Annotated in this window: 52 protein-coding genes (2 of these 52 only partly in view); 26 read left to right on the top strand and 26 right to left on the bottom strand. The window is 65.2% G+C overall.

Features of this window, described 5'->3' with window-relative positions; genetic code table 11:
• From VGM71_RS03920 to VGM71_RS03905, 4 genes are all read left to right on the top strand, one after another.
• On the top strand, positions 1-763 hold the end of the coding sequence (locus VGM71_RS03920) for a TonB-dependent receptor (RefSeq protein WP_331542507.1). The gene continues 2075 nt to the left of window position 1, outside the view; the window shows 763 of its 2838 coding nt (coding positions 2076-2838); its start codon lies off the left edge, out of view; its stop codon occupies positions 761-763.
• 4 nt (positions 764-767) lie between these two features.
• The gene (locus VGM71_RS03915; protein WP_331542506.1) at positions 768-1649 is read left to right on the top strand and encodes an aldose 1-epimerase; all 882 of its coding nucleotides are present in this window, start codon (positions 768-770) and stop codon (positions 1647-1649) included.
• Positions 1649-3892: an alpha-galactosidase gene (locus VGM71_RS03910; protein WP_331542505.1), complete on the top strand. Its 2244-nt coding sequence runs from the start codon at positions 1649-1651 to the stop codon at positions 3890-3892. Before VGM71_RS03915 ends, VGM71_RS03910 begins: the two co-directional genes overlap by 1 nt.
• Positions 3893-3987: 95 nt before the next feature.
• Positions 3988-4197, top strand: a complete 210-nt coding sequence (locus VGM71_RS03905; protein WP_331542504.1) for a hypothetical protein — start codon at positions 3988-3990, stop codon at positions 4195-4197.
• Between the two features lie 3 nt (positions 4198-4200).
• Here VGM71_RS03905 and VGM71_RS03900 read toward each other — a convergent pair whose 3' ends face one another.
• A complete protein-coding gene (locus tag VGM71_RS03900) occupies positions 4201-4347 on the bottom strand; it encodes a hypothetical protein (RefSeq protein WP_331542503.1) in 147 nt (48 codons plus the stop codon).
• A gap of 350 nt (positions 4348-4697) precedes the next feature.
• On the opposite strand from VGM71_RS03900, the gene VGM71_RS03895 reads away from it, so the two are divergent.
• Positions 4698-5351: a response regulator gene (locus tag VGM71_RS03895; protein ID WP_331542502.1), complete on the top strand. Its 654-nt coding sequence runs from the start codon at positions 4698-4700 to the stop codon at positions 5349-5351.
• A 59-nt stretch (positions 5352-5410) separates the two neighbouring features.
• On the opposite strand, the gene VGM71_RS03890 is transcribed toward VGM71_RS03895, so the two are convergent.
• Positions 5411-8713, bottom strand: coding sequence for an Rne/Rng family ribonuclease (locus VGM71_RS03890; protein ID WP_331542501.1), 3303 nt, complete (start codon positions 8711-8713; stop codon positions 5411-5413).
• A 350-nt stretch (positions 8714-9063) separates the two neighbouring features.
• Between VGM71_RS03890 and VGM71_RS03885 the strand changes: the two genes are divergently transcribed.
• Positions 9064-10011, top strand: coding sequence for an RluA family pseudouridine synthase (locus VGM71_RS03885; protein ID WP_331542500.1), 948 nt, complete (start codon positions 9064-9066; stop codon positions 10009-10011).
• A 139-nt stretch (positions 10012-10150) separates the two neighbouring features.
• Here VGM71_RS03885 and VGM71_RS03880 read toward each other — a convergent pair whose 3' ends face one another.
• Both VGM71_RS03880 and VGM71_RS03875 read right to left on the bottom strand, forming a co-directional pair.
• Positions 10151-11593 (bottom strand): type II CAAX prenyl endopeptidase Rce1 family protein, encoded by a 1443-nt coding sequence (locus VGM71_RS03880; protein ID WP_331542499.1) that lies wholly within the window; start codon positions 11591-11593, stop codon positions 10151-10153.
• Position 11594: 1 nt separating this feature from the next.
• A complete protein-coding gene (locus VGM71_RS03875) occupies positions 11595-11936 on the bottom strand; it encodes a 4a-hydroxytetrahydrobiopterin dehydratase (RefSeq protein WP_331542498.1) in 342 nt (113 codons plus the stop codon).
• A gap of 139 nt (positions 11937-12075) precedes the next feature.
• Between VGM71_RS03875 and VGM71_RS03870 the strand changes: the two genes are divergently transcribed.
• A complete protein-coding gene (locus VGM71_RS03870; RefSeq protein WP_331542497.1) occupies positions 12076-12669 on the top strand; it encodes an NfuA family Fe-S biogenesis protein in 594 nt (197 codons plus the stop codon).
• A gap of 127 nt (positions 12670-12796) precedes the next feature.
• On the opposite strand, the gene VGM71_RS03865 is transcribed toward VGM71_RS03870, so the two are convergent.
• From VGM71_RS03865 to VGM71_RS03840, 6 genes are all read right to left on the bottom strand, one after another.
• Positions 12797-13147 carry a cytochrome c gene (locus VGM71_RS03865; protein WP_331542496.1) on the bottom strand — a complete coding sequence of 117 codons (351 nt, stop codon included), beginning with the start codon at positions 13145-13147 and terminating at the stop codon, positions 12797-12799.
• 17 nt (positions 13148-13164) lie between these two features.
• Positions 13165-13485, bottom strand: a complete 321-nt coding sequence (locus VGM71_RS03860) for a cytochrome c (RefSeq protein WP_331542495.1) — start codon at positions 13483-13485, stop codon at positions 13165-13167.
• 97 nt (positions 13486-13582) lie between these two features.
• Positions 13583-14815, bottom strand: a complete 1233-nt coding sequence (locus VGM71_RS03855) for a TraB/GumN family protein (RefSeq protein ID WP_331542494.1) — start codon at positions 14813-14815, stop codon at positions 13583-13585.
• Positions 14816-14837: 22 nt separating this feature from the next.
• Positions 14838-15728: a carbon-nitrogen hydrolase gene (locus VGM71_RS03850; RefSeq protein ID WP_331542493.1), complete on the bottom strand. Its 891-nt coding sequence runs from the start codon at positions 15726-15728 to the stop codon at positions 14838-14840.
• Between the two features lie 15 nt (positions 15729-15743).
• On the bottom strand, positions 15744-16781 hold the full coding sequence (locus VGM71_RS03845) for an agmatine deiminase family protein (RefSeq protein ID WP_331542492.1): 1038 nt from the start codon (positions 16779-16781) through the stop codon (positions 15744-15746).
• A 196-nt stretch (positions 16782-16977) separates the two neighbouring features.
• The gene (locus VGM71_RS03840) at positions 16978-17307 is read right to left on the bottom strand and encodes a hypothetical protein (RefSeq protein WP_331542491.1); all 330 of its coding nucleotides are present in this window, start codon (positions 17305-17307) and stop codon (positions 16978-16980) included.
• Positions 17308-17482: 175 nt separating this feature from the next.
• On the opposite strand from VGM71_RS03840, the gene VGM71_RS03835 reads away from it, so the two are divergent.
• The 5 genes from VGM71_RS03835 to VGM71_RS03815 all read left to right on the top strand — a co-directional run bounded on the left by VGM71_RS03835 (position 17483) and on the right by VGM71_RS03815 (position 24103).
• Positions 17483-19372 (top strand): ATP-binding cassette domain-containing protein, encoded by a 1890-nt coding sequence (locus tag VGM71_RS03835; protein WP_331542490.1) that lies wholly within the window; start codon positions 17483-17485, stop codon positions 19370-19372.
• A gap of 2 nt (positions 19373-19374) precedes the next feature.
• The gene (locus tag VGM71_RS03830) at positions 19375-20289 is read left to right on the top strand and encodes a phosphoglycerate mutase (protein WP_331542489.1); all 915 of its coding nucleotides are present in this window, start codon (positions 19375-19377) and stop codon (positions 20287-20289) included.
• Entirely contained in the window at positions 20286-21998 is a 1713-nt protein-coding gene (recJ, locus tag VGM71_RS03825; RefSeq protein WP_331542488.1) for a single-stranded-DNA-specific exonuclease RecJ, read from the top strand. Before VGM71_RS03830 ends, recJ begins: the two co-directional genes overlap by 4 nt.
• Before the next feature lie 71 nt (positions 21999-22069).
• The gene (locus VGM71_RS03820; protein ID WP_331542487.1) at positions 22070-22525 is read left to right on the top strand and encodes a hypothetical protein; all 456 of its coding nucleotides are present in this window, start codon (positions 22070-22072) and stop codon (positions 22523-22525) included.
• 81 nt (positions 22526-22606) lie between these two features.
• Entirely contained in the window at positions 22607-24103 is a 1497-nt protein-coding gene (locus VGM71_RS03815; protein WP_331542486.1) for an MFS transporter, read from the top strand.
• Between the two features lie 223 nt (positions 24104-24326).
• On the opposite strand, the gene VGM71_RS03810 is transcribed toward VGM71_RS03815, so the two are convergent.
• Genes VGM71_RS03810 through VGM71_RS03800 form a run of 3 tightly spaced genes read right to left on the bottom strand, consistent with a single transcriptional unit; the run spans position 24327 to position 26688 of the window.
• Positions 24327-25214: a LysR family transcriptional regulator gene (locus tag VGM71_RS03810; protein ID WP_331542485.1), complete on the bottom strand. Its 888-nt coding sequence runs from the start codon at positions 25212-25214 to the stop codon at positions 24327-24329.
• A 4-nt stretch (positions 25215-25218) separates the two neighbouring features.
• Entirely contained in the window at positions 25219-26085 is an 867-nt protein-coding gene (tesB, locus tag VGM71_RS03805; protein ID WP_331542484.1) for an acyl-CoA thioesterase II, read from the bottom strand.
• Positions 26086-26133: 48 nt separating this feature from the next.
• Complete coding sequence (locus VGM71_RS03800; RefSeq protein ID WP_331542483.1) at positions 26134-26688, bottom strand: N-acetylmuramoyl-L-alanine amidase; 555 nt, start codon at positions 26686-26688, stop codon at positions 26134-26136.
• A gap of 45 nt (positions 26689-26733) precedes the next feature.
• Here VGM71_RS03800 and VGM71_RS03795 point away from each other — a divergent pair, with 45 nt between their 5' ends.
• The 4 genes from VGM71_RS03795 to VGM71_RS03780 all read left to right on the top strand — a co-directional run bounded on the left by VGM71_RS03795 (position 26734) and on the right by VGM71_RS03780 (position 30685).
• Positions 26734-27252 (top strand): alpha/beta hydrolase, encoded by a 519-nt coding sequence (locus tag VGM71_RS03795; protein ID WP_331542482.1) that lies wholly within the window; start codon positions 26734-26736, stop codon positions 27250-27252.
• The gene (gene rlmKL, locus VGM71_RS03790; protein ID WP_331542481.1) at positions 27249-29393 is read left to right on the top strand and encodes a bifunctional 23S rRNA (guanine(2069)-N(7))-methyltransferase RlmK/23S rRNA (guanine(2445)-N(2))-methyltransferase RlmL; all 2145 of its coding nucleotides are present in this window, start codon (positions 27249-27251) and stop codon (positions 29391-29393) included. The genes VGM71_RS03795 and rlmKL overlap by 4 nt, the downstream gene beginning before the upstream one ends.
• A gap of 77 nt (positions 29394-29470) precedes the next feature.
• On the top strand, positions 29471-29875 hold the full coding sequence (locus VGM71_RS03785) for a hypothetical protein (protein ID WP_331542480.1): 405 nt from the start codon (positions 29471-29473) through the stop codon (positions 29873-29875).
• 234 nt (positions 29876-30109) lie between these two features.
• On the top strand, positions 30110-30685 hold the full coding sequence (locus tag VGM71_RS03780; RefSeq protein ID WP_331542479.1) for a hypothetical protein: 576 nt from the start codon (positions 30110-30112) through the stop codon (positions 30683-30685).
• Positions 30686-30738: 53 nt separating this feature from the next.
• Here the strand turns inward: VGM71_RS03780 and VGM71_RS03775 are convergent, their stop codons facing one another.
• Positions 30739-31176 (bottom strand): DUF6491 family protein, encoded by a 438-nt coding sequence (locus VGM71_RS03775; protein ID WP_331542478.1) that lies wholly within the window; start codon positions 31174-31176, stop codon positions 30739-30741.
• Between the two features lie 183 nt (positions 31177-31359).
• Here VGM71_RS03775 and egtB point away from each other — a divergent pair, with 183 nt between their 5' ends.
• Both egtB and egtD read left to right on the top strand, forming a co-directional pair.
• Positions 31360-32628, top strand: coding sequence for an ergothioneine biosynthesis protein EgtB (gene egtB / locus VGM71_RS03770; protein WP_331542477.1), 1269 nt, complete (start codon positions 31360-31362; stop codon positions 32626-32628).
• On the top strand, positions 32625-33608 hold the full coding sequence (gene egtD / locus VGM71_RS03765; protein WP_331542476.1) for an L-histidine N(alpha)-methyltransferase: 984 nt from the start codon (positions 32625-32627) through the stop codon (positions 33606-33608). Before egtB ends, egtD begins: the two co-directional genes overlap by 4 nt.
• Here egtD and mfd read toward each other — a convergent pair.
• Genes mfd through VGM71_RS03740 form a run of 5 tightly spaced genes read right to left on the bottom strand, consistent with a single transcriptional unit; the run spans position 33605 to position 40037 of the window.
• Positions 33605-37054 (bottom strand): transcription-repair coupling factor, encoded by a 3450-nt coding sequence (mfd, locus tag VGM71_RS03760; protein ID WP_331542475.1) that lies wholly within the window; start codon positions 37052-37054, stop codon positions 33605-33607. The genes egtD and mfd overlap by 4 nt on opposite strands.
• Positions 37055-37106: 52 nt before the next feature.
• Complete coding sequence (locus tag VGM71_RS03755; protein ID WP_331542474.1) at positions 37107-38015, bottom strand: cation diffusion facilitator family transporter; 909 nt, start codon at positions 38013-38015, stop codon at positions 37107-37109.
• A gap of 33 nt (positions 38016-38048) precedes the next feature.
• Positions 38049-38555 carry a Slp family lipoprotein gene (locus VGM71_RS03750; RefSeq protein ID WP_331542473.1) on the bottom strand — a complete coding sequence of 169 codons (507 nt, stop codon included), beginning with the start codon at positions 38553-38555 and terminating at the stop codon, positions 38049-38051.
• A gap of 28 nt (positions 38556-38583) precedes the next feature.
• On the bottom strand, positions 38584-39486 hold the full coding sequence (locus tag VGM71_RS03745) for a 23S rRNA (adenine(2030)-N(6))-methyltransferase RlmJ (protein ID WP_331542472.1): 903 nt from the start codon (positions 39484-39486) through the stop codon (positions 38584-38586).
• Between the two features lie 20 nt (positions 39487-39506).
• Positions 39507-40037, bottom strand: a complete 531-nt coding sequence (locus tag VGM71_RS03740; RefSeq protein ID WP_331542471.1) for a DUF6630 family protein — start codon at positions 40035-40037, stop codon at positions 39507-39509.
• A gap of 191 nt (positions 40038-40228) precedes the next feature.
• On the opposite strand from VGM71_RS03740, the gene VGM71_RS03735 reads away from it, so the two are divergent.
• From VGM71_RS03735 to VGM71_RS03715, 5 genes are all read left to right on the top strand, one after another.
• The gene (locus tag VGM71_RS03735; RefSeq protein WP_331542470.1) at positions 40229-40645 is read left to right on the top strand and encodes a hypothetical protein; all 417 of its coding nucleotides are present in this window, start codon (positions 40229-40231) and stop codon (positions 40643-40645) included.
• Positions 40646-40852: 207 nt separating this feature from the next.
• The gene (tviB, locus tag VGM71_RS03730; protein WP_331542532.1) at positions 40853-42130 is read left to right on the top strand and encodes a Vi polysaccharide biosynthesis UDP-N-acetylglucosamine C-6 dehydrogenase TviB; all 1278 of its coding nucleotides are present in this window, start codon (positions 40853-40855) and stop codon (positions 42128-42130) included.
• Positions 42131-42140: 10 nt separating this feature from the next.
• Entirely contained in the window at positions 42141-43151 is a 1011-nt protein-coding gene (locus VGM71_RS03725) for an NAD-dependent epimerase (RefSeq protein WP_331542469.1), read from the top strand.
• 77 nt (positions 43152-43228) lie between these two features.
• Positions 43229-43594: a metalloregulator ArsR/SmtB family transcription factor gene (locus tag VGM71_RS03720; protein WP_331542468.1), complete on the top strand. Its 366-nt coding sequence runs from the start codon at positions 43229-43231 to the stop codon at positions 43592-43594.
• Positions 43591-44124 (top strand): SRPBCC family protein, encoded by a 534-nt coding sequence (locus tag VGM71_RS03715; RefSeq protein ID WP_331542467.1) that lies wholly within the window; start codon positions 43591-43593, stop codon positions 44122-44124. The genes VGM71_RS03720 and VGM71_RS03715 overlap by 4 nt, the downstream gene beginning before the upstream one ends.
• 1153 nt (positions 44125-45277) lie before the next feature.
• Here VGM71_RS03715 and VGM71_RS03710 read toward each other — a convergent pair.
• The 6 genes from VGM71_RS03710 to VGM71_RS03685 form a co-directional block, all read right to left on the bottom strand.
• A complete protein-coding gene (locus tag VGM71_RS03710) occupies positions 45278-45718 on the bottom strand; it encodes a hypothetical protein (protein WP_331542466.1) in 441 nt (146 codons plus the stop codon).
• Positions 45703-46074 carry a hypothetical protein gene (locus tag VGM71_RS03705; protein ID WP_331542465.1) on the bottom strand — a complete coding sequence of 124 codons (372 nt, stop codon included), beginning with the start codon at positions 46072-46074 and terminating at the stop codon, positions 45703-45705. The genes VGM71_RS03710 and VGM71_RS03705 overlap by 16 nt, the downstream gene beginning before the upstream one ends.
• Positions 46071-46568, bottom strand: coding sequence for a hypothetical protein (locus tag VGM71_RS03700; RefSeq protein ID WP_331542464.1), 498 nt, complete (start codon positions 46566-46568; stop codon positions 46071-46073). The genes VGM71_RS03705 and VGM71_RS03700 overlap by 4 nt, the downstream gene beginning before the upstream one ends.
• 272 nt (positions 46569-46840) lie before the next feature.
• Positions 46841-47137, bottom strand: coding sequence for a hypothetical protein (locus VGM71_RS03695; RefSeq protein ID WP_331542463.1), 297 nt, complete (start codon positions 47135-47137; stop codon positions 46841-46843).
• A 507-nt stretch (positions 47138-47644) separates the two neighbouring features.
• Positions 47645-48793, bottom strand: coding sequence for a Fic family protein (locus VGM71_RS03690; protein ID WP_331542462.1), 1149 nt, complete (start codon positions 48791-48793; stop codon positions 47645-47647).
• A gap of 120 nt (positions 48794-48913) precedes the next feature.
• Positions 48914-51892, bottom strand: coding sequence for an autotransporter outer membrane beta-barrel domain-containing protein (locus VGM71_RS03685; RefSeq protein WP_331542461.1), 2979 nt, complete (start codon positions 51890-51892; stop codon positions 48914-48916).
• A 304-nt stretch (positions 51893-52196) separates the two neighbouring features.
• On the opposite strand from VGM71_RS03685, the gene VGM71_RS03680 reads away from it, so the two are divergent.
• The 3 genes from VGM71_RS03680 to VGM71_RS03670 all read left to right on the top strand — a co-directional run bounded on the left by VGM71_RS03680 (position 52197) and on the right by VGM71_RS03670 (position 55204).
• Positions 52197-53042, top strand: coding sequence for an SAM-dependent methyltransferase (locus VGM71_RS03680; RefSeq protein WP_331542460.1), 846 nt, complete (start codon positions 52197-52199; stop codon positions 53040-53042).
• Positions 53043-53114: 72 nt separating this feature from the next.
• Entirely contained in the window at positions 53115-53405 is a 291-nt protein-coding gene (locus tag VGM71_RS03675) for a hypothetical protein (RefSeq protein WP_331542459.1), read from the top strand.
• A 32-nt stretch (positions 53406-53437) separates the two neighbouring features.
• Complete coding sequence (locus VGM71_RS03670; protein WP_331542458.1) at positions 53438-55204, top strand: GGDEF domain-containing protein; 1767 nt, start codon at positions 53438-53440, stop codon at positions 55202-55204.
• Here the strand turns inward: VGM71_RS03670 and VGM71_RS03665 are convergent.
• A protein-coding gene (locus VGM71_RS03665) for a glycoside hydrolase family 2 protein (protein WP_331542457.1) crosses the window boundary here: on the bottom strand, positions 55170-56074 show its end. Its footprint extends 934 nt past the window's final position; the window shows 905 of its 1839 coding nt (coding positions 935-1839); the start codon falls outside the window, past its right edge — the gene reads right to left on this strand; it ends in the stop codon at positions 55170-55172. The two genes, VGM71_RS03670 and VGM71_RS03665, sit on opposite strands and share 35 nt — an antisense overlap.

Here is a 56074-nt window from a genome sequence, read left to right as displayed (position 1 = left end):
CCGCGCGGCGGCCTCGAAGACGCTGACCCGTCCCGACCTGGGCGACCTGGCGTTGAACGTGCGGTACAACTTCCGTCCGCAGGACCAGACCATCGACCAGGGCAATGCCAACCTGCTTCCGTATGTGTCGAAGAATTACGACGCAGGCCTGGAATGGTATTTCAATGAGACGAGCTACACCGCGATCGACCTCTTCTACAAGAAGGTCAGCAACTTCACGACGAAGATCACCACCAACGCGACGCTGCTCGGCTTCCCGTTCCAGCTGACCGAGCCGGTGAACCTCAACGACGCCACCATCAAGGGCGCGGAGGTGACCTTCAACTACCAGTTCACCAGGCTGCCGGCGCCGTTCGACGGCCTGGGTGTGGCGACGAACTACACCTACGTCACCAGCGATACGTCGATCAGCTCGGATCACCTCGCCAGCACCGGCCGGTTCGCTGTGCCGGGTATCGGCAATTCGTCCAACTTCAGCGTTTACTACCAGAAGGGGCCGATCGAACTGCGCGCCGCCTACAACTGGCGGCAGAGCTACCTCACCCTGCTTGCCGGCAACCAGGGACAGCCCACCTCCGTGAAGTCGTACGGCCAGGTGGACCTGAGCGCGAGTTACAACCTCAACAAGCACGCGTCCATCTTCCTCTATGCGACGAACCTGACCAACGAGAACGTCTACCAGTACCAGGTCTTGAGCGACCGGCTGAACTATGCGGAAGCCAACGGCCGCACGTTCTTCGTCGGCGTGCGCGGCTCGTTCTGACCGCATGACCCAACCCGTCCCGCTCCAGCTCCGGAACGATTCACTGCGCCTGCACGTATTGCCACAGGTGGGCGGCGGCATCGCCGGGCTGGAGTGGATGGAGCGGGGTGCCGGGGTAGCCCTGATGAGGGGCTGGACCGGTACCCGCGACCCCAATCGTCTTGCCTGTTACCCCCTGCTGCCGTGGAGCAATCGCATTGCCCACGGCGGCTTTTTTTACCGGGGACGCGAGGCGAGGCTTGCGCGCAATCGTGAGGACGATGCGTGGCCCATCCATGGCAGCGGCTGGCAGCGCGAATGGGCAGTGGCCCGGCACGACGATCTCACCCTCGTGCTGACGCTGGAAGAATCCGTGTCGGGGGCCTACAGCTACCGTGCCCTCCTCGGTTATCGTCTTGATGGCGACACATTGCGTGTACGCCTTCGCGTGACGAATACCGGAGATTTCTCGTTGCCGTTCGGACTGGGCTTGCATCCATTTTTCCCTTTGCATGGCGGAGCGCGACTGCTCGCGCCCGCGCATTCAGTGTGGCAGAACGATGGCAGCGCTCCCTTGCCGGTGCGACGCGACGCCGTGCCGGAAGCCTGGGATTTCGGTAAGGACCGCTCACTGCCGGAAGGCGGCCTCAATCACGCCTTCGAGGGTTGGTCCGGCAGGGCGACTGTCGAATGGCCGGCGTTGGCACTTCGCCTGCATATCGAGTCCGACGTCGACAGGTATGTGCTCTACGTGCCGGACGGCGAGACGTTCTTCTGTTTCGAGCCGGTGGACCACCCGATCAATGCCGTACATCTTCCTGGCGGCCCGCTCGCCAATGGAATGACCGACCTGGCGCCCGGCGTCAGCCTGGAACGATGCTTCGCCTTCCGTGGGAACAACGCATAGTGAAACGTCCGCCCCGAACGATCCGTCTCCTGATCGCCTTCGCCACTGGCGTCCTTGTTGCCGCGAGCATCGGCGCCGCGCCAGTCGCGTCGCCCAAAGACGCCGTGCCTCGCTACGATGCCGCCCATCGCGTCTTCCGTCTCGACGCCGGCGACGTTACCTATGCCATGGGCGTGAATGCCGACGGCGCGTTGCAAACCCTCTATTGGGGTGCACGATTGTCGCAAGACGATCCGCTCGGTCCTGCCGCCCCCGCGCCGGAGCGCTCGTCGTTCGACCCGGCCGGCAGCCTCACCCCGCAGGAATACTCGGGCTGGGGTGGGCAGATGACCGCCACGCCTGCGCTGAAGCTTCGCCTGGACGATGGCAATCGCGACCTCGTGCTGCGCTACGACAGTCATCGCATCGACAAGAACGCCCTGTCGATCCGTTTGCGCGATGCGCAGGCCGGCGTGACGGTCGACCTGCGTTACACGGCAGACGCGGCCACGGGCATCGTCGGCCGTTCGGCGCATATCGAGAATGCAGGCAAGCAGGCGCTGACGATCGACAATGCCGCTGCTGCGACGTGGAACCTTCCGCGCGGCGACTACTCGCTGCGTTATCTCACCGGTACCTGGGCCGGTGAATGGCACCTGCAGACGCGTGCCGTGACACCGGGAGCCACCGTGCTCGAAAGCCGCCGCGGCAGCACCGGCGACGAGAACAACCCCTGGTTCGCCATCGGCCGCGGCGACGCCTGGAACGAAGAACATGGCGACGTCTGGTTCGGTGCGCTGGCATGGAGCGGCTCGTGGCGCATCCAGGTCGACGAGGACATTCTGGGCCAGGTTCGCGTCACCGGCGGTTACAACCCGTTCGATTTCGCGTATCGCCTGCAGCCGGGGCAGGGCCTTGACACGCCAGTGTTCTACGCCGGTTATACCGGGCAGGGCATGGGCGCGGCGTCGCGCCTGATGCATCGCTTCGAGCGCGAACGTGTCCTTCCCGGCGGCGCCGGCGCCAAGCTACGGCCCGTGCTCTACAACTCGTGGGAAGCCACCGAGTTCAAGGTGGACGAAGCAGGCCAGGAGCGTCTTGCCGAGAAGGCCGCCGCGCTTGGTGTCGAACGTTTCGTCGTGGACGATGGCTGGTTCGGCGCGCGCGACAGCGACCATGCCGGTCTCGGCGACTGGGTGGTGAACCGGCGCAAGTTCCCGAACGGCCTGAAGCCGCTGATCGACAAGGTGCACGGCCTGGGCATGAGCTTCGGCCTGTGGGTGGAACCGGAGATGGTGAATGCGGATAGCGACCTCTATCGCGCGCATCCGGACTGGGTACTTAATTTTCCGGGGCGTGAGCGGAGCGAAGGGCGTCACCAGCTTGTGCTCAACCTTGCCCGCGAGGACGTGAAAGCGCACGTGTTGGAAGTCCTCGACGGCCTGCTGCGGGACAACGACATCCAGTTCCTGAAGTGGGACTACAACCGCAACTGGGCCGAGCCGGGTTGGCCGCAGATGCCGGCGGACGAACAGCAGAAGGTTTATGTCGCGTACGTGCGCAATCTCTACGACATCCTGCGCGAGTTGCGGGCACGCCATCCGGGCGTGGAGATCGAATCGTGTTCCGGTGGCGGTGCCCGCGTGGATCTAGGCATCATGGCGCTGACGGACGAAGTCTGGCCTTCCGATAATACCGATCCTTCCGACCGCCTCTCGATCCAGGATGGTTTCAGTCAGGCTTACGCGCCAGCGACAATGATGGCGTGGGTCACCGGTTCGCCGAACTGGGTGAATGCCCGCAGCAGTTCGCTCGATTTTCGTTTCCTTTCCGCCATGCAGGGCGGGTTGGGTATCGGCGCGAACCTGCTCGAATGGACGCCGGCCGAGGAAGCCATGGCACGGGATTACATCGCCGAATACAAGAAGATCCGTGCCACGGTGCAGCGCGGTGCGTTGTACCGGCTGCTCTCGCCACAGGGGCGGGCACCCTGGTCGGGCACCGAATCAGTCGGTGCCGACGGGCGGCAGGTCGTGCTGTTCGCGTTCCAGCGCCAAGGCGAAGAAGCGCGGCCCTTCCCGACGTTAGCCCTGCGCGGGCTGGATCCGGCCGCGCGTTATCGCGTGCGTTCGATCCACGGGAAGGTGGCGCCCGGCACGCCGGAGTCGGCAAGCGGTGCCTACTGGATGCAGCGCGGCATCGATATCGTCATGAAGGGCGACTTGCAGGCGGCGGGACTGGTGCTGGACCGGGAGGCAAGGTGAGCGTGGAGGTGGCCTAGCTGCCAGCTTCACGTCGCCCCCATGCGACGGCGACGACGCTGTCCGCACGACGGGGCGATCAGGCTGGGAGTACGGTCATGGCTACGGTGGCATCGGGTTCACATACGAGCACGATCGGTGCACTGGCGGCAGGCAAACTGCTCGCCAAGGCCACGGGAGGACGCTGGGGTCCAACCATTCTCATCCTCGCCGGCATCATCCTTCTGCGAAAGCGCGCCGCCGCACGGGCGGCGCGCCGGGTGCGCGCCGATGTCGTCGACACGGACGAGTCGGACGCGCCAGGCTGACGATTATTTCTTCCGCTGGTTATCTTCGCCGGTATCGTCCACAGGGTCCCCGGAGGCGTCGGTCGGCGGTTGTTCCGTAGGACCACGCTTGTTTTTCGGCGGCAAATCCTGTCCCGGTTGCTGCGGTGGGCGATTTTTCTCATTGGCCATGGGCGTTCTCCGTCTCAGGAGGGCCCACCTTGGCGTGCCGTGGTTGATGGCAGTGTGCCCAGTGTGTGAGCGGCGCGTCGCAACCCGTTCCGCGAGGGAGGCGCAGCTGAGAGCGCAGTCGCGCAGCGGATATCGGAGAACGCCTACGCATAGCTGCGGCAAAGGATGACGCCGCCATCAGGCCGTGCGTCAGCGCACGGCGTGGGGATGCCGCTACATAAAGCGGGTGCAGGTCACGATGATACCCCTACGCTGGTTGTCTCGCCTGCACATCTGGCATTGTATGCATTCGCAGGCGGCGCCCGGTCCAATCCGTGCGCCTAGAACAGTCGGCCCAGGGAGGGCACTTAATGATTAACGTTGTTTTGGTCGACGACCATGAACTGGTCAGGACCGGATTCCGGATGATCCTGCAACAGCAGGCTGATCTCCGGATCCGGGGGGAGGCGAGTTCGGCGGAGGAGGGTCTGCGCCTCATCCGTTCACATTCACCGGATATCGCGCTGGTCGATGTCCACATGCCGGGCATGAGCGGCGTCGAACTGACGGAGCGCATCATCCGCGCCAAGCTACGCACTAACGTCGTGATCCTGACGGTCGTGGACGATGCGAGGTTTCCCAAGCGCCTGCTGGACGCCGGTGCGCTCGGCTACCTCACCAAGGGTTGCTCGTCGGACGAATTGCTGAGCGCCGTGCGTCAAGTGGCTTCAGGGCGCCGGTACCTCGCGCCCACGGTGGCGCAACAGCTGGCGCTGGCAACCCTCGACGGTTCCGATTCGCCGTTCGACACGCTTTCCACCCGCGAGATGGAAGTCTCGATGATGCTCGTTCGCGGCATGCCGCTTACGTCGATCGGCGAGCGCCTGAACTTGAGCCCGAAGACGGTCTCGACGTACAAGCAGCGTCTCATGGAAAAGCTGCACGTCGAGCATGTCGTGGGCCTCGCCCACCTGATGACGGTGCACGGCCTGCTCGATACGCATAACCATCAGGTCGGCAGTTGAAACCGTTCTGACATCGAAAAAAAACGCCGGGGCAAGCCCCGGCGTTTTTGTTTGGATCATCAGTCGCCGTGCGGCTCCTGCCTCGGGCGGGTGAGCAGGTCACCCTGGGCAGGCGGTGTCCAGCCGGGCTTCGGTTCCTGCGCCGGATGCGAAACCGGCGACACGTTCGATGCGTCCGGCGACTTTGGCACGGCCTGGACGGCCGGTGCCGACGTCTCCTCGTCCTCATCCTTGGCATCCTGCGCAGGCGTGTGGCTCTGGTTCACCGTTTCCGGCACGACAGGGGCGGACACAGGAGCCGGTGCCGGGGCAGGCACTGGAGCCGGGGCGGAAACCACCTGAGCCGGAATCTCCCCCGCAGCCGATTCATCGGCGATGGGCGCCGGCGGAGACACCTTCCGGGCGTCCGTAGCTTCCTCGGCCACCGTCTCCGCGACAGGTGCCCTGGCCTCTTCCTCCGGCAGGAACCCACGTGCCGGTGCATCGAGACCCACGCCCGAGGCCGGCGGCGCGGTCGCCACAACGTCTTCTATGGCCGGCGGCTCCACCCTCACCGGAGCCGCGGCGGGCACCGGCGCGGAGCCTGTCACTGGCGCGCTCTTCAGCGGCGCATCCGATTCGGTCTGGCGACGTTCGGTGGTGCGCGTCTGGGCCGAATCCGCCGGCGTGGCGGCATCGGCCGCGTGCACGGCAGGCGTCACCGTGGCGGAGCTGCCGGGAATCGGCGGCAGTTTTGGCAGGGTGGGCAGGGTGAGGGCGGACGGAACAGCCTCGTCGTCGGCGGGCTCGGCGGGGCGCGTCGCCATGCCGGCAGGCGCTTCCACGGCGAAGGCGCTCTCGGCCGCGGCCGCGGTATCGAGTACCGGCGGCACGCTGGGGCTGGGACGTGCGGGGGCGACCTGCATCTCGTCGTCACCGTCCTCGTCGTCGAGATCGTCGACGCTGTTCGCGTCTTCGATCGCACCGGCCTGGGTGCCGTCTTCCTGACGACGGCGGCGACGGCCGCCACGGCGGCCCCGACGGCGGCGCTGTCCACCCTCGGTGTCCTTGCCGGCTTCGCTGGGAACGGTATTCGTATCGGCGGCCATCGTGGCTTCGATGTCGGTGACCGGTGCCTCGGAACCTTCCTGGATCGGATGGTCGTCAGCCTTTACCGTCGGTGGGGCGATCTTATCGACAGGCGCACGGGGTGCGGGTGCCGGTGGCTGTGCCGGGGCATCGGTGCTTGCGGCGGCGGGCATGGCCTTCTCGACCTTCTCACCCTGCGCCTGGCGTTCGCCACGCGGCTGGCGACGGGTCTCACCCGGGGCGGCCTGGTCCTGGCGACCCTGGCGACCCTGCTGCTGGGCGTCCTTCTGGCGGCCCGGCTGCTTGTCCTCACCCTGGCGCGAGGGCTGCTGGTCGCCACGGGGCTGCTTGTTGCCACCCTTCGCCTGCTGCTGCCCGCGAGCCTGCTGCTGGGTGTTGTCCTTGCGCTGGCCCTGCTGGCTACCGCGCTGTTCTCCGCCCTTGCCACGGCTTTCGTTGCCGCGACGCTCGTCGCGACGGCCGTTGCGCTCGTTACGGCCGCCCTGGCGCGAATCCTCGCGACGGGTGGTTGCCGCCGGCTGGGCCGCGGGTGCGGCGGGAGTGCCACCGCCGAAAAGGTTGCCGAACAGGCGGGAGAAGAAACCGCCGGTGGGAGCGGTCGGCGCAGCCGCGCGCGTCGCGGGGCGCACCGGTGCGGTGGGGGCTTCGATCTCGTCGTCGTCGTCGCGCTGCGGCGCCGGCGTGGAAGGCACCACGCCAGTGACCAGCGGCTGCTCGCCGCTGCCCAGCGCCTGCCCCATCTTCGGCATCGCGGTGGCGACCGTGGGGGTGGTGCGCTCGTAGCTGGGCTTGCTGTGCTCGCCCATGTCCGCTTCGCGGATACGGGTGATCTCGAGGTGCGGGGTCTCCAGCTTCTCGTCGGCGACCACGACCACGTGCACGCTGTGGCGCAACTCGATCTCGACGATGCTGGCCCGTTTCTCGTTGAGCATGAAATTGGCGACCGCCGATGGCGCCTGCACCAGGACCTGCCCGGTGTTTTCCTTCATGGCGTGCTCTTCGATCAGGCGCAAGGTGGACAGCGCCAGCGATTCCACGCTGCGGATGTGGCCGTGGCCTTCGCAGCGCGGGCAGACGATCTGGGTGGCTTCGCCGAGGCTGGGCCGCAGGCGCTGGCGTGACATCTCGAGCAGGCCGAAGCGTGAGATGCGGCCGATCTGGACGCGGGCGCGGTCGGCCTTGAGGGCGTCCTTCAGGCGCTCTTCCACCTCGCGCTGGTGGCGCGGGCTGTCCATGTCGATGAAGTCGATGACGATGAGACCGCCGGCGTCGCGAATGCGCAGCTGGCGGGCGATCTCGCTGGCAGCCTCGAGGTTGGTGTTGAACGCCGTTTCCTCGATGTCGCTGCCCTTGGTCGCCTTCGACGAGTTGATGTCGATGGCGGTGAGGGCTTCCGTCTGGTCGATGACGATCGAGCCGCCTGAGGGCAGACGCACGTTGCGCTCGAAGATGCTCTCGATCTGCGTTTCGATCTGGTAGCGCGAGAACAGCGGGGTCGGATCCTGGTACAGCTTCAGCTTGCGCAGGTTGTTGGGCATCACCTGCTGAACGAAATCGCGAGCGTCGCTGAACAGCGATTCCTCGTCGATCAGGATCTCACCGATGTCGTTGCGCAGGTAGTCGCGCAGGGCGCGGATGAACAGCTTCGATTCCTGGTAGATCAGGAACGGGGCCTTCTGCGAGTTCGCGGCGGCCGAGACCGACTTCCACAGCTGCAGGAGGTAGTCGAGGTCCCACTGGAGTTCCTCGGCGTCGCGGCCCATGCCCGCGGTACGCACGATGAGACCCATCTCGTCGGGCACCGAAAGGTGCTCCATGGCCTCCTTCAGCGCCTGCCGGTCTTCGCCCTCGATGCGGCGCGACACGCCGCCGGCGCGGGGGTTGTTCGGCATCAGCACCATATAACGGCCGGCGAGGCTGACGAACGTGGTGAGGGCGGCACCCTTGTTGCCACGCTCCTCCTTCTCGACCTGGACGATGATTTCCTGGCCTTCCTTGAGGAGTTCGCGGATGTTCGACTTACCTTCCGCGTTGGGATTGAAGTACTCGCGGGCGACTTCCTTCAGCGGAAGGAAGCCATGGCGCTCGGCGCCGTAGTCGACGAAGCAGGCCTCGAGGGAGGGTTCGACGCGGGTGATGCGGCCCTTGTAGATATTGGCCTTTTTCTGTTCCCGGGACGGGATTTCGATATCGAGATCGTAAAGGTTCTGGCCATCGACGATAGCCACACGCAACTCTTCGCGCTGAGTCGCGTTGATCAACATACGCTTCATTTGTAGGTTCCTCGGCCTTGCCGCGCGGCCGCGCGCCGCGGTGGCGCCATATGGCGGCCTGCCGGGGATCGCGCCGCAGCGGTGAGGCTTCAAGCGGCATGGGATCCGGGACCGATACCTGGACCCGGCGTGATTCGTGAATAAGCGCCTTGCAACCGGTCCGCATCCCTACGGATTAGCCGGACAACCGCAACCTGAACCGCTACGATGTGGGGTGTCCTCGCCGTCCGACCCCTCGGACGGAATGGCGCGACACTCGCCTTACGCGGCGGCCCCGGCACCCCGCGAGAGATGAGTCTTCAGCGGAGCCTGGCGCCCGCCGAGTATCCTATCAATTTCGAGTTTTATCAATGCAGACGGCAACTTCCCTCGACGGCGGCCAAGGTGTACGCCAGGTCGAAATCGGTCCCGAGCGGGACGGTCAACGTGTGGACAATGCCCTGATGACCATGCTCAAGGGGGTGCCGCGCAGCCTGGTCTACCGCCTGCTGAGAACGGGGCAGGTGCGCATCAACGGCAAGCGCGCCAAGCCGGAAACCCGCCTGGCGCTGGGCGACATGCTGCGCATCCCGCCCGTTCGCGTGGCGGAGCGCGAGGAGGGCGTGGCGCCGTCGGGCATGGTGAAGGCCGTGGCCGACTCGGTCATCTTCGAGGACAAGCACTTCCTGGTGATCGACAAGCCGGTGGGCATCGCCGCCCATGGCGGAAGCGGGGTGAGCCATGGCGCCATCGAGTTGCTCCGCGCGGCCCGGCCGAACGAGCACCTGGAACTGGTACACCGCCTCGACCGCGACACCAGCGGCGTGCTGGTCCTGGCCCGGTCCCGTCCGGGCCTTACCGGCCTGCAGGCGCTCATCCGGGACAACGAGGTGACCAAGCAATACCTCTGCCTCATGACCGGCACGCCACGCAAGGCGAAGTTCGACGTCAATGCCCCCCTGTTGAAGTCCGTTCTCCATGGCGGCGAGCGCGTGGTACGGGTGGACGATGCCGGCAAGCCCTCGCTCACCTTCTTCCAGGAACTGGAGCAGTACCCGGCATCGCGCCTGATGCAGGCCACGCTGGGTACGGGCCGCACACACCAGATCCGCGTGCATGCCCAGTACGTCGGTCACCCGCTGGCCGGCGATCCGAAGTATGGCGATGAAGAGGCCAACAAGCGTTTCCGCGCCAAGGGTCTGAAGCGCATGTTCCTGCACGCCGCGCGGATGAGTTTCGACCTTGGCGGCAAGAACTACGATTTTTCCGTGCCGTTGCCGGACGATCTGAAGCTTTTCCTCGACAACCTGCGCGGCTGATTGTGTAGGGGCGCGCCCAGCGCGCGACATATTTTCGCCGAGCTCGTGAGCTGACGCGCCAGCTCCAAGGCACGGCCTCAACACATGTCGCGCGCAGGGCGCGCTCCTACAAAGCCCTCTCAGTTCAGGCAAAGCCTTCTCAGTTCAGGAAGCGGGCGCTGACTTCGAGGGATCGTAGCAGTCCACCTGCCAGCCCCGCCTGCAGGAGCACGGCGCTGGCAGCATGCGCCACAGCCACCGGCAAAAGCGCACGGCGATGGAAATACCACCACGCCCAGCCCAGTTCTGCCGCGAAGCACAACTGCATCAGCAGTCCGTTGGGTGTGTGCAACAGGGCGAAGGCCAGTGCCGTGACCAGGACCGCCCATGGCGTTGGAAGGGCTCGCGCCAGCAGGGCGCCGACGACCGCCAGCAGGAGCCATTGCTGGAAAAGAGCCCAGCCCAGGTAGAGCGCGATGCGCCCCATCGGCGGCCATCGCAGCGCGTGGCCAGCGACGAGTACGAGGGCGAGCGCCGCGGGAATGGCGAGTAGCGGCCAGCCCGCATCGCGGACGGTACCGAGCCAGTGCCAGCCGGGGAGGGCTCGTCGCGAGGCGAGGACGAGGGCGTAGGCCACGCCCGCGGCGAACATCGCTATGCCCTGGGGTTCCGGGTCAGGCGCGAGACCCAGCCCGGCGATGAACCAGAGCGGGCCGATCAGGACCAGCGTGGCGTCTGCCACATCGTTTTTCAGCGCGGGCCGGACGTTACCCGGTTCCGTAGCTTTCAGGCGGGCAGGCCCCGACCTGCGCAGAAATGCCGACGCGGTGAGGATCGCGAGGTAGACGAGGACGGGAAGCCAGGTCATCCACATGGGCACGACATGCGCCGGCGATGCGGTTCCGAACGTGATCAGCGGATCGGCCGCGCGCTGGCTGTCGCGCCAGGCCAGGAGACCTTCGGCCGGCAGGCCGGACGGCAGCGGAACGGACAACGGCACGATCGCGCCGCTGCCCGCACGAAGCGTGGCGTCTTCCAGTACGACGGTGGCCCGGGCGGGTAGCGTCGCCCGCAGGCGCAGCATCGCGGCGCGCAAAGGGGGCCTTACCGGATGTCCCATCCCGTCGGTCCAGGTGAGCTGTTGCAGGGGAATCGGGCGCGAGAGTGAATCCGGCCGCAGTTCGCCCAGACTGGCCTGTGCCATCGGCCCTGCTAGCGTTTCACGCACCGCCAGCCCATAGATCCCGGTGGCGGACGCGTGGGCATGCCATTCCAGACGGTCCAGGCGCGTGAGGTCCACCGGCCTGGATAGTGGGAGGCCGATCTCCATGGTCGTTCCATCCGTGGCACGGAGCACCAGGCCCGCGGGGGAACCATCGAGGGTGCCGCTGCCGAAGGCCCGCCCGGCGATGACATCATCCGGTCCACGAAAGCGCCAGGACCACGGCGAACCGCCTGCCGCATAGGTGGCGCGATCGGTGGCGCTCGCCGATGCGATGGCAGCGCGGACGACGGCCGCAGCGAAATACGGCAGAGCCACCAGCAGGGCAAGCCCGAGGAGGACCGTTGCCAGCGCCGTCCAGCGGAAGCCCCCCGATCGCACCTCAGCGGTCCAGCAACGCCTCGACGCGCGCCGCGCAGATGAAGTCGTTCAGCGAAAGTCCGCCCACCTCGTGGGTCGACCAAAGCACCTGGCAATGGCCATAGCCGGCTTCTAGGTCAGGGTGGTGGTCTTCCTGGTTCGCCATGAAGCCCACCGCATTGATGAAGCCCAAGGTGTGGTGGAAATCCGCAAAGCGGAAATCCTTGACGATGGCCTTGCCGTTGGCGCTCAGCTTCCAACCGGGCAGGCTGGCGAGGTGGCCGTCGATGGCGGCGCGGTCGAGTGCGTGTTCCGCGCCCTTGCGCGGCTGGCTGTGCTGGGTGGCGAGCGGGGAGAGGGTCATCGTGGCGTGTCCATCGGGGAAAGAGGCGAAGCGTGGCGCGCGGCCGGTTGAATTGTCAAAAAGCCGCGCCCGGCTCGAAAGCGTACTAAAATGGTGCTGTTTCCGGCATCCCCAGGCCGGGTCCTCCTTCGGAGTCATCATGATCGATATCTCGGAACGTGCGCAGGGGCATTTCCTGCGCCTCCTGTCGCAGCAGGGCGACGACGGCCTTGGCATCCGCCTGCGTGTCGTGGCGGCCGGCACGCCTTCCGCCCAATGCGAACTGGAGTTCTGCGCCGGCTCGGAATTGCAGGGTGACGAATGGACGGTGGAATGCGAGGGCTTCAACCTCTACGTCGACGCGGAAAGCATGCGCTGGCTCGATCCGGCGACTATCGATTACGAAACCACTTCTACCGGCAGCCAGCTCAACATCCGCGCGCCGCGAATCAAGGGCGAGGCGCCGGGTGAGGGCGCCGGCCTGGTGGAGCGCGTGCAGTTCGTGCTGGAGTCGGAGATCGCGCCGCAGATCGCCTCCCACGGGGGGCGCATCTCGCTGGTCGAGGTAACGGCCGATGGCGTCGTGGTCCTCCGCTTCGGCGGCGGCTGCCACGGCTGCGGCATGGTCGACGTCACCCTGAAGAACGGCGTGGAGAAGACCTTGCGCGAACGGATTCCCGAAATTACCGAGGTGCGCGACGCCACGGACCACGAAACCGGCGACAAGCCCTACTTTGCGCGCGCCACCGGTTGATCGGTAGGAGCGCGCCCTGCGCGCGACATGTTCTGAGGCCGAGGCCCGGAGCTGGCGCGCGAGGTCGCGGACTGAAGCGCAAACATGTCGCGCGCAGGGCGCGCTCCTAAGGTTCGCAGAAAAGGGCTTATTCGCCCTGGATGTGGCCCTCGAGACCCTGCAGCTTCGACGGCATCATGGAGAAGTACGCCGAGAGGTCGTCGATATCCTGGTCGGACAGGGTGGCAGCGAAGCCCTTCATGACGAGGTTGCTGCGGCGGCCATCCTTGTATTCGTGCAGGGCCTGCGCCAGGTAGTCGGCGTATTGGCCGGCAAGACGCGGGTACTGCGGGTCGACGGCGTTGCCATCCTGGCCGTGGCAGGCCACGCAGGTAGCGGTCTTGGTCTTGCCGCGCACCGGATCACCGGCGGCGAAAGTCTGGGTGGCGGTCAGCGCGAGGAGCGCGCCGACGGCAATCAGGGGAAACCCACGGATCATCATTCGTCCTCGGCGACTTACTTGGCGATGCTGGAAAGGTAGGCGGCGATATCCGAGATGTCCTGGTCGGACAGGCTCTCTGCCTGGGCGTGCATCGTCGGGTGTTTGCGTTCGTCGTTCTTGTAGGCCTTCAGCGCGTTGACGATGTACTGCTCGTTCTGCCCGGCGATATGCGGCACGTGGTAATCGGGATACACATTGGAGTAACCCGGCACGCCGTGGCAGCCGTTGCAGGTATAGACGAGTTCCCGCCCCCTGGATTTATCCCCTTCCGCATGCGCGGCGGACGCGACGCACAGAGCTACAGCAATCAGACCAACCAGTTGCAGACGCTTCATTAAGAGTTCCCTGGGTGCCGGGCGGGGCCGGGGTTGAACAGCCCTGGAAGTATAGAGGCCTGCCGTGACCAGGGACAACTCAGGTTGCCGCCGGAACTCACAAAAGGCTGCGAATGATGTGGATGCCCGCGATGTATTCGCCCGCGATCGTACCGATGCACACCAGGAAGAAATTGAGGAGGGTGCGCGCCACCCGGTTCTTCCACCAGCCGGTCCAATGGGTGATGTCGTCGCGCAGCCGCTCGAAATCCAGTACGCGCGGCTTGCGCACCCAGGCCTCGACCATGGCACTGATGGCGCCGGAGGGAATGCCCGGACGGAACGGTTTCAGCGGCCCGGCGACGAACGCCGCGACGATGGACAGAGGATGCGCGCCGGCGATGAGGGCGCCCAGCGCGGAAAGACCACCGGTGAGCAGGATCCAGTTCTTCAGCGCGTCGGCACCGAGGCCCGGGTTGCGATAGAACGCGAAGCCGATGGCGGCGAAGATCGCCAGCACCACGCCAACCGCAAGAATTTTCGGCCACTTCGCCGCGCGCGGAGTCACCGCCAGCTCGTCGGCGATGGCGCGTGAGTCGCCATGCTGTTCGGCCAGCTGCGCGCTCATGCCCTTGAGGTGACCGGCCCCGATGACCACCAGCACCTTGCGGCTCGGCGCCGCCACGTCCATCGACGCACCGTTCTCGCGCAGCTTTGCCGCCATGAACTCGTCGCGCTCGGCGATCAATGCGCGGTAGAGCGGCGCGGAACCGGCGGCGAATTCGCTGAAGGCGCTCTCGAGCAGATCGGACTGCTTCAGTTTCTCGATGTCTTCCTCGGCAATGTCCTCGCGCTCGAACACGCTGCCGAGCATGCCCGCCATGAGGCCGAAACGCTGGAAGAAGCCGACGCTGCGCCAGGCACGCTTGAGCGTGGTGCCGACTTCGCGGTCCACCAGCCATACCGGGATGCCGCGCGCGTCGGCACCATCCATGGCGGCCTTCATTTCCGCGCCGGGCTCGATGCCGTACTGCGCGGCAAGGCGCTTCTGGAATGAGCCGAGCACCAGGCTTGCCGCGACCATGCCGGCCTTGCCCTGGCGGATGATCTGGAACAGGTCCATCTGCTTGAACGCTTCAGGATCGCGGATACCGTGGGCGCGGCTTTGACACAGCTCGATGGCCACCGCGTCGAAATGCTCGGTTTCCAGCAGCGCGTCCACCGCCTGCACGCTGGCGCGCGATACATGCGCCGTGCCCAGGATCACGTAGTCGACACCGTCGCGCGTCATGCGCTCGATGGGCTGGCCTTCCAGGGCGGCGGGTGGAGCAACGTTCTCGACGGGGATCATGCGGCGGGAGGTCCTGTTGGATTCAGTCGCGGAAACGTTTGGTCAGGTCGCCGTAGGCGTCGATGCGGCGGTCGCGCAGGAACGGCCAGATGCGGCGCACGTGCTCGCTACGCTCCATGTCGACCTCGCAGATCAGCAGCTCGCGGCCGTCCGTGCCAGCCTGGGCGAGGAACTCGCCCTGCGGTCCGGCCACGAAGCTCGAACCCCAGAACTGGATGCCGCTGCCCACGTGGGAGGGATCGGCCTCGTAACCGGTGCGGTTGCACGACAGCAGTGGAAGCCCGTTGGCGACGGCGTGACCGCGCTGCACGGTGATCCACGCTTCGCGCTGGCGCGCCTTTTCCTCGTCCGGATCGTTGGGATCCCAGCCGATCGCCGTGGGATAGAACAGCAGGTCGGCGCCGGCCAGCGCCATCAGGCGCGCGGCTTCCGGATACCACTGGTCCCAGCACACGAGTACGCCCAGCTTGCCTACCGAGGTATGGATCGGGTCGAAGCCGAGGTCGCCCGGCGTGAAGTAGAACTTCTCGTAGAACGCAGGATCGTCGGGAATGTGCATCTTGCGGTACTTGCCAGCGATCGCGCGCGAGCGATCGAAGACTACCGCCGTGTTGTGGTACAGGCCGGTGGCGCGCTTTTCGAAGATCGAGGCGACGACCACGAGCTTCAGCTCCTCGGCAAGCTTGCCGATGCGGTCGGTGCCCGGACCGGGGATGGTCTCGGCCAGGTCGAACACGTCGACGCTCTCGCGCTGGCAGAAGTACGGGCCGTTGTGCAGTTCCTGCAGCAGCACGAGTTCCACGCCGGCCTTCGCGGCTTCGCGCAGTCCGGCCTCGATGGCATCGAGGTTGGCGTCGCGGTTGCCGCGGTCGGTTTCCTGGAGGAGGGCGACCTTGAGGGTCTTGCGGGTCATGGATGTTCCTCGATGTCAGGCGGCGATCGCCGCCGGCAGCTGCATGGTGATGCAATGCAGGCTGCCGTTTTGCCAGATCAGCGAACGGCAAGGCACCTGGACCACCACGCGACCCGGATGGGCCAGACCGATGATCCGCGCCGCTTCCGCATCCACCCGGTCGCCATAGGCCGGCACCAGCACCGCGCCGTTGACGATCAGGTAGTTCGCATAAGACGCCGCGAGCCGACGACCGTCGTCGAGGATCGGCTGGGCCCACGGCAGTGGATGCAGCGCATAAGGCGTGCCTTCCGGCGAACGCAGTTCGGCGAGTTCCGATGCCATCCGGCCCAGTTTCTCGAAATGTGGATCGCTGGTGTCGTCGCACGCCTGGTACACGATGCCACCGTCCTCGGAGAAGCGCGCCAGCGTATCGATATGGGCGTCGGTGTCGTCGCCTTCAAGATAGCCGTGGTCCAGCCATAGCACGCGGCTCGCGTGCAGGGTGTCGGCCAGGGTGCCGGTCATCGTTTCGCGCGAAAGATCCGGGTGGCGCTGGTTCAGGCACTTCCAGGTGGTGAGGATGGTGCCGCGGCCGTCGCTCTCGATGCCACCGCCTTCCAGCGCCCAGTCGATGCGCCGGTGCGGCAGCCCGGACAGCACGCCACGCTCGAGCAGGCCGGCAATTAGCGCGTCGTCCTGCTCGGCGCCGAACTTGCCGCCCCACCCGGTGAAGCGGTAGTCGTTGAGCAGCACGCCGTCAGGGCCGGTGAGCGTGATCGGGCCGGAATCGCGCAGCCAGGTGTCGTCGTAGGGCAGTTCGATGAAGTGCACGTGCGACATGTCCGCACCGGCCTGCTCGATCGCCAGGCGCGCATGCTCGCGCAGCGCTGCGTCGGCCACGACGATGTGCAGCGGTTCGAAACGGGTCACCGCCGCAGCCAGCGCCACGTACGTGGTCTCGACCTCGGCCAGCCGGTCGGCCCAATCGGTACCCACGTGCGGCCAGGCGATCAGCACGCCGGCCTGCGGTTCCCATTCGGCGGGCAGGCGATAGGAGGAACGGTCGGTCATGTCGGGCGAGGGCGGCAAAGGGGAAGCTCGTAATCAAAGGGGAGCCGGCTATTGTAAGGCTTCCTCGTTACTGCTGCCCGAACGGCCAGGGCACCATCATCCCCGTAGGAGCGCGCCCTGCGCGCGACATCTTTTGCGGCCGTGAACACAGGGCCTGTTGCTCCTCGCGAAAAGATGTCGCGCGCAGGGCGCGCTCCTACGGATGGGTGTTGTTTCCGGCCGGGGTGTTCAGCACCGTGTGGATCACGTGGCTGCGCTCGAAATAGACGATGTAGCCCGGGTACATCCAGCGGTTGATCACCGGCTGCTTGCGGCTGCCGCCGCCACGGGCGTCCAGCTTCGAGGTGGGCGAGCCGAAGCGGCGCTCCACGTCGGCCATGCTCATGCCCTTCTTGGGCAGGTTCATGGACTCCGCCTGCCTGGCGCGTTGCATCAGCAGGGTATCGCCGGCGTGCGCGGATGGGACCACGGAGGCCGACACGAGGGCCAGGGCGATCGCGGTGAAAACAGGCTTGAAGATAGTCATGATGGCTCCGTCGCGCTCCCCATGCGGCGCAGGACGCCGTTGTAACAGATCGCCCCAGTGCAGCGCCATGGGCGGGGCGTGACGGATCGCCCCGCTGTGTGCTGCGTCGCGTTTCGGGGACGGCAGGGGCCGGGACCGCTATCATGCGCAGTCGTCTTTCGTCCGCGTGCCTACCATGATCTCGTTCCGCAACCTCGCCCTGCGCCGGGGCAGCCGTACCCTGCTGTCGCGGATGGACCTCACCATCCAGACCGGCTGGAGCCTGGGCGTCATCGGCCGCAACGGCTGCGGCAAGTCCACGCTGTTCGCCGCCCTGAAGGGCGAACTGGAACCGGAAGTGGGTGACCTGGACATGCCCTCGAAGGTGCGCCAGGCCTCTGTGGCGCAGGAAACGCCCGCCTTGCCCGATCCGGCGATCGAATACGTCCTGGGCGGCGATGCGGAAGTCGCCGCCGCGCTGAAGGCCGAGGCGGATGCCCTGGACGCGGACGACCTCGAAGCCGTCGCCGCCGCGCACCTGCGCATCGAGGAGGTGAACGGTTACGACGCCCGGGCAAGGGCGGGCCGGCTCATGCACGGCCTCGGCTTCGCGCCGGAGACGCACGAGCAGCCCGTGGCTTCGTTCTCGGGCGGCTGGCGCGTCCGTCTCAATCTGGCCCGCGCGCTGATGGCGCCGTCGGACCTGTTGCTGCTCGACGAACCCACAAACCATCTCGACCTCGATGCCGTGCTCTGGCTGGAAGAATGGTTGCGGCGTTACCCGGGCACGCTGCTGATCATTTCTCACGACCGCGAATTCCTCGATGGCGTGATCTCGCACACGATGCACCTGCACGACGGTACGGCGAAGCTCTACACCGGCAACTACACCGCGTTCGAGCGGCAGCGCGCGGAGCACCTGCGCCAGCAGCAGATCGCCCACGTCCGCGAACAGGCCGAACGGGCCCACCTCCAGTCCTTCATCGACCGCTTCAAGGCCAAGGCCAGCAAGGCCAAGCAGGCACAGTCGCGCATGAAGCGCCTGGAGAAGATGGCCGGCACCGAGGCGGTGCGTGCAGAACGTTCCTTCAGTTTCTCGTTCCCGGCTCCGGATCGTTTGCCCACGTCCATGCTTCAGCTTGACCACGTCGACGCGGGCTATGGCGAGCACGTCGTGCTGCGCGACATCGCCTTCGGCCTCGAGTCCGGCGACCGCATCGGCCTGCTCGGCCCGAATGGCGCTGGCAAGTCGACGATGGTGAAGTCGCTGGTCGGCGAACTGGCGCCGTTGCTCGGCGAGCGCGGCATCCACAAGGACACGCGCATCGGTTATTTCGCCCAGCACACCGTCGAAAGCCTGCGCGAGGGCGCGAGCCCGTTCGACCACCTGCAGGAAAAGGCGCCGAACGCCAGCGCGCAGGTGCTGCGCGACTACCTTGGCACCTGGAATTTTCCGTCCGACCGCGCCTTCGAGCCCGTGGACGCGTTCTCCGGCGGCGAGCGCGCGCGTCTGGCGCTCGCGCTGATCGCATGGGACAAGCCCAACCTCCTGCTGCTCGACGAACCCACCAACCACCTGGACCTCGACATGCGCGAGGCGCTGGCCGACGCGCTTGCTGAATTCGATGGTGCACTGGTGCTTGTTTCGCATGATCGCCACCTGCTGGGCATGGTCTGCGACGAGTTCTGGCGCGTGGCCGACGGGAAGGTGGAGCCGTTCGACGGCGACCTGGACGATTACGCGAAGTGGCTGCGCAGCCGCGCCACCACGCGCAAGACAGCGGCCGTCGCCTCGGCGCCAGCCGATGCGCCGGTGCAGGAATCGGCGAAGGAACGTCGAAAGCTGAGCGCCGAGGAACGCGAGAAGGAGAAGCCTCTGCGGGCGCGCGTGAAGAAGATTGAATCGCTCATCGCGAACATGGACAAGGACCTGGTGGCGATCGAGGTCAAGCTCGCCGACCCCAAGGTGTACGAAGGGTCCACCGCCGAACTGATGAAGCTCGGCCAGCGCCAGGCGGAACTGCGTGGCGAGAAGGAAAGCCTCGAGCTGGAGTGGCTCGGAATCCTCGAACAGATCGAGGCCTGAGGGTGGGCACGATTCTCCATGTGCTGTTGCCGGGCCGCGACAAGCTGGCCGGCACGGCCGGTTTATCGGAGTGGCTTGCGCGGGGCAGCCTGCTGCCTGCCGCCGTACCCGGCTATCTCGTCGCGCTCGCTCAACACTTTCACTGGCCGGCCGGGCCGTTGCCTGCTGCCGCGTTGATCCGCCAGTCCGTCGCCGGTGACGCTGGCGAGTCGCTCTGGCTTTCCGCCGATCCGGCATGGGTCCAGCCCGAACTCAACGGCGCACGCTTGCTGGCTTGCGGGAACCTGGGCCTGAGCGTCGCCGACGCGCGAAGCCTCGTGGCCGCGCTGGCCGAAACGTTCGAGGCTGAGGGCATGGAACTTCGCGTCGGCGATGCCCAGCACTGGCAGCTGCGCCTGCCGCCTTACGTCGAGGTGCCGTCGTTCCCCGAGCCGGAGGAAGCCCTGGGCGCCGACCTCTTCGAGCACTTGCCGAAGGGCGGGGAAGGACGCCGCTGGCGCGCGTTGATCAACGAGGCGCAGGTGGTGTTGCACAACCATCCGGTGAACCGTGCGCGCACCGCGCAGGGACTGCCGCCGGTGAACAGCGTGTGGCTGTGGGGGCCCGGGGCCTTACCCGATTGGGTGGAAAGTGGCCTGACCCGAATCTACAGCGACGATCTGCTGGCCTGGGCTTTGGCCCATCGGGCGGGCATCGACATCCACCCTGGAGCTGACTTTGCAGGAGCCGCTGAAGCGGCTCCTGCATGCGGTTTGCTCGACCTGCAGGACGTCCAGCCCACTTCTTTTGAACGCGAATGGTGGCCCGCCATCGAAGCCCGGCTTCTCGCCGGCAGCGAGATCCGTCTCGCCTTCGCCGATGGCACGCGCATGGTGCTGCGCAAGCGGCACCGCCTGCGTTTCTGGCGCAAGGCATGAACACCAAGGCCTGGAGCCAGCGCATCGCGGAGACGGCGCCAAGCGGCTGGCCTGCCCATGTGCATCCGGTGATCCAGCGCGTCTACGCTGCACGCGGCGTCTGCACGCCGGATGGCGCGGAGCACCGCCTCGCCCGCATGCTGCCTCCGGCGTTGCTCGGCGGCATGGATCGTGCCGTGGCCTTGCTGATGCACGCGATCCTCGATGACCGGCACATCGTGATCGCCGGCGACTACGACTGCGATGGCGCTACCGGCACGGCGGTGGCCGAGCGCGGCCTGCGTCTGCTCGGCGCGCGGCACGTGAGCCATGTGGTGCCGAACCGTTTCGTGCACGGCTATGGCCTCAGCGTGGCGCTCGTCGCTTCACTCGATCCTGCGCCGGACCTCATCGTCACCGTCGACAACGGCGTGGCGAGCGTGGCGGGTGTCGCTGCGGCGCGGGCTCGTGGCATCGCGGTGCTCATCACGGATCACCACCTGCCGGGCGACGCATTGCCCGACGCCGACGCGATAGTGAATCCCAACCTCGCCGATGACGGATTCCCGAGCAAGGCATTGGCCGGCGTCGGCGTGATGTTTTACCTGCTGCTCGGCCTGCGCGCCGCGATGCGGGAGGCCGGACACTTACCAGATGGCGAGCCGGACCTTGGTTCGCTGCTCGACCTCGTCGCCCTGGGCACGGTCGCCGACCTCGTGCCGCTGGACTTCAACAATCGCGTGCTCGTCGATGCGGGCCTGAAGCGTATGCGCGCGGGCAAGGCTTGCGCCGGCATCACCGCGCTCATCGAAGCGAGCGGCCGCTCGGTGTCCACCGTGGGTGCCACGGACCTCGCCTTCGCCATCGGCCCGCGCCTCAACGCGGCCGGCCGTCTCGAGGACATGTCGCTTGGTGTCGCCTGCCTGCTCACGGATGACGCGGGCATCGCGCGGCGCTACGCCGAGCAGCTTTCCGCGATCAACCAGGAGCGCCGCGACATGCAGGCGGGCATGGTGGAGGAGGCCGAGACGATGGTCGCCCGAGCGGCACACGTCGATTCGGTGGGCGTGGCTCTGTTCGATCCGGGCTGGCACGCCGGCATCGTCGGCTTGATCGCGTCGAAGCTGAAAGAGAAGCTGCATCGCCCGGTGCTGGCCTTCGCTCCCGCAGGCGACGAGACCGACGAACTTCGCGGGTCCGCCCGCTCGATTCCGGGTTTCCATATCCGCGACGCGCTCGCGGAGATCGACGCGAGGCATCCTGGCCTCATCATCCGGTTCGGCGGCCACGCGATGGCAGCTGGCCTCAGCTTGCGTGCCATCGACTTCGACCGTTTCGCGGCAGCCTTCGATGCGACAGCGCGTGCGTACCTTGACGAGGAACGCTTGCAGGCTCTCGTTCAGACCGACGGGGAACTCGATTACCGCGACCACACGCTCGACCTGGCAAGGCAACTGCGCCAGGCGGGACCGTGGGGGCAGGGTTTCCCGCCGCCCGTGTTCGAGGCGCGTTTCGAATGCGCGTCGTGGAAACCGATGGGCAGTCGCCACCTTCGCCTGCAATTGCGCCATACACAGGGTGGCGCACCCCTGGATGCGGTGATGTTCAACTGCTTCGATGGCACGCCACCGCCTTCGCGGATGCGTGTCGCGTACGAGCTTTCGGTCAACGATTGGCAGGGCAGGGAAAGCCTGCGCCTCCTCCTTGTCCACATGGAAGCCATCGCTTGACGCCTTGACGCCTTGACGCCTTGGCAACGCGCAAGGCGTAGGCTGGGCTCGTTTCCCACGGAGGTCCGGCCATGAAAACCGTTGTACTGGCCCTGATGCTCGGTCTGCCGGTCACGCCGCAAGCCACGCCGCCATCGGGTGTCCACCGCGAGGCCGCCCCTCCGAGGGAGCCCATGAAACGTTTCTCGTGGCGCGACGAAGCGGCTGGCTACACCTTCGTGGCTCCGCCGCGCTGGGCAGGCAAGGTGCGCGTAGACCCGTTGACGTCCGAAGAACTCGCGAAATCGAGCGCGACGAGCGGGGTGCGTTTCATGGAAGGCTCGGCAACGCTGCTGGTGCTTCTGTCCGCGGATGAGACGCGACTCCAGGCTCTGACCAGTACCGGCGCATCGGAATTGTCCCGGCACGGCGACCACGTGGTGGTGGTGAAAATGGGCGCCGATGTCGGCGAACTCGCCCTGACCAACGAAGAACTGGCATCGGCCATCCAGTGGGACGGCGGTGCACAGGGTACCGTCGCGCGCTGAGGATTTTTCTCAAAACATTTCCAGGCGAAAGCCGATACAGTGATCCTCTGGCGAACAGAGAGGATCGTGACGATGCATGGAATGCGATGGATCGTGCTGGGCACGTTGTGCTTGTGCATGCTCATGGTGGCGATGGATGCCAATATCCTGCATACGGTGATGCCGACACTGATCCGGGTCATGCGGCCGACCACCATCGAGCAGTTATGGATCGTCAACGCCTACGCCCTGACGCTGGCCGGCTTGTTGATCACCATGGGTGCTCTCAGTGATCGCCATGGTCGCCGGCGCCTGCTCCTGTGGGGGCTAGCTGTTTTCGGCGTGGCGTCGTTGATGGCCGGGTGGATACACCAGCCTTGGCAGGCGATCGCTTGCCGGGGCCTGCTTGGTATCGGCGGAGCGATGATCATGCCCAACATCCTTTCGCTCATACGCAACACGTTCACCGACCCGAGGGAACGCACCATAGCCCTCTCCGCCTGTGGCGTGGCGGGCTGCGTGGGCGCTGCGGTCGGACCCGTGCTGGGTGGCGCGCTCGTCCAGGTCTTCAATTGGCAGGCTGCGTTCCTGATCAACGTGGTTGTCGTACTGGTCGCCATTCCCCTGGTGGTAACCACCGTGCAGGAGTCCAGTTCCCCGGGCAACCGTAGATGGGACTGGACCAGCGTCGGGCTCTCGTTCGTGGGAATGACGGCGCTGGTGCAGGCGATCAAGCTGATGGGAAAATCGGGTTGGCTTTCGGTTGAAGCACTGGCTTTGTTTGCCATGGGGATATCCTCGTTGGCGTGGTTCGTCAGGCGCCAGTTGGCCACGGACGATCCGTTGCTGGATGTACGGCTCTTCGGTTTGCGCAGCTTCAGCGTCGGCATTTTCGTCTACGCGATGGTGATGTTTGCCCTAAGTTCCACGATCTACCTGGCATCGCAGTGGTTGCAGTTCGTCTACTTGCTGAGCCCCGTGGACACGGGATTCTGGTTGCTGCCGGCAACCGCGTCCGCGTTGCTCGGAGCATTGGCGGTCCCTTATTGCCTGCAACACTGGAACGTGCGCGACGTCATGCTCGCAGGCATGGTATGCATCGCCATGACGTTGTTCGTGCCTGGCATGAATGGATCGGGATCGCTTCTCCTTTTCTCGGTGTCTCTCGCATTCCTTGGCGCAGGCGTGAGCCTGTGCCTTTCCAGCGCCACAACGGTGGTGATCATGGCGGCGCCTGCGGAACGCGCCGGGAGTGCGGCGGCAGTGCAGTCGACGGCGTACGAGATCGGCAATGTCCTAGGCATCGCCGTGATCGGCAGTGGGGCGGCCGCCATGTACAGCCATGCGGTTCGGTTACCCGAGGGCATCGCCGACTCTTTGGCCGGGTCGATACGAATTTCCGTCGGTGAAGGTGTCGCAGCGGTGGCGAGCCTTCCGCAGGAGACTGGTGTTCCGTTGAAGAAGGCGGTGAACCTGGCTTTTGATCATGCCTTCTCCACATCCAGCTTTGTCCTGGGTTGCATGATGCTGGGGGCGGCCATGTTGACCTTCGTACTCCTGCGAGATCGCCCTGCTACCGAGGCCGAGCGGTTGACCTGACATCGTATGCCGGATGCGCCACACGTCGCTGTGTGTCGCGTTGTTCCCGGTCATTGTTGGGATTGATTCGTTCCAGCGATGGAACCAGTGGTTTTGCGGTATCGATCCGGCTTGGCCCGGGTGTAACCTCCCGGGCCATGGATCATTCCCTCGAAGTCCTTATGGGCGGCTCGTCCTCCACTACTCCTGGCCGGCCTTGCCATCGCACTCCGGCTGCGTACGCTCACGCCTTCAGCATCAGCTTTGTAAAGGCCTTCACCAGCGGCGACGTATCATCGCGGCGATGCGCGACGTACAGCGCGCTCGCCGCGTCGGCAGAGGCGATGGTGACATAGGCCACGCCTTCCACCTGTACCTGTCGCAAGGAGCGCGGAAGGATCGCGACACCCATGCCCGCGGCAACGAGCCCGATCATGGTGGAGGATTCGCCGGCCTCCTGCGCGATGCGGGGTACGAAACCGGCATTGCGGCACATGGTCAGCAACTGGTCGTGGATACCGGTGCCGGCGGCGCGTGTGAACACGATGAAGTTTTCCTCCGCCAGGTCTTCCATGCGCAAGGATCGTTTGCGTCGTGCCAGCGGATGATCGGCACGCAACACCGCCACCAACGGATCGTCGACAAGCTTGTGCGTGACCAGGGTGGGCGGAAGCCCGGTGCCGCGTACCAGGCCGACCTGCTGGCGGCCATCGAGCAAGTACTCCAACTGCTGAAGCGTGTTGCGTTCGAGCAGCACCAGGCGCACTGCGGGGTACGCTTCACGGAAAGCGCGTATGGCGCGCGGAAAGCCTTCACTGAGCGGGGTACTGCGGGTGAAGGCCACGCGCAATTCGCCGATCTCGCCGCGCTCGGCGCGGCGGGACATATCGCCGGCATCGTCCACCCTGGCCACGATGTCCTTCGCGGCTTCGAGATACACCTGGCCGGCGGCGGTGAGTTCCACGCGTCGGTTGGTCCGGCGCAGCAGGCGCACGCCCAGCGTGTTTTCCAGGTCGCGGATCTGCTGGCTCAGCGGCGGCTGGGAAATCCCCAGCCGTTCCGCGGCGCGGCTGAAGTGGAGCTCCTCGGCCACGGCGATGAAATAACGCAGGTGGCGGAGCTCGATGTTCATGCTTTCAGTCCGGACGGACGCGGATCAGGCCTTCCTGTGCGGTAGAGGCCACGAGGGCGCCGTCGCGCGTGTAGATCGTGCCGCGAGCGAGCCCGCGCGAGCCTTGCGAGGTCGGGCTGTCGAAGGAGTACAGCAGCCACTCGTCGATGCGGAACGGCCGGTGGAACCACAGCGCGTGGTCCAGGCTCGCCATCTGCATGTTTCGCGTGAGGTACGAAATGCCGTGCGGCAGCGTGGCCGTGCCGATCAGGTGGAAGTCCGACGCGTACGCAAGCAGCGCCTGGTGCAGCGACAACGTGTCCTCGATGGGCGCGGTGAGACGGAACCAGATGTGCTGGTAAGGCGGTCGCTTCGCGGGACGCAGTTCGTCGCGCGGCCAGACATGGCGGAACTCGAACGGGCCGTCCACGCCAAGCCAGCGCTGGGTCTTTTCCGGCAACCGCCCGAGTTGCTCGGCGGAAACCGAAGGCATCGGTTCCACGTCTTCGGGTGAGGGCACCTCGGGCATGGAGATCTGGTGCTCGTAGCCGGTTTCCGGTTCCTGGAACGAGATGGAACTGTTGAGGATCGGCTGGCCGTGCTGGATCGCCACGACGCGGCGCGAGGAGAACGAACCGCCGTCGCGCGTGCGTTCCACGCTGTAAACGATGGGCGCGTTGATGTCGCCGGCGCGCAGGAAATATGCGTGCAGCGAATGCGCTTCGCGTCGCGAATCGACCGTGCGTTGCGCGGCGGAAAGTGCCTGGCCGAGCACCTGGCCGCCGAAGACGAAACGCGTGCCGATATCGCGGCTTTGGCCGCGGAACAGGTTGTCTTCCAGGCGTTCGAGTTCGAGCAGTTCGACGAGTTCGCCGACGTGGTTGTCCGACATGGGGTCCCCTGGATAGGCGGTGGTGCTCAGGGCGGCAGTATAACGGGGCTAGCTGGCGAGCCGGCCGAGGCGTCCGGCGTCGTACGCACGGCCCCAGGGGAATTGGGGGCCCGGATCCCGCTTGCGTGGCACCTCGTTCTCCGGATCGTCGCTGGACGGCACCATGGCCGTGTCCAGGTCCTCGTGGCCGGCAATGTGACGCAGCGAGGGAAAGCGTTCCACGAGGTGGTCCAGCAACGCGCGCAGCGCGTCGATCTGCCGCCCGGGGTAAGGCTCGGTCATGGTCTGCCGCGCGGAGTGGAACCAGTCCGGATAGCGGCCCGTGTTCACCAGCTCGATGCCTATCGAGCGCGGGTTGTAGCCGCGGGTATGGTGGGCGACGCGCAACGGGTCGATGTAGCACAGCACCGAACCGTCGCGGTCGATGTAGTAGTGGCCACTGTTGCCCGCGCCCGAGTCGTAGAGCGCGCGCTCGCCGTACTCGCGGGCCATGGCCATGTCGGGCAACTCGGTGCAGTGGATCACCACGAGGTCGATCTCGTCCGGCTTGCGCCCGGGCAGGACCGATTCGTAGGGCAGGGGGGCGTGAAGAATGTCGATCATGCCGCTTTGATAACATAGCCGGTCATCCCGCGTACGGAGACCGCCATGCGCGGCCACATCATTCTTTCCCACGGTTCCGGTTCCAGCCCCGACGCCACCAAGGTGAGTGCGCTCGCCGCCGTCGCCGAATCGCTCGGCTGGAGCACGGCGCGGCCGGACTATCGCGAGGACGATGCCCGCGGGCACGCCGGGTCCATCGACCCGCGCCTGGCGCGGCTTGCAGCCGCCATCGCGGCCTCGCCGGTACCCCCGGTTCTCGTGGGATCGAGCATGGGCGCCTTCGTTTCCGGCCTGGCTTCGCTGGATGCGCCGGTGTCTGGCCTGTTCCTGCTCGCCCTGCCGACGCGCATCCCCGGCTATCCGCGGGCGTTCGGCGTGCGCGCCGATGTGCGGTCCTTCCTCGTGCACGGTTACGCGGACGACGTATGCCCGCTGGACGAGGCGGTGGCGTTTGCCCGTCAGCACGCCATGCCCGCCCTGCTGGTTCAGGACGATCACCGCCTGGGCGCGAGCCTGCCCGACATCGAGACGGCGTTCCGCCGCTTCCTGGGCGGTCAGGCATGAGCGCCTTCTTCGCCACCTGTCCCAAGGGGCTGGAATACCTGCTGAAGGACGAACTGGTCGCCCTGGGTGCCGGCGACGTGCGCGAAGCGCTGGCAGGCGTGTCGTTCACCGGTTCGATGGAAGCCGCCTATCGGGCCTGCCTCTGGTCGCGCATGGCCAGCCGCGTGCTGCTGCCACTGGCCGAGTTCGATGCCGCCGATCCGGAGGGGCTCTACGCCGGCGTGCAGGGTATCGACTGGGCGGAGCACCTCGCGCCGCACGGCACGCTGGCCGTGGATGCGAACACGTCGCAGAGCAAGCTCACGCACAGCCAGTTCATCGCGCTCAAGACGAAGGACGGCATCGTCGACCAGTTCCGCGCCGTCAGCGGCGCGCGGCCCGATATCGATCCCGAAGAACCAGACCTTCGCGTGAACGTACGCCTGCGCCGCGACCGCGCCACGGTATCCATCGACCTGTCCGGGTTGCCCCTGCATCGGCGGGGCTGGCGCGAGCAGCAGGGCGAGGCCCCGCTGAAAGAAAACCTCGCCGCGGCGATGCTGGTCCGCGCGCAATGGCCACGCATCTATGCGGAAGGTGGCGCGCTGGTCGATCCGATGTGCGGCTCCGGCACGCTACTGATCGAAGGCGCGCTGATGGCCGCCGACGTGGCGCCTGGTCTGCGCCGCGACTATTACGGGTTCCTTGGCTGGCTGAAGCACGACTACGCGCTCTGGCGCTCGATCTACGACGAAGCCAAGGGGCGTGCGGAAGATGGTCTGCGCGTCCTGCGTCCCGTGTTCTTTGGCAGCGACTCCGATCCGCACATGGTCCAGACCTCCAAGCGCAATGCTCAGAGCGCGGGCGTGGCAGGCTTCGTCCACCTCGACCGCCGCGATGCGGTGCATGTGGAACCGCCGCCGGAGACGCCGCTGGGCCTGGTCATCACCAATCCGCCTTATGGCGAGCGCCTGGGCGACCGTGCCGAGTTGCCGGTGCTTTACCGCGATCTCGGCCAGGCCTTGAAGGACCGCTTCGCCGGCTGGCGCGCGGCCGTCCTGGCCGGCGACGAGGAACTGGGCCGCGCCCTGCGCCTCAGCCCGGACAAGCGCTACGCGCTGTACAACGGTGCGCTGGAAACGCCGCTGCTGACCTTCGCGCTGCGCGCACGGGACGAGGCGCAGCGCGAGGCGAAGCCGCTCTCGACCGGGGCGCAGATGCTCAAGAACCGGCTGGAGAAAAACGTCCGCCACCTCCGCAAGCGGCTGGCCCGTGAGGGCATCACCTGCTGGCGCGCGTACGACCAGGACCTGCCGGAGTACGCGGCGGCGGTCGACGTGTATGAGGACTGGCTGCACGTTCAGGAATACAAGGCCCCCCAGGACGTGCCCGTGGACGTCGCCCGCATCCGCGTCCGCGAGATCGTGCGGGTGGCGGGTGAGATCTTCGGCGTGCCGCGCGAGCGGATCGCCGTGAAAACGCGCGAGCGCGGCAAGGGAGGCTCCAAATACGGGCAGTTCGACCAGAAGGGCGAATTCGTGGAGGTCCACGAGGGCGGCCTGGCCTTTCTCATCAACCCGACCGATTACCTGGACACCGGCTTGTTCCTGGACCACCGCCTGGTCCGGGCGCGGATCCGCGAGCTGGCGGCCGGGAAGCATTTCCTGAACCTGTTCGCCTATACCGGCACCGCCAGCGTGTACGCGGCCGCCGGCGATGCCCGGGACACCACCACGGTGGACCTCTCCGGCACCTACCTGGACTGGGCCTCGCGCAACCTGGCGTTGAACGGCTTCACCGGCAACCGGCACCGGCTGGTTCAGGAAGACGCGTTCACCTTCCTGCGCAGCCGGTCCATGCAGTACGGATTGATCTATGTGGATCCGCCTACTTTCTCGAACTCCAAGAAGGCAGACGATTTCGACGTACAGCGGGATCATGTCGAACTGCTGATGCTCTGCGCCGACCGCCTGCTGCCGGACGGCGTGATTGTTTTCTCAAACAATTTCCGCCGCTTCCAGCTTGATCGGGCGGCGCTGGAGCCCCATCTTTCCGTTGAAGACTGGAGCGCTCCGAGCATCCCCTTCGATTTCACGCGACGCCACGACATCCATGGCTGCTGGCTCCTCCGAAAGCCGTTCGTGAACCCGTGGAAAACGTGAAGGGAAGGTCGAGAAAACTTCAGTCCGGATTCAGCGCCGGAGCGCGAATCTGCGTTCGACATCTGGAGGTAACTGTCATGAAAGGTAAGTTCGTCAAGTCGGGTCTGGCCCTCGCCGCGGCAGGTCTGATGGCTTTCGCGCCGGGTGCGTTCGCACGCGGGCACGGCTATTACGGCGGTTACCATGGCGGATATCACGGTGGCTATCACGGCGGCTATGGCTACCGTGGTGGATACCACGGCGGCCACTACGACAGCGCGGGCCGCTGGATCGCCGGCGCCATCGTCGCCGGTGCGGTCGTCGGCCTCGTCGCCAATGCCACGGCACCCCGCACGGTCGTCTACGACCGCCCGGTGTACTACAGCCGTCCGGGCGCCGTGGTCTATGAAGATGCGCCGACCGTCACGCGCCGCGTGACCACCACCACGACGTACGTGGACGATGGTTACGGCACCCGGTACATCCGCGACGACGGTTACTGATCGATCGCGTCAGGAACAGGAAAAAACCCGGCCATCTTCTGGCCGGGTTTTTTTATGTGCGCCCTCGACGAATCGCTTCGAGCGACATGACGCCCGAGGGGCTCACCGGCACGGAGTGGTATAGTCAACTTCATGAAAACTGGTTCTTTTGTAAGGCCACTATAACGCGCAAGCATGAGGTGACCAAAGCCGACAGGCGGCTACGGTCGGCGTTCAATCATTCGACGGTGCCACATGAACCTACTCCGCTCGCTCACGATCGTCGCGGTACTCGCGGGTGCCGCGATCTTGCCTCATGTCGTCGCGCAGCCGGCATCGACGGTGCCGGCTGCACGCGATGGCCAGCGGGATTTCGACTGGGAACAGGGTCGATGGGCGACGAAAGTCCGGGTCCTGCGTAACCCGCTTTCGGGCGAAGCCCCTCAATGGGTGGAGTACGGGGGCACCAGTGTCATCAAGCCGCTGTCAGGCGGCAAGGCGAACTTCGTCGAGCTGTCGGTGACGGGAGACGCCGGCAAGATCGAAGGCGGGTCGTTGCGCTTGTACAATCCCGGATCGCGGCAGTGGAGCCTCAACTTCGCCAGCCTCAGGAACGGCATGCTGACTGCGCCGGTCTTTGGCGGATTCGACGGGCGCGGAACAGGCATGTTCATGGGGTCGGACATGCTTGAGGGCAGGGCCATCCTCGTGCGCTTCGTCATCACACGGGTCTCGCCGGCATCCGCCCGGTTCGAGCAAGCCTATTCGGCCGATGGCGGAGCCACCTGGGAAACCAACTGGATCGCGACCGATACCATTGAAACGCCATAGGAGCGCGCAGGAGGGGTGACCCCAAGGGCGCGCTCCTGCCGATCATGTGCCGATCAGCGCACCATGCCATTGGGTTCCGCACCCGACCCCTTGTGCCTGGCGTTCTTCTCCAGCGACTTGTACGTCGCCTTGTCGATCTTCTCGACGGACCCGATCTGGCACGGCGGGTCGTCGCGACGCACGATCTGTTCGTTGATGCTGCCGCAGATACGCATGGGCGCCACCGCCTTGATGTTCTCGGCGGCACGGAAGCGGATGCCGCCGCCGAGGTCCATGCGCGGGCAGTCCACGGTGGTGGTGACCTTGAAGAAGTTGGGACCGTTTGCCACGACGACCGTGCGGTTGTCGACCATGGCCCAATTGCTGATGCGGTCGGTACGCATGCAATCGTTTACGGGGAGCTCGTTACGCGCCTGGGGGCTGGTATCCTGTGCCTGTACGGCGGCGCAGGTGATGAGCAGCGAGGCGGCGAGCAGGTAGCGGACATTCATGGCGCGTCCTCCTTGGGTGGTACCCAACGTTAAGCCTGTTGGTCCCGAAAAACGAGACAGGCGTTGCCCTGGGTCCACTACGCGTTAAGGTGGCGGCAGGCTCCGCTCACATTCGTTGAACGTTTGCTAGGGCATCGTCCCCGGCATGACCGCCGTCCCCACCGGCTGTACGGGAACTAGCGCATGACCGTCCGCCCGCAAGGCATTCCATCGAACCCGCCTGCCAGCGTGGACCTCGCACGACGCTTCCTCCGCATACGCCGCCGAAGCGAGGAACTGGCCGCCCCATTGCGGCCGGAAGACACCGTGGTCCAGTCGATGCCGGATGCCAGCCCGACGAAATGGCACCTGGCCCACACAACCTGGTTCTTCGAGCAGTTCGTGCTCGGACGCGACGCCGCCTACGTGCCGGTGAATCCGGAGTGGCACTACCTCTTCAATTCCTACTATCAGTCCGTGGGCGCCATGCACGCGCGACCGCGCCGCGGCATGCTCACGCGGCCCGCGCTCGACGAGGTGCGGGCTTACCGCAGTCGCGTGGACGACGCCGTTGCCAAGCTCGTCGCCCGCGGCGAGGACGAGGCGTTGCCCGCACTCATCGAGCTCGGCCTCCAGCACGAACAGCAGCACCAGGAACTGTTGCTCACTGACATCAAGCACGCGTTCGCGCAGAACCCGTTGCAGCCGGCGTACCACGACGACGCGCCGCGCGCGTTATCGGTTGCCGCGCAACCATTGTGCTACGTACCGTTCGATGAGGGCGTGGTGGAGATCGGCCACGATGGACAAGGCTTCGCCTTCGATAACGAGGGACCGCGACATCGCACGTACAGGCAAGCGGGATCGATCGCTAATCGTCCCGTGACCAATGCGGAGTTCATGGCCTTCGTCAACGACGGTGGTTATCGCGAACCCATGCTATGGCTCTCGGATGGATGGGCGACGGTACAGGCCGAGGCATGGCAGCGTCCGTTATACTGGGACGACGCGCTCGAAACCGAATTCACCCTGCAGGGCCGTCGCGCGATCGATCCGCATGCGCCGGTCTGTCATATCAGCTATTTCGAAGCCGATGCCTTCGCGCGCTGGGCTGGCGCGCGTCTTCCCACGGAGGTGGAGTGGGAAACGATGGCCGCGGATGTTCCCGTACACGGGAACCTTCAGGACGAAGGGCTGTTCCAACCCAGGGCCGCGTCGTTCGAGACATTGCTCGGACAAATGTACGGCGACGTTTGGGAATGGACGATGAGCCCCTATATCAGCTATCCGGGCTTCCGCCCGCTCGCCGGTGCGCTGGGCGAGTACAACGGCAAGTTCATGAATGGGCAGTGGATCCTTCGCGGTGGATCCTGCGTCACGCCCGCCGACCATATTCGTGCGACGTACCGCAACTTTTTTCCTCCCCACGCCCGTTGGCAGTTTTCGGGGATACGACTGGGAACCGATCGATGAGCGCTCAACCGAAAGACATCCGCGTAGACGACCGCCATCCGGATGTCGAGGACACCCTCGACATCGTGCGGCGCGGGCTAGCCGCGAAATCCAAGAAGCTTCCCTCCCGGTTGTTCTACGACGAACGCGGTTCTGCGTTGTTCGAAGCTATCTGCGAACAGCCCGAGTATTACCTCACCCGCACCGAGATCGCGATCATGCGCGATCACGCCGGCGACATCGCCGCCACGCTCGGTCCCGACGTCCGTCTCGTGGAATACGGCAGCGGCAGCGGCATCAAGACGCGCATGCTGCTTGAGCACCTGGAAACCCCAGCTGCGTACGTACCGGTGGAGATCTCCCGCAGCGCGCTGATGGAAAGCGTGGCCGAACTGGCGTTACGTTTTCCGGATGTGCCGATGCAGCCGGTGTGCGCCGACTTCACCCAGCCGCTGCGCCTGCCCGTGGCGATGCGTCCTCAGCGGCGAACCATCATCTATTTTCCGGGTTCCACCATCGGCAACTTCGAAACGAAGGACGCCATTCGCATCCTGCGCCAGATGTGCGCGGAAATGAGCGACGGTGGCGGCATCCTCGTCGGTGTGGACCTGAAGAAAGATCCCGCGGAAATCGAAGCCGCCTATAACGACGCCGCAGGCGTCACGAACGATTTCACCCTGAACATGCTCGTGCGGCTGAACAACGAAGTGGGCGCGGATTTCGATGTCTCGGCCTTCCGCCACCGTGCGCGCTACAACGCACTGGCGGGCCGCATCGAAACCGACCTGGTCAGCACGAAGCGACAGGACGTACATGTGGGTGATGACACCTTCGCCTTCCGCGAAGACGAGGCCATGCACGTGGAATACAGCTGCAAGTATTCGCTCGAGGATTTCGCCCAGATGGCAGGCAAGGCCGGCTTGTCCGTCGCCCAGGTCTGGATGGACGACGAGCATCGCTTCAGCGTGCAGTACCTGGTGCGCGCCGCGCCGGCGGGTTAAACCGGTCTCGGCGCACCCAATGACACGAGCAGGTCCTGCGCGGTGCGGATACGCTCGGAGGAGCCGGGCAATTCCAGGATGACGCGCAGCTTGTCCTGGCCCTCCATCTTGAACACCCGCGGCTGCTGCTGGATCAGCTTGATCAGCGCGACCGGGTCGATGTCCGGCTTCTCGCGGAACGTGACGCGACCGCCGGTGGGGCCGAAGTCGAGCTTGCGAATGCCCAGCGGCGTAGCCATCAGCTTCAGCTGGGCCACCGCGAACAGGCACTTCGTCTGGTCGGGTAACAGGCCGAAACGGTCGATCATCTCCACCTGCAGTTCGCGCAGGCCGTCGTCGTTGCGCGCGCTGGCGATGCGCTTATACAACGTCAGGCGTGTATGCACGTCGGGCAGGTAGTCTTCGGGAATCAGCGCCGGCAGGTGCAATTCCACTTCCGTCTCGTGTTCCGAGGTGAGATCGAAGTCGGGCACCTTGCCGGACCTCAGCGCCCGCACGGCGCGGTCCAGCAACTCCGTGTAGAGGCCAAAGCCGATCTCCTGGATCTGGCCCGACTGCTCTTCGCCCAGCATCTCGCCCGCGCCGCGAATCTCGAGGTCGTGCGTCGCCAAGGTGAAACCGGCGCCCAGTTCCTCAAGCGAGGCCAGCGCTTCGAGGCGTTTTTCAGCATCCGCGGTCATGGCCTTGCGGTCAGGCACGATCAGGTAGGCATACGCGCGATGGTGCGAACGGCCCACGCGGCCGCGCAGCTGATGCAGCTGGGCCAGGCCGAAGCGGTCGGCGCGGTTGACGACGATGGTGTTGGCCGTCGGGATATCGATGCCGGATTCGATGATGGTCGTCGACACCAGCACGTTGAAGCGCTGGCGGTGGAAGTCGGCCATCACCGCTTCCAGTTCGCGCTCGGGCATCTGTCCATGCGCCACGCGGATGCGCGCATCGGGCACTAGTTCGCCCAGGTCACGCGCCATGCGCTCGATCGATTGCACTTCGTTGTGCAGGAAATACACCTGACCGCCACGCGCGAGTTCGCGCTGGATCGCTTCACGAATCAGGGCCGGCTGGTAAGTGGAGATCAGCGTACGTACCGCCGTGCGGTGCGCCGGTGGCGTCGCGATGATGGAGAGGTCGCGCAGGCCGCTCATCGCCATGTTCAGCGTGCGCGGGATCGGAGTGGCGGTGAGCGTGAGGAGGTCCACCTCCGCACGCAGCTTCTTCAGCTGCTCCTTCTGGCGCACGCCGAAGCGCTGTTCCTCATCGACGATGACGAGGCCGAGGTCCTTGAAACGGATGTCCGCCTGCAGCAGCTTGTGCGTTCCGACCATGACGTCGATCTGGCCCTCGGCCAGGCGCTCCAGCGCCGCATCCACGTCCTTCTTCGACCTGAAGCGGGAGAGCACGTCGACGCGCACGGGCCAGTCGGCGAAGCGGTCGGCGAAATTGCGGTAGTGCTGCTGGGCGAGAAGGGTGGTTGGCACCAGCACCGCCACCTGCTTGCCTGCTGTAGCCGCAGCAAACGCCGCGCGTAGCGCTACCTCGGTCTTGCCGAAGCCCACGTCGCCGCAGACTACGCGGTCCATGGCGCGCGGCGCGGCGAGGTCGACGATCACCGCATCGATCGCGGCCTGCTGGTCTGCGGTTTCCTCGAACGGGAAGGTGGCAGCGAATTCCTCGATCATCTGCCGGTCCACCGATAGCGACTCGCCCTGGCGCGCTTCACGCTGTGCGTAGATCGCGAGCAGCTCGGCGGCCACGTCGCGGACCTTCTCGGCCGCTTTCTTGCGCGCGCGCTCCCAGGCGTCGCCACCCAGGGAGTGCAGTGGAGCCAGCTCCGGTGCCGTGCCCGTGTAGCGGCTGACCAGCCCCAGCTGGGCCACGGGCACGTAAAGTTTGTCGCCCTTGGCGTATTCGACCGTGAGGAATTCGCCGGGCATGTCGCCGACATCAAGCGAGACAAGGCCCTGGTAGCGGCCCACGCCATGGTCGATGTGCACGATGGGCGATCCGATCGACAGCTCGGTGAGGTCCTTGATGATGCTTTCGGGATCGCGTGCCGCGCCGGCGCGGCGCTTGCGATCGGTGCGCACGCGTTCGCCGAACAATTCGCGCTCGGTGAGCACCGCGATGGCGGGTTGGGTGAGGGCGAAGCCCTGTTCCAGCGAGGCGACGGTGATCGCCAGCGGTTCGCTGCGAGCGAGGAAATCCTTCCAGCCCTCGATGTTGACGGGCTTCAGCCCGGCGCCGGCCAGCTGCTCGATCAGCGCCTCGCGACGGCCGGCCGAGTCCGCGGCGATCAGTACCCGGCCCGGATAACTGTCGAGAAAGTGCCGGAGGCCGGTACCGGGCTCCTCGCCCTTGCGGTTCAGCGGCACTTCGGGCGCGGGCTGGGTGCCGAGGTCCACCGCGTGTTCATGGCCCTTCGCGACCACGTCCACGCGAACCTGGCGGTTCAGCTGCTCGCGCAGGTGTTCCGGCGTCAGGTAGATCTCCGCCGGCGGCAGCACCGGCCGTTCGATATCGTGTGCACGCTGCTCGTAACGCTCGGCCGTCTGCGTCCAGAACTGTTCGGACGATTCCAGGGCGCCTTCGCCGAGCACGAACAGCGCGTCGCCCGCGATGTAGTCGAACAGGGTTTCGGTGGTATTGAAGAACAGGGGCAGGTAGTACTCGATGCCGCCCGGTGTCACGCCTTCCTTCATGTCCTGGTAAAGAGGACAACGCCGGATGTCGATGGGAAAACGTTCGCGCAGGTTGGCTCGGAAATCCTTGGCGGCATCTTCCGTCAGCGGGAATTCGCGTGCGGGAAGCAAGTCGACGCTTTCCACCTGGTGCTGCGAGCGTTGGGTTTCGGTGTCGAAGGTGCGGATCGATTCGATCTCGTCGTCGAACAGTTCCACGCGATACGGCTCGCCGGCTCCCATGGCGTAGATGTCGATCAACGCGCCGCGCACGGCGAAATCGCCCGGCTCGGCGACCTGCGGCACGTTGCGATAGCCGGCGGCTTCCAGGCGGCGCTGCTCCGAAGCGAGGTCGAGCTTCTGCCCCTTGCGCAGGACCAGGCCGGAACCCGTGATGTGCGTGCGCGGAGCGATCCGCTGCATCAGCGTGGCCACGGGCACCACGAGCACGCCGCGCCGCGTGGATGGCAGCCGGTACAAGGTGGCGATGCGCTGCGACACGACCTCGGGATGCGGACTGAAGACGTCGTAGGGCAGCGTTTCCCAGTCCGGAAAATGCAGCACGGGCAGTTCGCCCGCGAACACCGCCAGCTCGCTTTCGAGATTGTCCGCGCTGCGGGTATCGCGCGCCACGACGACTAGCAGGCCATCGTGGGCCCGGGCCGCCTCCGCGATCTCCAGGGCCCAGGAGGAGCCGTGTGGAACGACCCAGTAACGGCGGGTCTTGGCGTTGACGGGGAGGGGAGGGCTCGGGAGCGCTACAGGCATGGAGTGGGGGCTTGGACCGTGCGGACAAGCGTTCGATTGTACTACCCCGTCCTCAGTCGGCGTGGTCGGGCTCGAAGAAGCTCCAGCGCACGTCCTTGAACTCGGCCCGGAAGTCGGCCTCCACGATATTGATGGCGTCGATCATGGACCGCGCGCTAGGCGTGGAGGCCATTTTTGCCTTGATCGCGACCATCACGTCAGGGCCCATTTGCAGGGTCAGCACGTTGTAGACGAGCTCGATCTCGGGACGGGCCTCGAGGAAGGCGAGCATCGCCGCACGATGTTTCGGCTCCACGCCCTGGCCGATCAGCAGAGCCTTCACCTCGCGTGCGACGGCGATGGCCACCACGATCAGAAGGACGCCGATAGCGATGGTGCCCATGGCGTCGAAGATCAGATTGCCGGTAAGCATGGTGAGCAACACGGCGAGCAGGGCGAGACACAAGCCGACCAGGGCCGCGAGGTCCTCGCCGAAAATCACCAGGAGTTCGCTCGCACGCGTCTCCCGGAACCACTGCCAAAGCGGCTGGCCCTCCCGCGCCTTGTTCACTTCCTGCATGACGCCATACATGGAAACGCCCTCGGTAACGATCGAGAACACCAGCACACCCACGGCCAGCCAGGCCCAGCGTAGCGGCTCCGGGTGGCTCAGCTTGTGCACGCCCTCGTATACCGAGAACATGCCGCCCACGCTGAAAAGCAGCATCGCGACGAGGAAGGACCAGAAATACAGCGCGCGGCCCCAGCCCAAAGGATAGTCGTGCGACGGCGGGCGCTTCGCCTGGCGTATGCCCAGCAGAAGCAGGCCCTGGTTGCCGCAGTCGGCCAGCGAATGCACGGCTTCCGCGAGCATCGCACCGGAGCCGGTGAAGATCGCCGCGACGAGCTTGGCGATGAAGATGGCGAAATTGGCTCCGAGCGCGAGGAAGATCGCGCGCTTCGAATCGGCATGTCCCGACATGTGGTCCCCGTCCCGCAATGGAATCGCAGGATCTTACCGGATCACGCCCACGCCGACGCCAAAGCTCACGTTGGGGTGGCCGCCGGACATTTCCTTGGCCGTCCATACATGCGACTGGTTCACCGACACCAGCGGGAAGGTGTACTGCGCCTCGCCCACGTTGCCGGTGCGGGTGCCGTTGAGGCGCCCCGCGATCGTCACCAGTCCGCCCGACGGGAAGTCCAGGCTTTCGACGTAGCCCGGCATGGCCGCGATGAAGCGGCCATTGCCAGTGTCGTTCGACTGGGGACGCTGCGAGCCGTCCAGCGGGTAGGCGAGGACTTCGATTTCACTATGGTCGGCGAAGTTGCGCACGTTGACGATGCGGCCACCCCAGATCACGTCGGACGCGGCATAACGCTCGGGCTCACGGGCGACTTGGGCGGGCGGCACGGCGGCGTTGTTCGGCGTTGGCTTGTAGATGGGTGCGGGTGCGCAGCCGGCGAGGGCAACGGCGAGAACGGCAGCAGGGGCGGCGAGACGAACGACGGACGGGCGCATGGGTCGACTCCTGGCGTGTGGTACGACTTTAGCGCCGCCGCACTGAATGGAACGGCTGCGGCGCGTGGGCGGGATGTTCATCCGGGCCGTCTTCCTTGAGCCAGGTCAGCCGGTATTCGGATTCGCCGGGCGTTCCCAACAGCTTGGGCAGCAGTCGCAGGGAGTCGCGTAGCACTTCATCGAGCTTCCACGGTGCATTCACGATGGCCACGCCGGTGCCATTGAGGCGCAGCGGGGAGTCGTCCGGCCGCAGCAGCAGCTCGGCCACGAGCACGCGCTTCGCCGCGCTTTTGGATAGCCAGCGATGGAATGGCTGCACGTGGCTGCGCAGCTTGATCGGATACCAGATGGCGAAGATGCCGCCGGGCCACTTCTCCAAGGCGGCCTTCAGTGATCTTTCGATCAGGCGGAACTCGGCTTCCTGCGCCTCGAACGGCGGGTCGATCAGCACGAGGCCGCGCTTTTCCTTCGGCGGCACGAGGGCGTTCAGTGCCTCGTAGCCGTCGCGCTGGTGCACGTGCACACGGGGATCGTTGTGGAACAGCTGGCGCAGCGCGCCGGATTCCCCCGCCTGCAGTTCGCAAAGCTGGGCGGAGTCGCCTTCGCGCATCAGGTGCGCGGCGATCCAGGGCGAGCCGGGGTAGTAGCGCAGGGTCTCGTCGCCTTCGTTACAGGCGCGGACGGTTTCCAGCCACTTCCAGAGCAGCGGAGGCAGGCCGCTGGCGGTCTTCAGGATGCCGAAACCTTCGTCCGACTCGGCGGTCTTCCGCGCCTCGGCGCCGCGAAGGTCGTAGCGGCCGCGGCCGGCATGCGTGTCGATGTAGCAGAAGGGCGAGGCCTTCTGCTCCAGGGCGTCGATCAGGGCCACGAGCACCATGTGCTTGAGGACATCGGCAAAGTTGCCGGCATGGTAGGCGTGGCGGTAATTCATCTACCCATTATACCGGCCCATCAAGTCACCTGGTTCCCCAGGCGCAGGTTGATGCCAAGCGCCGTGGCAACAAGCCGCATGGCCTCGTCATCCCGCGACTGGGTGATCCAGCCGGCATAGACGTCGTCGTCGGCTTCGCGGGCCCACAAGGTGTACCCGTGCGGGTTGAGCTGGTCGAAGGCACGCGAGAAGAGCTCCGGGCCATCGATGTCCTCGTGGAATTCGTCGTCGTCCGGGTCGCCATCCCAGTCGATGTTGAGGTTCCAGCGCGCCACCAGTTCGTTGATCGCCTCGACCAGGGCACGGGTGTCGTCGGCATCGACCTCGAAGCCCGAGCGCCAGTCGGTGACCTGGCCCACGATCCGCACGGGGTCGTCGTCGCCTTCCTCCTCTACCGTCTCGCGATAGGCGGCAAACTGCTGTAGCGCCCCTTCCTCGTCGCCGGGGTTGATGAGGGTAAGCAGTTGCCATACCTGGGACTCGACCGAATCGTCGCCGTCCTCGTCGTCATGCTCGTTCTCGTAGCCGAAATCGTCGTCGTAGGAAGCCATGCGTGGGGGCCTTCATGGGGGGCCATAGTATCGCTGATCGCCCCGAAGAGGCTTCATACTACTGATTCTAAAGGGGGTTTTCCCCAATATGCCGAAATTTCTTATTGACCTGAGGGCCCAAACGCGGTGTGCTCCATTTAGCCGTCTACTCGGCTCGGCCCGTCCAGGGCCGGTATCAAGGGGGAAAACCTATGAAAGCGCTTACTTTCGTTCGGGCGACGGCGGTCGCCCTTAGCCTTGTAGTGGCCACCGGAAGCGCCGCGGCCCGGTCGGACGATCCGCCACCGGAAACGATCTGCAACGTGCTGGGCGCCGCCGCCCGCTACGTAGGCACCACGGTCACCGTGCGCGGCATCGCGACCACCGAGGGCAAGGTCACCACGCTTACCGACGCACAGTGCAAGGGTGCGGTGAACCTCAGTCTGGACGACAGCACCGGCCACAAACGCGACATCCTGTCGTTCCGGCGCACAGTGAGCGAGAAGGGCGTCCGCGCCGATGCCACGGTATTCGGCCGCTTCGAGGCCACGGGCGACGCCCGGGTGCCGTATTCGATCGACGTTTACAGCGTGCGCGACGTCAACCAGCTGCCCGCCGAAGGCGGCTGACCGCTGGTCGTAGGAGCGCGCCCTGCGCGTTTATGCCCGCGTCGGGTACGACATCTTTTGGGGCCCGGGGCAACAGGACCAGTTGCTCTTCGCGAAAGCCTGTCGCGCGCAGGGCGCGCTCCTACCCAATAGCCGGGCGATCCGCTAGGCTTCACGGTTACTTCCGGCCTCGTCCGGACCGTGCAGCTATTCATCGACGGAAGCCCGATGCAGCAGTTGGACAAGGTAAAGATCGGCGTCATCGGTCTCGGTTATGTCGGCCTTCCCCTGGCCGTCGAATTCGGCAAGACATTCCCAACCGTCGGATTCGATATCGATGCGTCGCGTATCGAGGAACTTCGCGCGGGCACGGACCGTACGCTGGAGGTGGACGCCGATGCGCTCGGGCAGGCCGGCCAGCTCGCCTATAGCAGCGACGTCGACGACCTCCGTGCCTGCAACGTCTTCATCGTGACGGTGCCCACCCCGATCGACAGCGCCAAACGCCCCGACCTCACGCCGTTGACGCGGGCGAGCGAAACGCTCGGCAAGGTACTGAAGCGGGGCGACCTCGTCGTGTATGAATCCACCGTCTATCCCGGGTGCACCGAGGAAGTCTGCGTACCTATCCTGGAGCGCACTTCGGCGCTGGTCTTCAACGAGGACTTCTTCGCCGGTTACAGTCCGGAGCGGATCAATCCGGGCGACAAGCTGCATCGCGTCAACAACATCCGCAAGGTTACCTCCGGCTCTACCCCGGAAGCCGCCGATTTCGTCGACGCCTTGTACGCCCGCATCATCGACGCGGGCACGTACAAAGCCAGTAGCATCAAGGTGGCCGAAGCGGCGAAGGTCATCGAGAACACCCAGCGCGACCTCAACATCGCGCTGGTCAACGATCTCGCCATCCTGTTCAACAAGCTCGGCATCGATACGCTGGAAGTACTCGAAGCCGCTGGCACGAAGTGGAATTTCCTGCCGTTCCGCCCCGGCCTTGTCGGCGGGCATTGCATCGGCGTGGATCCTTACTACCTCACGCACAAGGCACAGGAAGTCGGGCACCATCCCGACGTGATCCTGGCTGGACGCCGCACCAACGACGGCATGGGCCCGTATATCGCGGGTGAAGTGATCCGGCTCATGGTCTGCAAGGGCCTCAACCCCGTCGGTGCGCGGGTGCTGGTGCTGGGCCTCGCCTTCAAGGAAAACTGTCCCGATCTGCGCAACACCCGCGTCGTCGACATCATCACCGCGCTGAAAACCTACAACGCGACGATCGACGTTTACGACCCCTGGGTCGATGCCGGGGAGGCAGCGCAAGCTTACGGACTGCATACGGTGGCGCAACCTGTGCCCGGTGCTTACGACGCCATCGTCGTCGCCGTGGCGCACCGCCAGTTCCATGACCTGGGCGCCGTGGGCATCCGCGCGTTCGGCAAACCCGGCGCGGTGATCTACGACGTGAAATACGTGCTGCCGCGCGACGCGGTGGACGGACGGCTCTGAGGGAACAACCATGAAAGTATTGGTGACCGGCACGGCGGGATTCATCGGTTCGCATGTGGCGAAGCGGCTGCTGGAGCGCGGTGACGAGGTGGTCGGTCTCGACAATCTCAACGACTATTACGACGTGAGCCTGAAACAGGCGCGCCTGGATCGCTTCCGGCACGATCCGCGCTACACGCACGTGCATGCCGACCTGGCCGATCGCGAGGCCATGGCTTCGTTGTTCGCCAGCCATCAGCCGCAGCGTGTCGTGCACCTCGCCGCCCAGGCGGGCGTGCGCTACGCCGCGGAAAACCCGCACGTTTACGTGTCCAGCAACATCACGGGATTCCTGCACGTGCTCGAAGGGTGCCGCGACCACGGGGTAGAGCACCTCGTCTTCGCGTCCACCAGTTCGGTATACGGTGCGAATCGCGCCATGCCGTTTTCGGAGCACAACCCGGCCGAACATCCGTTGACCCTTTACGCGGCGACGAAGAAGGCCAACGAGCAGATGGCGCACAGCTACGCGCACCTGTACGGCATTCCGAGCACGGGCCTGCGTTTCTTCACCGTCTACGGACCGTGGGGCAGGCCGGACATGGCCTTGTTCCTGTTCACCCGTGCGATCCTCAAGGGCGAACCCATCAAGGTGTTCAACCACGGGCGGCACCGGCGCAGCTTCACCTATATCGACGACATCGTCGAAGGCGTGATCCGCTGCCTCGACCGTCCACCCGTGGTCGACACGGCGTGGGACGCCACCAGGCCCGATCCTTCCTCCAGCGGCGTGGCGCCGTTCCGGCTGTACAACATCGGCAACGAGCAGCCGGTGGAATTGCTGGATTACATCCGCCGCCTCGAGCAGTGCCTCGGGCGCGAAGCCATCATGGAACTCCTGCCGTTGCAGGCGGGCGACGTGCCGGACACCGAGGCCGATGTCAGCGAATTGCGCCGCGCCGTGGGCTACGTGCCGCAGGTGTCCGTGGAAGAGGGCGTGGCGCGTTTCGTTCGGTGGTACCGCGAGTACCACGGGGTCTGACACGGCCGTTCCGAGGGTTAGCGATTTAATTCAACCGAAAGGTTGACTATCTTTGTTGGGGGAGTATATTCAACCTTATGGTTGAATTAGATGCCCCGCAGCTGGACCCGGTCTTCCACGCCCTCGGCGATCGCACGCGCCGACGCATGCTCCGTGAGCTTGCGGATGGCGAGCGCACGGTGGGGCAACTGGCCGAGCCTTTCGAGATGTCGTTGGCGGCGGCATCCAAGCACATCAAGGTGCTCGAGAACGCAGGCCTGATCCGTCGCGAAGTGCGGGGCAGGGTCCACCTGTGCCGCCTCGATCCGGGGCCACTCGCCAGCATCCACGAATGGCTGACGTTCTACGAGCGCTTCTGGACCGATCGCCTCGGCGTGCTCGACAGGCTCCTCCGCGATGCGGACGCGAGCAAACCCACATCCCGCCATGGAGACAAACGATGAGCGCAGTAGCCACCCCCGATACGTACGGCACGCTGGTCGAGCCCACCACGCTGAAAATCCAGCGTGTACTCCCAGGCCCCATCGAGCGTGTTTGGGCCTACCTCACCGAAAGCGATCTGCGCCGTCAGTGGCTCGCTTCCGGCGACATGGAAATGAAGGTCGGTTCCACCTTCGAATTTTGCTGGCGCAACGACGAACTCACTAATCCTCCGGGCAACAAGCCGGATGGTTTCGGCGAAGAACATCGGATGCAGAGCCGCATTACCGAACTCGATCCCCCGCGCAAACTTGCCTTCGAGTGGGGCAGCACCGGCGGTGTCATCTTCGAACTGGAGTCGAAGGGCAAGGACGTGCTGCTCACACTGACCCACAGCCGCATCGCCGACCGCTCCACGCGCCTCAACATCAGCGCCGGCTGGCATGCGCACCTGGATGTGCTCGACGCTCGCATGAAGGGCATGGAACCCGAGCCGTTCTGGGACCACTGGCTGGGTCTGAAAATGGAATACGACGAGCGCCTGCCGGACTGAGCCCTTGCACCCGAACCGCAGCGCCCTGCAGGAGCCGATATACGCTGAGTGGCGGCGCTTCCTGGATGCTTTTGTCGATCATCTGCGTGGCCGCCGGCTCCGGTAGACCAAAGCGGTTCCAGCCGTACTGTTCGTAGGCCTCCAGGTAGCGCGCGGCGATGGCTGCGGGTGCGAGGGCTTGGTTCTCCTCGGCGATTCGTGCCGACTGGGCGTCGAGCTGGTTGGCCCTCTCCGGCGAAGCGGTCTCGGGCCGCGACACCGGCAGACCGTGGTCGAGGTAGCCCACCGTGACCTGACGTGTCCAGTCGCCCGTTTGTCGATCGTGATGCCACTCGGCTGCGCGGAGGCTGGGTGTATCGGTGGCTTCGGCCGGCTGGCGCTCCGGGTCGCGCGGCTCCAGCGGGTGGGCCAGCGCCAGCTGTACCTGCACACCGGAGGCTTTGTAGTTCAATTCGTTCGCCAGTTCCGGCGGGGCCGGCACGGTGTCGGTGCGGTATACCGGGGCGCCGTAGCCGACACCCGGCACGCGCGGGGCATCCGGATCGATCGTGGAGACCGAGCGGGTCCAGCCGCGCTCCGGTTGTGCCGGGTCCATGCGCCAGAGCAGGCCGTTCCGGTCGGTCTGATGGTAGGTACGCATGTCGTCGATGGCATCGGCGATCCGGTCCCCCGCGACGGCCCCGGCGACGCCACCGGCCAGCCCGCCCACGATCGCGCCGGGCGGCCCGGCCCGGGTGCCCAGCGTGGCGGCCGTCCGTGCACCCAGCATGGCACCGCCCCACGCGCCGAGGTTGCGTCCACCGAAGTGCAGGACCTCGGAGTCCACGCCGGCGGCATTGTTCGCCGCGTTCAGCGCGGTCACGTTGCGCGTGGTGAGCAAGGCATCGGCGGCCAGCGCGGCTTCGCCGGCGAGGCCGACGGCGCGGCTGCCTGCGCCGGGGCCGGGGCGCAAGAGGGCCTGGCGGGAAAACTCGGCGTCGGGTGGCTGAAAGAGGATGTCGCGAGCATGCGCGCCGTCCGGGGCGACCTCCTGAATGCGGTCCAGCGGCGTGCGATAAGTCACCTGCTCGTGCTGGCGCGCATGCACGCGCGACCACTTGTGTGCGGTCGCGGCCATGTCCGACAGTGGTTGCTTCATGAACTCGTCGATCGGCTAGCCGAAGAGCGTGCCCTTCGCGGCATCGTAGCCATGGCTGAGGTCGACGAGCCGGTCGAACTCGCGCGGCGTGACCACGCTGTTGCCGTACAACGAGGCGGCATTCACGGCCTTGCTCTGCACCTGCTGGAACCCGGCGGCGGCATTCTCGGCAAACGCCTTGGCATCGCTGTCGATGACGCCGACCGCATAGCCGTTGAAGCGGGTGTCCGGGCTGCGCAGCAGGGTGGTCAACTCGTGGCGGGTGAAACCGCGCCAATCCTTCGCCCCATCGACGAAGCCGATGACGGGGAGCTTGCTGCGGATGGCGTTTTCGATGAACGGGGCGCTGCCGTAGTTCCAGAGGGTGTCCTGGACGGCATCCAGGGCCTTGCCGTAGGCGGGGGTGAACTGCTTGCGGGCCAGGAAATCCTCCATCTTGCTCACGGCGAGCTGCATTTCGGGATCAGCCTGGGCCTCTTCGACGAATTCCCCCCAAGGCGTGTTGCCAATGGTGCCGGCTCGCCCATTTGCTGCAGAGACGTACGCGTCGGCATTTTTCCAGTTGGACGTACGCGTTCGGTCACGCCGGAGAACGCGACGTACTGCGTACCGGAGGGCAGCTCTGCTCGGTAGTCCAGGTACTTGCGCTCCACCAGCGCCACCAGACTTTCGTCCGGTCGCGCACCCGACGCATCCGAATGGGCGAACTTGACGATCTCTTCGATCTGGGCCGGCGAGAGCGCAGCACCGCTGCGCGCGTCAATCGCCGGATGAAACGTCGTCCGGATGGCTTCGGCGTAGGCGTCCTTCATTCGCTGACCGTCCTGTACGGGTTCTTCTCGCCGGCGACGTAGCATTGGCTCAGGATGAGTTCGTCGTGGTCGCCCCTTCGCAGATACGCGGGTGCGGCGATGCCCTTGTCGGCAAGTAACTGCGCCGGGATGACAACCACGTATTCGGTTGGCTCAAAAACGAGCTTTCCGGAAGCGAACGAACTGGTGATCCCATCGGCTGCATATAGCAGGAACGCCATGTCGTCGAGTTCGGGCGCGATGTAGTCGCGGCTGTCCAAGTTGAACTCAAGTTCCTCGTTGTTGATTACGAACGTCCACCGCGATACACCACTGGGCAGATCGACCGTCGTTCCCCGGAAGCCCAGTCCTTTGATGCGCTTCGAGTGCTTATAGACGGGGAACCCAAAGTGGAGTTCGTCGTCGTCGTCGTTCAACTTTTCGATGCGCGGGCTGCGGATGTCGATGTCGCGACCGGGATCCCGCGCTTTTCCGGGAAAATGTATGAATGTCATGAACGTTCCTTGTGCGCGCCACGCGCATCGTCGATGTTTTATGTCGCCGCATATGCGGAACGTGTCTGACAAGATGGCTTGTCGCGTTGCTGTGATAAACGGCCCTGCGTCGCGGGTTTCGCCACGATGCGCGGGTTGTGCGGCGACTGCCGTAACGAGAGGTGGCTGCTCATGCGTTCGCGGGCAGGCTGAGAAAAGTCTCGGTGATACGGCGGCTAGTTGCCCACCGCCGCGGACTCTCATCGCCGATAGAGTCACTCCTGCACTGGGGTTCAATGAGTCGCGGATGTTTCGACCCACTGCTGCGCCTGCTCCCACACCACGCGCTCGTGTGCTCTCTTCGTGCACGTAACACTCCTCTCCAACAGGGCACCGATGGTTTGAAAAGCGAGCGCCATTCGCCGGCAGTCCAGTGTCTCCGCCTCGTACACGAGTTCGGCCATCAGGTCGGTCATGCCACACGCGTACTGAAGCCATTCGGTGACTTCGTTGAGCAGCTCGCGGGTATTGGTTTCGCTTTCGTTGCCGGTGTCGGCACCGGGCTCTTTGCGAACTTTCGGAGCGTTCATGGGCTTTCCTTGGAGGTTGCCGCGCGACCCGAGGTGCGGCACGCCGTGCGAACAGCGTGCCGCGGGTCAACGGCTGCCCGTGACCGGGCGCCGGGCGGCTTGATTGAGGAAGTGGATGGCGGCGTTGCTTTCGCCCGGCCACACGGCTACGTGCCGGGTGGCTCGGCCAACACAAAGCTCAGGTAAAACGCGACGCCGCCGTTCTTCAACCGGGTCTGCGAGGAGGGCAGACAGCCCGGGAACCGATGACGGGGGCGCCGAGGGGATTCGGCGGGCGAGGGGGTAGCGTAGACTTACACATAGCCATGCCAACTCTAGTTCAGTTGTTGTGGTCAGCGGACCCTGGGTGTTGGTAGCACCCTTGGTCCGCGCTTTTCACCGCTGAGAGCGATGGTTGCCTGCGAGACGTACACGACGAACGCGCAGGCAACATTCACCCTACCAAATTCATCTACAAATTGTCTGTAGTTGAACGTATAGAAGAATTCTGAGAAATGCGTCGCTGGTCTAAAGAGGGGTTGTCGGCGGCGGCAGATCGATCTGGTAGCGCGTGCTGCGCCCGCCACCCGGCAACCGCCGCAGGAAACCCTTTTCCACAAGTTCCGCGAGGTGACGCGTCGCTGTCGCTTTCGACACCTTCGCGACAGCCTGGTATTGCGCCGCGCTGATGCCATGTTCGAAGCCACGCTCGCCTCCGTCGAGCAGACGGTTCAGCACTTTGACCTGCTCGGGCGACAAGGTATGTTGTCTGTGCATCTGCCAGAACCGCGCTTTGGCGATCACTCCATCGATACGGCGAATCGCCTGCACAAGGCTGTCGTGCAGGGTGCGCAGGAACCATTGCAGCCATGCGGTGATGTCGAGGCCGCTTTTCTGGCGGGACTCGAGGACGTCGTAGTAGCCCTCGCGATCGGCGAGGATGCTGGCCGACATGGCATGGAAACGGATCGCCTCCGGTTGCGCCTGGGCTAGGGCGAGGTCGGTCAGCGCACGCGTCAAGCGGCCATTGCCGTCGTCGAACGGATGTAGCGTGACGAACCAGAAATGAGCGATGCCGGCGCGCAGCAGCGGATCGAGCACGGGATCGCTGCGTGACGCCTCGAACCATGCAAGGAATTGATCCACCTGCGCTTCAAGCCCTTCACGTGGCGGGGCTTCGAAATGAACCGTGGGCCGATCGATGCGACCGGAGATGACCTGCATGGGTTCGTCGCCGCGCAACGCACCTATGCGGATACGAACGGGCAGCAGTTCGTCGGTAGCAGGGAAGAGCCAACGGTGCCATTGAAACAGTCGTGGCAGATCCAGCTGCGTCTCGGGATGACGCGTCGCATCCAGCACGAGTTCCGCTACACCTTCGCTGCGTGGCGTAGGGCGTGGCGATGCCTCCCCAGCCAGCCCGAGGCGCCGGGCCAACGAAGAACGAACCGATCCCACGTCGAGCCGCTCGCCCTCGATCGCCGAGGATGTGACTATGTTCGAAAGCAGGGTATCTAGTGCCTCACAGGCCTGGACGTTTCCCGCCACCGCACCCGCCATGCCGATAAGCTGGCCCTGGACCCGCTGGCAGTCACGAAGCTGGGGAGCAAGGGTTCCAGCCTGCCACGTGAAGTCGGGCCAGCCAGGTCGTTGCCAGATCCAACGGGGTTCGCTCATCGGTCGGTCTCCGGGCGTGAGCCGATTAGCGGGTCTATTCGGCTCATTTTGTGAGCCGATTATGGGCCCTATTCGGCTCAGATGCCAACCGGGCGGAATAAGCCGGGATTGCCCCATGCATCACCACTTCATGCTGAAGCCGACCTTCACACCCACGGACTGGCTGTCGCGGAAATCGCGCAGGCTGCTGTTAGCCGTCGCTTCACCGTAGAGCGAGTAGCGATCGTCTGACCAGGTCAGTGAGCCGCCGACACCCAGACCACCCCACAGCGGCTGGTTCTTGCTGGTAAGGCGGCTACCCGACACGTCGACCTTCGAACCGTCGAGGAAGTCATAGTACAGGTTGGCGATGCCGTAGACGTGCGCGCGGCTGGCCTTGCCGCTGGCGCTCTGCCATGAGGTCTCGCGGTCCAGCGCGAGGCCCGCGCGGGCAGTCATAGCATCGCTGTCCTTGCGCGACACCTGCGCGCCGTACTGGTCGCCGAAGCCGTCGAAGCGCACGCTCGAATAGGTGAGCTGGGCCTGCGGGGTCAGCGACCAGCCGGTCGAGAACGGGAACTTCCAGCCGGCCTCGACACCGGCGCCATAGCCGGTTCCCTTATTGTCGTCGACGAGCATATGGCCCAGCGTGCGCGAACTCAGGTCGGTGCGATACCAGTTGTATTCTGCTTGTGCATCGACGTAGATGCCGTTGCTGCCGTACCAGGTCAAGGTGCCCCCGAAGCCGTGGCCATGGGTCTTGATCCGGCCCAGGCCGAACAGCGACGAGACGTTCGAATCGATCCGCCCGTACTGGCCGGTGAGACCGGCTACCCACGAACCGGACTCCGTGCCGCCGAGCATCATGTCGAGACCGACCTGGAGCTTTTGCGTCGTCGCGTCGTAATGCGTGCCGGTGGTGGTCCTGTCCGGTGAGATGTCGCTGTGCTGGCTCTCGACACGCGCCCACGCACCCGACCCTTCCTTCACGGACTTGTCGCTGGCCCACGCGCGATCACCCACGCGCTGGCGCAGTGTGCCGAGCTGGTTGAACTGCTGAAGCACGCCGGCATACGCCTCGTACAGCGGCACGCTGGGGGCGTAGAGCGGCTGGGTTGGCGGGAGCGGGTTGCCGGCCGGGTCGGTCGGCGGGGGGGTATTCGTATCCGGCGGCTGCGTCGAGTCCGAGCGCAGGTACCAACCGCCGTCAGCGGGAGTAGCGACGCCGTTCTTGTAGAGACGGTACGCATACGCACCTGAGACCACGGCCTGCTGGCCCTGGAAGACGTAATCGCCGACGAGGTTGAAGGCGCCGTTCGAGGCCCCCTGCACATCGATGATCTTGATGCCGTCGATGGTCTGCACGCCGGTGCCGCCAACCTTGGTGACCTTCACGTTGGTGGTACCGGACGTATCGCCGGTGACGATGAGGCGATCCGCCGCCGACGCATCGCCATCGAGGTTGGCCTCGATCGCCAGAGTGCCGCCCTGGCCAATATAGTTGCCGTTGACGGTCAGCGTGCCGATCAAGTTGCCCGGCGCGACCGTGCCGGCATTGGTAACGTCGCCATGGATCGTGCCGACGCCGCCGAGCGTGCCGGCCGCGTTGACCATTACCGGGCTGGTGATCGAACCATTGACCGCGAGCGTGCCGGCGTCCACGGTCGTCGGACCGGTGTAAGTCTTGGCATCGGGAATGACCAGCGTACCGGCACCGGCCTGGGTCAGGCCACCGGCTCCCGTCAGCACACTGTCGAGAGTGAGCGTCGTGTTGGCATCCGGGAGGAACGTGCCCGTCGTGTTGAACGTCACGGCGCGAGCGAGGGTCACATCCGCGCTGCTGCTGAGGGCGCCGCCCGAGAAGGTCAGGGCGCCCGTGGAATCGCCCAGAGCCGCGTCGCTGTCGATGCGCAGCGTGCCTTGCTGGATGTCCCACGGCGTGACGCCAGTGCCTGCACCGGTCAGGGTCCAGGTGCTCGCGCCCGTCTTCTGGAAGATATCGAAGTTCTGGTATCGGTCAGCATCGCCAATGGACGATGCGTCGAACATGGCGTCCGCGCTTCCACCGAGGCGGAGTGTATCGGTCGGTGCAAGAATACCGGCGAAGACGATTCCGGTGATGTCCGATCCTGCCTGCAACTCCAGCGTCAGGACTTTTGTCGGCAACAACATCCGTATGGCCTCGCCTTGGTCAGCGCCTGCGCGGATGATGCCGCTATTGGTGAGGGAAAAGTCGACGTTGGAGGTAAGCGCACGGGAGCCGTTACCGCCTTCGATGGTCCCGGTATTGATGATGGGTAGTGTCCCCGCACGAACATTGACGCCGACGCCACCCGCCGCGCTCCCATCCAGACTGGTGCCACCGCGGATCGTTCCATGATTGATCAGTTGGTTGGAAGCGCCTGGGCCGCCCACGTCGATGCCAGTACCGCCGCCGCCATTCTCGGAGTCGCCTCCCTCGACGACACCGCTGTTTGTCAGCGTGGTGCCACGGCGAAGGAAGGCGCCAATTCCTCCCAAGCTTGTTCCTACTCCCAGGCCACCGCTAATGATGCCACTGGCATGGTTCGCGAACGTGGTCATGTTCAAGCTCGCACCGGCGCCGCCGGCGCCAGGCCCACCACCACTCGCGCCGCCCGTGATCGAACCGTTGTTGATGATCGACGATGCAACCGTACCGGAACTGGTCGCGATCCCGCTTTCGGCCGGATTCGAGCTTCCGGTATTGGCATTACCGCCGGCGAACGTTCCCGAGAGCGTCAGCGGGCCCTGCACATTCAGGAATGCCAACGCGCCAGCTGTACTCGAGTCGGCACTGGCGCCGGTAAGCGTGAATCCTTGTGTATCGATCGTCATCCCTTGGGCAGGTGCCTCCGATAGCGCCAGGGCACTGAGCACGACATTGCCGTTGAGCTGAATCACCGCGTTGGCATCCGAGTTCAAGTTCGCGGTATGGATGGCAAGTTGAAGGTCCGATTCATTGTTTACGATGTACACGGCAGCAAACGACGTTAGCGGCAGCGCGCCAGCGATCGCAAAGGCCAGACGGGAAATAGCGAGGCAGTTGCCCCTCTTGACGTTGCGCACTTGAGTCGCACCACTTTTATCGTTCGCTTTCATCGTAGTTCCTTGGGGACGTGTGGGAGCTGTTGGATCGATGCAAATTCCGCGCCTACCGCGAGGTCGACACCTGCGCCGCGCAGCATGCTTGTCGAGCAAAGGGGGCTGGTGCGCTGGGGGGGAACCCAGGTCGCCCAAGGGTAAGTACTTGCCACGGAAGGGATTCCACCCGAGAATGTGCGTTGTGTCACATTATGGGTAAGGGGTTCCGGAAACCGTCTATCGGAAGTCGTTCGGGGGGTCTGCACGATCCCTGCTGGGGGCGCTCGCGCCGGTCACACTAATTCTGCCTACTATCAAGCCCATGACCACACAGACTTCGACATCCAGGGAGCCTCGCCGCGGCAGCATCAGCTGCGTCGGCATGGGCATTACCCTGGGTTCCCACCTGACTCCCCTGGCGCGTAACAGCATCGAGACCGCGGACGTCGTCTTCGCCGCGCTTTCGGACCACGTGGTGGAACTCTGGCTGCGGCGCTTGAATCCGGAGGTGCGCAGCCTCCAGCCGTATTACCGCCCGGGCAAGTCGCGGATGAAGACCTATCGTGAGTGGGTCGAGCTGATGATCGCGGAAGTGCGGGCGGGTAAGCGGGTTTGCGCCGTTTTCTACGGGCACCCCGGTATTTTCGCCTGGTCGCCACACAAGGTGATCGAGCTGGCCCGCGCCGAGGGATACCAGGCGCACATGGAGCCTGGCGTCTCGGCGGAAGACTGTTTGTACGCCGACCTGGGCATCGATCCGGGCCGCGTCGGTTGTCACCATCTGGAGGCCAGTCAGTTGCTCTTCTTCGAACGCAGCCTGGACACGACCGGCCACGTGATCCTGTGGCAACTTGGCGTCGTCGGCGACCGCTCGCTCGGCCGGTTCCGCACGCCCGATGCCTATCGGGAGCTGCTGACAGAGCGCTTGCTGGAAGACTATCCGGCGAATCACGAGGTCACGGTTTATCGCGCACCCACGCTGCCGGTCGAGGGGCCGCACATCCAGCGCATGGCGCTTCGCGATTTTCCGATCGCGGAATTCACCGGCCAGGAAACCCTCGTGCTGCCGCCAGCCTGCGAACTGAAGCCAAACGCCATCATGCGCGCGCGCCTCGATGCACTCGACGCGGTCTACGGCACGGGTAGGGAAACCGCTGTTCCGGCATGAAAAATTAAAGAAACTGGCAAGCGTGCCGTTAGGGCGTCAGCTGGACCGTCAATATGACCCAGGGAAAGAAACATGCGCGATACCGTTGAATTGCTCGAAGCCATCGGCCGTGATGCAGCCTTGCGGCGTGCCTCGCCGGATGAACTGGCAAGGGCGCTCGAGGCTGCCGATGCCTCGGCAGGCGTACGCGCATTTGCCGCCAATGGCGACAGCACGGCGCTGGCCCAGGAACTGGGTCTCCACAAGATGCATGTCGAGCACCAGAGCCAGACGGGCGCGCACGAGGACGAAGAACTGGACCCCGAGGATACCGACGAGCCTGACCAGCGTCCCGGCGAATCGGACGATACCCCCTCCACCTGAGAGTTGGCGGCATGGCCTTTGGCTTTGGCCACATGCGGTCCTGGCCGCTTCTTGTAGGGCTCGCCCTATGGGCGCAGTTGCCGGAGGGCCGCGCTGCGCCCATGGAATCCGGCGCGGGACGGCTCGAGAAAGTCGATGCCATACGCACGAAGGATCATCCGCGCTTCGTCGAAATGCTGGGCGAACTCCATCGCGACGTGGCCGATCTCAGCGCAGCCGAAAAACGCTATCTGCAATTCCTCGACGGCTGGCAGGCAAATTACGAAGGGCGTTATCCCGAAGCGGAGACCGCTCTTCGAAGCGTAATGGCGCCTGCGGACGACGATCCGCTGGGCACGCGCGCAATCGCGATGTTGATGAACAACCTCAGCGAGCAGGGCAAATACGCCGAAGCGTATGCCATGGCGACGCGGGCGGCGGACACCCTTCCCGTGGTGACCGATCCGATGGCCCGTTTCGTATTGCTGGCGAACCTGTCGCAGATGCTGACCTTCGCGGGCCAGCCCGAGCAGGGACTGAAGTACGCCGATATGATGCTCAAAGCCACGCCGCCTGGCCTATCGCCTTGCCAGGGGATGGTCCAGAAGGTCACGGCCCTTGAGGGAGCCCGTGAACTGTCGGCTCGCAGTCCGGAGTTGCGGGACACAATCGAGATCTGCACAGCCGACCACCAACCGATTTTCGCCAACACCATGTCGCTCATCCTCGTGGACAGGCTGTTCGACGAACACAAGCTGGAGGAGGCGCTCGCGACCATTAAGCGCATCACGCCAGCTGTCCAGGCCAGCAAATATTTTTCACACGTCATCAGCCTCGCCAGCCAGCGCGCGCAGATCCAGGAAGCGCTGGGCCACGTGACCGAAGCGCGGGAAGCGGCGCTGGAAACCATTGCCATGGGTCATCACGGCGACGTCAACGAGGCCCTGCGATTCGCCTACCGCATCCTTTACACGATCGAGAAGGCGCAGGGGCATGCGGCCCGTGCGCTGGACTACTACGAGCGCTACGTGATCCAGGATCAGGGCTATCTTCGCGACGCCAATGTCAGGAACGCGGCCTATGAAGCCGCACGCCAGCACTTCCGTGCGGAGAAGCTCGAAACGGAAGGCCTCAGCAAGGAAAACCGCATCCTGCGGCTGCAGCAGGCGCTGGACGCCAAGGCCGTGGAAACGAGCCGCCTCTATATCGTCGTGATGTTCCTCGTTCTTCTTTCGATCGTCTTCTGGATGGTGCGCATCAAGCGATCGCAGCTTCGCTTCAAGTGGCTGTCGTCGTGCGATGGGCTTACCGGGATCTTCCACCACCAGCATTTCATGGCCGAATCCGAGCGGGCGTTGCGTGTCCTCGAAAAGCGGGGAGGCGAGGGATGCCTGGTGTTCCTCGACCTGGATCATTTCAAGCAGGTAAACGACGTGCATGGACACGCCGTGGGCGACGCGGTGCTGAAGCACGCCGTCGCCATCTTCAAGGGCCAGCTGCGCAAGGCCGACCTCCTCGGACGCCTCGGCGGAGAGGAGTTCGGCATGCTGTTGATGGATACGCCGCGATTGCAGGGCAGCGTGATCGCCGAGCGCGTTCGCCAGGCGATCGCAGCCTCGCCACTGGTCGTCGACGGTGCGGTCGTCGCGTTCTCCGTCAGCGTCGGCCTTGCCTGCACCGAAACAGCCGGGTACGAATTGCCGCCCCTGTGCCGCGCGGCGGATGCCGCGCTTTACCAGGCCAAGCACCATGGCCGAAACCGCGTCGTCCTCGATGGCGACGACGCTACCGCCCCGCTGCGCGTATCGTCGCCTCATTGATCGCGCGCACCCTGGCTTCGTCTACTTTTTCGACCTTACGGTCGTAAGTGAACAGACCGTTGTGCTCGCCTTCGACGTCGGTGATCTGGGTATAGACGCTTCCCGACACGCCCTTGGCTGGCCCCTTGTCGCGCAGCACGGCGGTATTGGCGATGTATCCGTCGTTCAGTGCGGCGCGGTTTTTCACGTCGCCGTATGGGTTGATGGCCGTGTTGGGCCACATGTGGCCGGGAACACCCAGGGTCAGGCCGCCGTGCTCACCGTCCATGGAAGCCCGCGTGGCGTCGGGGCTGGGTAGACCGGGCCCCTGGTAGTCGTGCACGTCGATGACGTCGCCCGCCTGCGGATCGCCCTTGGTGTCACAGCAGTTCAGGCCGCTGCGGGCATTGACCAGGCGCGAGGGATCGAGCTTCTTGATCTGCGCCGCGAACTCCGCGGCGGCGGGAATGCTCCACTGGCCCCAGCCCTCGTTGAACGGGATCCAGCCGATGATCGACGTTTCGCCGGCGAGCTGTTCGACGATGGCGGACACATCGGCGCGGAAGGCGGCCTTGTCGGCGTCGCTGAGTTTTTCGTTGTGTCCGTTAGGCAATGCCGGCATGTCCTGCCACACCATCAACCCTATACGGTCGGCCCAGTAATACCAGCGAGCCGGCTCTACCTTGATGTGCTTGCGAATGGTGTTGAAGCCCAGGTCTTTCGTCTTCTGGATGTCGAACTGGAGCGCCGTGTCGGTGGGTGCGGTGTAGATGCCGTCAGGCCAGTAACCCTGGTCCAGCGTGGCCAGCAGGAAGGTGGGCTTGCCATTGAGCAGGATGCGGTTGACTCCGCCCACCTTCCCGATGGCGATGCTGCGCAGACCGGCATAGC

The organism is Luteibacter sp. (genome assembly GCF_036499525.1).
In the GTDB taxonomy this organism is placed as follows: Bacteria; Pseudomonadota; Gammaproteobacteria; order Xanthomonadales; family Rhodanobacteraceae; genus Luteibacter.
The sequence above is the reverse complement of the archived record's forward strand: the minus strand, read 5'-3'. Positions and strand labels throughout refer to the sequence as shown.

Bases quoted from the DNA above. Each gene is read 5' to 3' on its own strand.
- VGM71_RS03675 (WP_331542459.1), top strand. From the start codon at position 53,115: ATGCGCGATACCGTTGAATTGCTCGAAGCCATCGGCCGTGATGCAGCC.
- VGM71_RS03815 (WP_331542486.1), top strand. From the start codon at position 22,607: ATGCGATGGATCGTGCTGGGCACGTTGTGCTTGTGCATGCTCATGGTG.
- VGM71_RS03780 (WP_331542479.1), top strand. From the start codon at position 30,110: ATGAACCTACTCCGCTCGCTCACGATCGTCGCGGTACTCGCGGGTGCC.
- VGM71_RS03810 (WP_331542485.1), bottom strand. From the start codon at position 25,214: ATGAACATCGAGCTCCGCCACCTGCGTTATTTCATCGCCGTGGCCGAG.
- VGM71_RS03695 (WP_331542463.1), bottom strand. From the start codon at position 47,137: ATGAACGCTCCGAAAGTTCGCAAAGAGCCCGGTGCCGACACCGGCAAC.
- rlmKL (WP_331542481.1), top strand. From the start codon at position 27,249: ATGAGCGCCTTCTTCGCCACCTGTCCCAAGGGGCTGGAATACCTGCTG.
- VGM71_RS03710 (WP_331542466.1), bottom strand. From the start codon at position 45,718: ATGCAGCTCGCCGTGAGCAAGATGGAGGATTTCCTGGCCCGCAAGCAG.
- VGM71_RS03875 (WP_331542498.1), bottom strand. From the start codon at position 11,936: ATGACCCTCTCCCCGCTCGCCACCCAGCACAGCCAGCCGCGCAAGGGC.
- VGM71_RS03915 (WP_331542506.1), top strand. From the start codon at position 768: ATGACCCAACCCGTCCCGCTCCAGCTCCGGAACGATTCACTGCGCCTG.
- VGM71_RS03835 (WP_331542490.1), top strand. From the start codon at position 17,483: ATGATCTCGTTCCGCAACCTCGCCCTGCGCCGGGGCAGCCGTACCCTG.
- egtB (WP_331542477.1), top strand. From the start codon at position 31,360: ATGACCGTCCGCCCGCAAGGCATTCCATCGAACCCGCCTGCCAGCGTG.
- VGM71_RS03705 (WP_331542465.1), bottom strand. From the start codon at position 46,074: ATGAAGGACGCCTACGCCGAAGCCATCCGGACGACGTTTCATCCGGCG.
- VGM71_RS03800 (WP_331542483.1), bottom strand. From the start codon at position 26,688: ATGATCGACATTCTTCACGCCCCCCTGCCCTACGAATCGGTCCTGCCC.
- VGM71_RS03745 (WP_331542472.1), bottom strand. From the start codon at position 39,486: ATGAATTACCGCCACGCCTACCATGCCGGCAACTTTGCCGATGTCCTC.
- VGM71_RS03785 (WP_331542480.1), top strand. From the start codon at position 29,471: ATGAAAGGTAAGTTCGTCAAGTCGGGTCTGGCCCTCGCCGCGGCAGGT.
- VGM71_RS03855 (WP_331542494.1), bottom strand. From the start codon at position 14,815: ATGATCCCCGTCGAGAACGTTGCTCCACCCGCCGCCCTGGAAGGCCAG.
- VGM71_RS03735 (WP_331542470.1), top strand. From the start codon at position 40,229: ATGAAAGCGCTTACTTTCGTTCGGGCGACGGCGGTCGCCCTTAGCCTT.
- VGM71_RS03670 (WP_331542458.1), top strand. From the start codon at position 53,438: ATGCGGTCCTGGCCGCTTCTTGTAGGGCTCGCCCTATGGGCGCAGTTG.
- egtD (WP_331542476.1), top strand. From the start codon at position 32,625: ATGAGCGCTCAACCGAAAGACATCCGCGTAGACGACCGCCATCCGGAT.
- tesB (WP_331542484.1), bottom strand. From the start codon at position 26,085: ATGTCGGACAACCACGTCGGCGAACTCGTCGAACTGCTCGAACTCGAA.
- VGM71_RS03680 (WP_331542460.1), top strand. From the start codon at position 52,197: ATGACCACACAGACTTCGACATCCAGGGAGCCTCGCCGCGGCAGCATC.
- recJ (WP_331542488.1), top strand. From the start codon at position 20,286: ATGAACACCAAGGCCTGGAGCCAGCGCATCGCGGAGACGGCGCCAAGC.
- VGM71_RS03840 (WP_331542491.1), bottom strand. From the start codon at position 17,307: ATGACTATCTTCAAGCCTGTTTTCACCGCGATCGCCCTGGCCCTCGTG.
- VGM71_RS03905 (WP_331542504.1), top strand. From the start codon at position 3,988: ATGGCTACGGTGGCATCGGGTTCACATACGAGCACGATCGGTGCACTG.
- VGM71_RS03820 (WP_331542487.1), top strand. From the start codon at position 22,070: ATGAAAACCGTTGTACTGGCCCTGATGCTCGGTCTGCCGGTCACGCCG.
- VGM71_RS03900 (WP_331542503.1), bottom strand. From the start codon at position 4,347: ATGGCCAATGAGAAAAATCGCCCACCGCAGCAACCGGGACAGGATTTG.
- VGM71_RS03865 (WP_331542496.1), bottom strand. From the start codon at position 13,147: ATGATCCGTGGGTTTCCCCTGATTGCCGTCGGCGCGCTCCTCGCGCTG.
- VGM71_RS03700 (WP_331542464.1), bottom strand. From the start codon at position 46,568: ATGACATTCATACATTTTCCCGGAAAAGCGCGGGATCCCGGTCGCGAC.
- VGM71_RS03740 (WP_331542471.1), bottom strand. From the start codon at position 40,037: ATGGCTTCCTACGACGACGATTTCGGCTACGAGAACGAGCATGACGAC.
- VGM71_RS03685 (WP_331542461.1), bottom strand. From the start codon at position 51,892: ATGAAAGCGAACGATAAAAGTGGTGCGACTCAAGTGCGCAACGTCAAG.
- VGM71_RS03895 (WP_331542502.1), top strand. From the start codon at position 4,698: ATGATTAACGTTGTTTTGGTCGACGACCATGAACTGGTCAGGACCGGA.
- mfd (WP_331542475.1), bottom strand. From the start codon at position 37,054: ATGCCTGTAGCGCTCCCGAGCCCTCCCCTCCCCGTCAACGCCAAGACC.
- VGM71_RS03845 (WP_331542492.1), bottom strand. From the start codon at position 16,781: ATGACCGACCGTTCCTCCTATCGCCTGCCCGCCGAATGGGAACCGCAG.
- VGM71_RS03725 (WP_331542469.1), top strand. From the start codon at position 42,141: ATGAAAGTATTGGTGACCGGCACGGCGGGATTCATCGGTTCGCATGTG.
- VGM71_RS03885 (WP_331542500.1), top strand. From the start codon at position 9,064: ATGCAGACGGCAACTTCCCTCGACGGCGGCCAAGGTGTACGCCAGGTC.
- VGM71_RS03890 (WP_331542501.1), bottom strand. From the start codon at position 8,713: ATGAAGCGTATGTTGATCAACGCGACTCAGCGCGAAGAGTTGCGTGTG.
- VGM71_RS03750 (WP_331542473.1), bottom strand. From the start codon at position 38,555: ATGCGCCCGTCCGTCGTTCGTCTCGCCGCCCCTGCTGCCGTTCTCGCC.
- VGM71_RS03720 (WP_331542468.1), top strand. From the start codon at position 43,229: ATGGTTGAATTAGATGCCCCGCAGCTGGACCCGGTCTTCCACGCCCTC.
- tviB (WP_331542532.1), top strand. From the start codon at position 40,853: ATGCAGCAGTTGGACAAGGTAAAGATCGGCGTCATCGGTCTCGGTTAT.
- VGM71_RS03850 (WP_331542493.1), bottom strand. From the start codon at position 15,728: ATGACCCGCAAGACCCTCAAGGTCGCCCTCCTCCAGGAAACCGACCGC.
- VGM71_RS03870 (WP_331542497.1), top strand. From the start codon at position 12,076: ATGATCGATATCTCGGAACGTGCGCAGGGGCATTTCCTGCGCCTCCTG.
- VGM71_RS03795 (WP_331542482.1), top strand. From the start codon at position 26,734: ATGCGCGGCCACATCATTCTTTCCCACGGTTCCGGTTCCAGCCCCGAC.
- VGM71_RS03775 (WP_331542478.1), bottom strand. From the start codon at position 31,176: ATGAATGTCCGCTACCTGCTCGCCGCCTCGCTGCTCATCACCTGCGCC.
- VGM71_RS03860 (WP_331542495.1), bottom strand. From the start codon at position 13,485: ATGAAGCGTCTGCAACTGGTTGGTCTGATTGCTGTAGCTCTGTGCGTC.
- VGM71_RS03715 (WP_331542467.1), top strand. From the start codon at position 43,591: ATGAGCGCAGTAGCCACCCCCGATACGTACGGCACGCTGGTCGAGCCC.
- VGM71_RS03690 (WP_331542462.1), bottom strand. From the start codon at position 48,793: ATGAGCGAACCCCGTTGGATCTGGCAACGACCTGGCTGGCCCGACTTC.
- VGM71_RS03755 (WP_331542474.1), bottom strand. From the start codon at position 38,015: ATGTCGGGACATGCCGATTCGAAGCGCGCGATCTTCCTCGCGCTCGGA.